The 55,367-nt window shown below is 63.2% G+C and carries 65 protein-coding genes (1 of these 65 running past the window's edge); 41 read left to right on the top strand and 24 right to left on the bottom strand.

Features of this window, described 5'->3' with window-relative positions; all coding sequences use genetic code 11:
- The 4 genes from fliN to RBH77_RS10195 all read right to left on the bottom strand — a co-directional run.
- Positions 1-175, bottom strand: partial view of a flagellar motor switch protein FliN gene (gene fliN, locus RBH77_RS10210; RefSeq protein WP_311032024.1) — the start only. The gene continues 221 nt to the left of window position 1, outside the view; 175 of the gene's 396 nt are visible here — the first part of the coding sequence; it begins with the start codon at positions 173-175; its stop codon lies off the left edge, out of view.
- Positions 176-202: 27 nt separating this feature from the next.
- Complete coding sequence (locus RBH77_RS10205) at positions 203-1,132, bottom strand: FliM/FliN family flagellar motor switch protein (RefSeq protein ID WP_311032023.1); 930 nt, start codon at positions 1,130-1,132, stop codon at positions 203-205.
- A gap of 47 nt (positions 1,133-1,179) precedes the next feature.
- On the bottom strand, positions 1,180-2,058 hold the full coding sequence (gene motA / locus RBH77_RS10200; protein WP_311032022.1) for a flagellar motor stator protein MotA: 879 nt from the start codon (positions 2,056-2,058) through the stop codon (positions 1,180-1,182).
- A gap of 111 nt (positions 2,059-2,169) precedes the next feature.
- Positions 2,170-2,550, bottom strand: a complete 381-nt coding sequence (locus tag RBH77_RS10195) for a YkvA family protein (protein ID WP_311032021.1) — start codon at positions 2,548-2,550, stop codon at positions 2,170-2,172.
- A gap of 195 nt (positions 2,551-2,745) precedes the next feature.
- Between RBH77_RS10195 and RBH77_RS10190 the strand changes: the two genes are divergently transcribed.
- From RBH77_RS10190 to RBH77_RS10020, 35 genes are all read left to right on the top strand, one after another.
- On the top strand, positions 2,746-3,870 hold the full coding sequence (locus tag RBH77_RS10190) for a DUF1217 domain-containing protein (protein WP_311032020.1): 1,125 nt from the start codon (positions 2,746-2,748) through the stop codon (positions 3,868-3,870).
- 9 nt (positions 3,871-3,879) lie between these two features.
- Positions 3,880-4,602, top strand: a complete 723-nt coding sequence (gene flgF, locus RBH77_RS10185) for a flagellar basal-body rod protein FlgF (RefSeq protein ID WP_311032497.1) — start codon at positions 3,880-3,882, stop codon at positions 4,600-4,602.
- Between the two features lie 15 nt (positions 4,603-4,617).
- A complete protein-coding gene (gene fliI, locus RBH77_RS10180; RefSeq protein WP_311032018.1) occupies positions 4,618-6,006 on the top strand; it encodes a flagellar protein export ATPase FliI in 1,389 nt (462 codons plus the stop codon).
- Positions 5,999-6,643, top strand: a complete 645-nt coding sequence (locus RBH77_RS10175) for a hypothetical protein (protein ID WP_311032017.1) — start codon at positions 5,999-6,001, stop codon at positions 6,641-6,643. The genes fliI and RBH77_RS10175 overlap by 8 nt, the downstream gene beginning before the upstream one ends.
- Positions 6,644-6,707: 64 nt before the next feature.
- Complete coding sequence (flgB, locus tag RBH77_RS10170) at positions 6,708-7,094, top strand: flagellar basal body rod protein FlgB (RefSeq protein WP_311032016.1); 387 nt, start codon at positions 6,708-6,710, stop codon at positions 7,092-7,094.
- Positions 7,095-7,108: 14 nt separating this feature from the next.
- On the top strand, positions 7,109-7,522 hold the full coding sequence (gene flgC / locus RBH77_RS10165; protein ID WP_311032015.1) for a flagellar basal body rod protein FlgC: 414 nt from the start codon (positions 7,109-7,111) through the stop codon (positions 7,520-7,522).
- 2 nt (positions 7,523-7,524) lie between these two features.
- A complete protein-coding gene (gene fliE / locus RBH77_RS10160; RefSeq protein ID WP_311032014.1) occupies positions 7,525-7,839 on the top strand; it encodes a flagellar hook-basal body complex protein FliE in 315 nt (104 codons plus the stop codon).
- A gap of 10 nt (positions 7,840-7,849) precedes the next feature.
- Positions 7,850-8,644 (top strand): flagellar basal-body rod protein FlgG, encoded by a 795-nt coding sequence (flgG, locus tag RBH77_RS10155; RefSeq protein WP_311032013.1) that lies wholly within the window; start codon positions 7,850-7,852, stop codon positions 8,642-8,644.
- A 6-nt stretch (positions 8,645-8,650) separates the two neighbouring features.
- Positions 8,651-9,124: a flagellar basal body P-ring formation chaperone FlgA gene (flgA, locus tag RBH77_RS10150; protein ID WP_311032012.1), complete on the top strand. Its 474-nt coding sequence runs from the start codon at positions 8,651-8,653 to the stop codon at positions 9,122-9,124.
- Entirely contained in the window at positions 9,121-10,341 is a 1,221-nt protein-coding gene (locus tag RBH77_RS10145) for a flagellar basal body P-ring protein FlgI (RefSeq protein ID WP_311032010.1), read from the top strand. Before flgA ends, RBH77_RS10145 begins: the two co-directional genes overlap by 4 nt.
- Before the next feature lie 227 nt (positions 10,342-10,568).
- A complete protein-coding gene (locus RBH77_RS10140) occupies positions 10,569-11,018 on the top strand; it encodes a MotE family protein (protein ID WP_371832871.1) in 450 nt (149 codons plus the stop codon).
- The gene (flgH, locus tag RBH77_RS10135) at positions 11,015-11,713 is read left to right on the top strand and encodes a flagellar basal body L-ring protein FlgH (RefSeq protein WP_311032008.1); all 699 of its coding nucleotides are present in this window, start codon (positions 11,015-11,017) and stop codon (positions 11,711-11,713) included. Before RBH77_RS10140 ends, flgH begins: the two co-directional genes overlap by 4 nt.
- 9 nt (positions 11,714-11,722) lie before the next feature.
- Positions 11,723-12,256 carry a flagellar basal body-associated FliL family protein gene (locus tag RBH77_RS10130; protein ID WP_311032007.1) on the top strand — a complete coding sequence of 178 codons (534 nt, stop codon included), beginning with the start codon at positions 11,723-11,725 and terminating at the stop codon, positions 12,254-12,256.
- Positions 12,253-12,999, top strand: coding sequence for a flagellar type III secretion system pore protein FliP (gene fliP / locus RBH77_RS10125; RefSeq protein ID WP_311032004.1), 747 nt, complete (start codon positions 12,253-12,255; stop codon positions 12,997-12,999). Before RBH77_RS10130 ends, fliP begins: the two co-directional genes overlap by 4 nt.
- 164 nt (positions 13,000-13,163) lie before the next feature.
- Positions 13,164-14,501: a flagellin N-terminal helical domain-containing protein gene (locus RBH77_RS10120; RefSeq protein WP_311032003.1), complete on the top strand. Its 1,338-nt coding sequence runs from the start codon at positions 13,164-13,166 to the stop codon at positions 14,499-14,501.
- Positions 14,502-14,635: 134 nt separating this feature from the next.
- Positions 14,636-16,270, top strand: coding sequence for a flagellar basal-body MS-ring/collar protein FliF (fliF, locus tag RBH77_RS10115; protein WP_311032001.1), 1,635 nt, complete (start codon positions 14,636-14,638; stop codon positions 16,268-16,270).
- Positions 16,270-16,893 (top strand): hypothetical protein, encoded by a 624-nt coding sequence (locus tag RBH77_RS10110; RefSeq protein ID WP_311032000.1) that lies wholly within the window; start codon positions 16,270-16,272, stop codon positions 16,891-16,893. The genes fliF and RBH77_RS10110 overlap by 1 nt, the downstream gene beginning before the upstream one ends.
- Positions 16,890-18,287: a MotB family protein gene (locus RBH77_RS10105; protein WP_311031999.1), complete on the top strand. Its 1,398-nt coding sequence runs from the start codon at positions 16,890-16,892 to the stop codon at positions 18,285-18,287. The genes RBH77_RS10110 and RBH77_RS10105 overlap by 4 nt, the downstream gene beginning before the upstream one ends.
- Entirely contained in the window at positions 18,287-19,555 is a 1,269-nt protein-coding gene (locus RBH77_RS10100) for a MotC family chemotaxis protein (RefSeq protein ID WP_311031997.1), read from the top strand. The genes RBH77_RS10105 and RBH77_RS10100 overlap by 1 nt, the downstream gene beginning before the upstream one ends.
- Entirely contained in the window at positions 19,555-21,114 is a 1,560-nt protein-coding gene (fliK, locus tag RBH77_RS10095) for a flagellar hook-length control protein FliK (protein WP_311031996.1), read from the top strand. The genes RBH77_RS10100 and fliK overlap by 1 nt, the downstream gene beginning before the upstream one ends.
- On the top strand, positions 21,035-21,634 hold the full coding sequence (locus RBH77_RS10090) for a transglycosylase SLT domain-containing protein (RefSeq protein ID WP_311031995.1): 600 nt from the start codon (positions 21,035-21,037) through the stop codon (positions 21,632-21,634). Before fliK ends, RBH77_RS10090 begins: the two co-directional genes overlap by 80 nt.
- A 222-nt stretch (positions 21,635-21,856) precedes the next feature.
- Entirely contained in the window at positions 21,857-22,525 is a 669-nt protein-coding gene (locus tag RBH77_RS10085; protein WP_311031994.1) for a response regulator transcription factor, read from the top strand.
- A 103-nt stretch (positions 22,526-22,628) separates the two neighbouring features.
- Complete coding sequence (locus RBH77_RS10080) at positions 22,629-23,897, top strand: flagellar hook protein FlgE (protein WP_311031993.1); 1,269 nt, start codon at positions 22,629-22,631, stop codon at positions 23,895-23,897.
- A gap of 30 nt (positions 23,898-23,927) precedes the next feature.
- Positions 23,928-25,397 carry a flagellar hook-associated protein FlgK gene (gene flgK, locus RBH77_RS10075; RefSeq protein ID WP_311031991.1) on the top strand — a complete coding sequence of 490 codons (1,470 nt, stop codon included), beginning with the start codon at positions 23,928-23,930 and terminating at the stop codon, positions 25,395-25,397.
- Between the two features lies 1 nt (position 25,398).
- Positions 25,399-26,448, top strand: a complete 1,050-nt coding sequence (locus RBH77_RS10070; RefSeq protein ID WP_311031989.1) for a flagellar hook-associated family protein — start codon at positions 25,399-25,401, stop codon at positions 26,446-26,448.
- Positions 26,449-26,481: 33 nt separating this feature from the next.
- Positions 26,482-26,829, top strand: coding sequence for a flagellar biosynthesis regulator FlaF (gene flaF, locus RBH77_RS10065; RefSeq protein WP_311031988.1), 348 nt, complete (start codon positions 26,482-26,484; stop codon positions 26,827-26,829).
- On the top strand, positions 26,826-27,263 hold the full coding sequence (flbT, locus tag RBH77_RS10060; protein WP_311031987.1) for a flagellar biosynthesis repressor FlbT: 438 nt from the start codon (positions 26,826-26,828) through the stop codon (positions 27,261-27,263). Before flaF ends, flbT begins: the two co-directional genes overlap by 4 nt.
- Positions 27,263-27,667, top strand: coding sequence for a flagellar hook assembly protein FlgD (flgD, locus tag RBH77_RS10055; RefSeq protein ID WP_311031986.1), 405 nt, complete (start codon positions 27,263-27,265; stop codon positions 27,665-27,667). The genes flbT and flgD overlap by 1 nt, the downstream gene beginning before the upstream one ends.
- 16 nt (positions 27,668-27,683) lie before the next feature.
- Positions 27,684-27,950, top strand: coding sequence for a flagellar biosynthesis protein FliQ (gene fliQ, locus RBH77_RS10050; RefSeq protein WP_311031985.1), 267 nt, complete (start codon positions 27,684-27,686; stop codon positions 27,948-27,950).
- A gap of 109 nt (positions 27,951-28,059) precedes the next feature.
- Entirely contained in the window at positions 28,060-30,147 is a 2,088-nt protein-coding gene (gene flhA, locus RBH77_RS10045) for a flagellar biosynthesis protein FlhA (protein WP_311031984.1), read from the top strand.
- The gene (fliR, locus tag RBH77_RS10040; RefSeq protein WP_371832856.1) at positions 30,144-30,896 is read left to right on the top strand and encodes a flagellar biosynthetic protein FliR; all 753 of its coding nucleotides are present in this window, start codon (positions 30,144-30,146) and stop codon (positions 30,894-30,896) included. The genes flhA and fliR overlap by 4 nt, the downstream gene beginning before the upstream one ends.
- 1 nt (position 30,897) lies before the next feature.
- Entirely contained in the window at positions 30,898-31,284 is a 387-nt protein-coding gene (locus RBH77_RS10035; protein WP_311031983.1) for a hypothetical protein, read from the top strand.
- Positions 31,285-31,372: 88 nt separating this feature from the next.
- Positions 31,373-31,948, top strand: coding sequence for a rod-binding protein (locus RBH77_RS10030; RefSeq protein ID WP_311031982.1), 576 nt, complete (start codon positions 31,373-31,375; stop codon positions 31,946-31,948).
- A gap of 8 nt (positions 31,949-31,956) precedes the next feature.
- Complete coding sequence (locus RBH77_RS10025; protein WP_311031981.1) at positions 31,957-32,379, top strand: hypothetical protein; 423 nt, start codon at positions 31,957-31,959, stop codon at positions 32,377-32,379.
- Between the two features lie 55 nt (positions 32,380-32,434).
- Positions 32,435-32,953 (top strand): hypothetical protein, encoded by a 519-nt coding sequence (locus RBH77_RS10020; RefSeq protein WP_311031980.1) that lies wholly within the window; start codon positions 32,435-32,437, stop codon positions 32,951-32,953.
- Positions 32,954-32,963: 10 nt separating this feature from the next.
- On the opposite strand, the gene RBH77_RS10015 is transcribed toward RBH77_RS10020, so the two are convergent.
- The 3 genes from RBH77_RS10015 to RBH77_RS10005 all read right to left on the bottom strand — a co-directional run bounded on the left by RBH77_RS10015 (position 32,964) and on the right by RBH77_RS10005 (position 35,728).
- A complete protein-coding gene (locus RBH77_RS10015; RefSeq protein ID WP_311031979.1) occupies positions 32,964-34,073 on the bottom strand; it encodes a nickel/cobalt transporter in 1,110 nt (369 codons plus the stop codon).
- Positions 34,070-34,723, bottom strand: a complete 654-nt coding sequence (locus tag RBH77_RS10010; RefSeq protein ID WP_311031978.1) for a DUF1007 family protein — start codon at positions 34,721-34,723, stop codon at positions 34,070-34,072. Before RBH77_RS10010 ends, RBH77_RS10015 begins: the two co-directional genes overlap by 4 nt.
- 99 nt (positions 34,724-34,822) lie before the next feature.
- Complete coding sequence (locus RBH77_RS10005) at positions 34,823-35,728, bottom strand: LysR family transcriptional regulator (RefSeq protein ID WP_311031977.1); 906 nt, start codon at positions 35,726-35,728, stop codon at positions 34,823-34,825.
- Positions 35,729-36,321: 593 nt separating this feature from the next.
- On the opposite strand from RBH77_RS10005, the gene odc2 reads away from it, so the two are divergent.
- Both odc2 and RBH77_RS09995 read left to right on the top strand, forming a co-directional pair.
- Positions 36,322-37,455, top strand: coding sequence for an ornithine/lysine decarboxylase (gene odc2 / locus RBH77_RS10000; protein ID WP_311031976.1), 1,134 nt, complete (start codon positions 36,322-36,324; stop codon positions 37,453-37,455).
- A 104-nt stretch (positions 37,456-37,559) separates the two neighbouring features.
- Positions 37,560-38,132, top strand: a complete 573-nt coding sequence (locus RBH77_RS09995; RefSeq protein WP_311031975.1) for a GNAT family N-acetyltransferase — start codon at positions 37,560-37,562, stop codon at positions 38,130-38,132.
- A 40-nt stretch (positions 38,133-38,172) separates the two neighbouring features.
- Here RBH77_RS09995 and RBH77_RS09990 read toward each other — a convergent pair whose 3' ends face one another.
- The 4 genes from RBH77_RS09990 to RBH77_RS09975 form a co-directional block, all read right to left on the bottom strand.
- Positions 38,173-38,454, bottom strand: coding sequence for an SCP2 sterol-binding domain-containing protein (locus tag RBH77_RS09990; protein ID WP_311031974.1), 282 nt, complete (start codon positions 38,452-38,454; stop codon positions 38,173-38,175).
- Positions 38,455-38,620: 166 nt separating this feature from the next.
- Positions 38,621-38,863, bottom strand: a complete 243-nt coding sequence (locus RBH77_RS09985) for a hypothetical protein (RefSeq protein ID WP_311031973.1) — start codon at positions 38,861-38,863, stop codon at positions 38,621-38,623.
- 46 nt (positions 38,864-38,909) lie between these two features.
- A complete protein-coding gene (locus tag RBH77_RS09980) occupies positions 38,910-39,146 on the bottom strand; it encodes a hypothetical protein (RefSeq protein ID WP_311031971.1) in 237 nt (78 codons plus the stop codon).
- A gap of 266 nt (positions 39,147-39,412) precedes the next feature.
- Complete coding sequence (locus tag RBH77_RS09975; protein ID WP_311031970.1) at positions 39,413-39,664, bottom strand: hypothetical protein; 252 nt, start codon at positions 39,662-39,664, stop codon at positions 39,413-39,415.
- A gap of 212 nt (positions 39,665-39,876) precedes the next feature.
- Between RBH77_RS09975 and RBH77_RS09970 the strand changes: the two genes are divergently transcribed.
- Together RBH77_RS09970 and RBH77_RS09965 are read left to right on the top strand one after the other, a co-directional pair.
- Positions 39,877-40,593, top strand: a complete 717-nt coding sequence (locus RBH77_RS09970; RefSeq protein WP_311031969.1) for a response regulator — start codon at positions 39,877-39,879, stop codon at positions 40,591-40,593.
- Positions 40,590-42,017, top strand: coding sequence for an ATP-binding protein (locus RBH77_RS09965; protein ID WP_311031968.1), 1,428 nt, complete (start codon positions 40,590-40,592; stop codon positions 42,015-42,017). The genes RBH77_RS09970 and RBH77_RS09965 overlap by 4 nt, the downstream gene beginning before the upstream one ends.
- Here the strand turns inward: RBH77_RS09965 and denD are convergent.
- From denD to RBH77_RS09940, 5 genes are read right to left on the bottom strand one after another with little or no spacing between them, the layout of a single operon-like run.
- A complete protein-coding gene (denD, locus tag RBH77_RS09960; RefSeq protein ID WP_311031967.1) occupies positions 42,012-42,992 on the bottom strand; it encodes a D-erythronate dehydrogenase in 981 nt (326 codons plus the stop codon). The genes RBH77_RS09965 and denD overlap by 6 nt on opposite strands.
- Before the next feature lies 1 nt (position 42,993).
- On the bottom strand, positions 42,994-43,203 hold the full coding sequence (locus RBH77_RS09955) for a hypothetical protein (protein ID WP_311031966.1): 210 nt from the start codon (positions 43,201-43,203) through the stop codon (positions 42,994-42,996).
- Between the two features lie 16 nt (positions 43,204-43,219).
- Complete coding sequence (locus tag RBH77_RS09950; RefSeq protein ID WP_311031965.1) at positions 43,220-43,978, bottom strand: SDR family oxidoreductase; 759 nt, start codon at positions 43,976-43,978, stop codon at positions 43,220-43,222.
- A 20-nt stretch (positions 43,979-43,998) separates the two neighbouring features.
- On the bottom strand, positions 43,999-44,973 hold the full coding sequence (locus RBH77_RS09945) for a cation diffusion facilitator family transporter (protein WP_311031964.1): 975 nt from the start codon (positions 44,971-44,973) through the stop codon (positions 43,999-44,001).
- A gap of 10 nt (positions 44,974-44,983) precedes the next feature.
- The gene (locus tag RBH77_RS09940; RefSeq protein WP_311031963.1) at positions 44,984-45,670 is read right to left on the bottom strand and encodes a GNAT family N-acetyltransferase; all 687 of its coding nucleotides are present in this window, start codon (positions 45,668-45,670) and stop codon (positions 44,984-44,986) included.
- Positions 45,671-45,763: 93 nt separating this feature from the next.
- Between RBH77_RS09940 and RBH77_RS09935 the strand changes: the two genes are divergently transcribed.
- Complete coding sequence (locus RBH77_RS09935; protein ID WP_311031962.1) at positions 45,764-46,957, top strand: pyridoxal phosphate-dependent aminotransferase; 1,194 nt, start codon at positions 45,764-45,766, stop codon at positions 46,955-46,957.
- 9 nt (positions 46,958-46,966) lie between these two features.
- Here the strand turns inward: RBH77_RS09935 and RBH77_RS09930 are convergent, their stop codons facing one another.
- The 4 genes from RBH77_RS09930 to RBH77_RS09915 all read right to left on the bottom strand — a co-directional run bounded on the left by RBH77_RS09930 (position 46,967) and on the right by RBH77_RS09915 (position 50,156).
- Positions 46,967-47,851 carry a bifunctional helix-turn-helix transcriptional regulator/GNAT family N-acetyltransferase gene (locus RBH77_RS09930; RefSeq protein WP_311031961.1) on the bottom strand — a complete coding sequence of 295 codons (885 nt, stop codon included), beginning with the start codon at positions 47,849-47,851 and terminating at the stop codon, positions 46,967-46,969.
- Positions 47,852-47,917: 66 nt separating this feature from the next.
- A complete protein-coding gene (locus RBH77_RS09925) occupies positions 47,918-48,670 on the bottom strand; it encodes an SDR family oxidoreductase (protein ID WP_311031960.1) in 753 nt (250 codons plus the stop codon).
- Positions 48,671-48,888: 218 nt separating this feature from the next.
- Positions 48,889-49,758: a hypothetical protein gene (locus RBH77_RS09920; protein WP_311031959.1), complete on the bottom strand. Its 870-nt coding sequence runs from the start codon at positions 49,756-49,758 to the stop codon at positions 48,889-48,891.
- Entirely contained in the window at positions 49,755-50,156 is a 402-nt protein-coding gene (locus RBH77_RS09915; RefSeq protein WP_311031958.1) for an ABA4-like family protein, read from the bottom strand. The genes RBH77_RS09920 and RBH77_RS09915 overlap by 4 nt, the downstream gene beginning before the upstream one ends.
- A 187-nt stretch (positions 50,157-50,343) precedes the next feature.
- Here RBH77_RS09915 and RBH77_RS09910 point away from each other — a divergent pair, with 187 nt between their 5' ends.
- Positions 50,344-50,967 carry a TetR/AcrR family transcriptional regulator gene (locus RBH77_RS09910; protein WP_311031957.1) on the top strand — a complete coding sequence of 208 codons (624 nt, stop codon included), beginning with the start codon at positions 50,344-50,346 and terminating at the stop codon, positions 50,965-50,967.
- A gap of 2 nt (positions 50,968-50,969) precedes the next feature.
- On the opposite strand, the gene RBH77_RS09905 is transcribed toward RBH77_RS09910, so the two are convergent.
- The 4 genes from RBH77_RS09905 to modA all read right to left on the bottom strand — a co-directional run bounded on the left by RBH77_RS09905 (position 50,970) and on the right by modA (position 54,459).
- Complete coding sequence (locus tag RBH77_RS09905; RefSeq protein ID WP_311031956.1) at positions 50,970-51,839, bottom strand: alpha/beta hydrolase; 870 nt, start codon at positions 51,837-51,839, stop codon at positions 50,970-50,972.
- 75 nt (positions 51,840-51,914) lie between these two features.
- Positions 51,915-53,024, bottom strand: coding sequence for a molybdenum ABC transporter ATP-binding protein (gene modC / locus RBH77_RS09900; RefSeq protein WP_311032495.1), 1,110 nt, complete (start codon positions 53,022-53,024; stop codon positions 51,915-51,917).
- Positions 53,024-53,704, bottom strand: coding sequence for a molybdate ABC transporter permease subunit (gene modB, locus RBH77_RS09895; protein ID WP_311031955.1), 681 nt, complete (start codon positions 53,702-53,704; stop codon positions 53,024-53,026). The genes modC and modB overlap by 1 nt, the downstream gene beginning before the upstream one ends.
- An 8-nt stretch (positions 53,705-53,712) precedes the next feature.
- Complete coding sequence (modA, locus tag RBH77_RS09890; RefSeq protein WP_311031954.1) at positions 53,713-54,459, bottom strand: molybdate ABC transporter substrate-binding protein; 747 nt, start codon at positions 54,457-54,459, stop codon at positions 53,713-53,715.
- Positions 54,460-55,367: the final 908 nt, after the last annotated feature.

Genomic DNA, 55,367 nt, shown 5'->3' with positions numbered 1-55,367 from the left:
CGTCGACGGGGATGTTCATGATGATGGCGTTGTTGCGCAGGCTCGCGGCCTTCTCCCCCTCGCCCGGTTCTTCGTGCAACGCGCCGCGCAAATCCTCGATAGCCTGGTTCAGCTGCTCTTCCTCGATATCGGTCGGAGCCTCGACGGTTTGGGCTTTCGCTTCGGATTTGCTCATCTTTTTCTCCGTTGGTTCTCCCGGCTCTCAGCCGGGGAAAAGCCCGTCGATGAATTGCTGCCCGGCATCGTAAGGATGGCGGACGCGGACCGTATAGTTGGCGCCGAGCTTGCCGAATTCGCACACGAAAAGCGTCTTGCCCTTGGCCGAGAGCCGTGTCTCCGCCTGTGCCGTCTGCGGCATTTCGAGGACCTGTCCGGGCTGAAGCGCGGCAAGCGCGCCGAGAGTCATCGGCGACATCGGGATCGCCGCGTCGAGCCTCACGACCGAGCGCATGATCTCCTCGCCGAAATGCGCGCCCCATTTGGCGGCCGTCGCCCGGTCGGCCCCATTACCGTCGGCGCGATGAGAAAGAAGCACGCGATGCGGCATGAACAGCTCGATCGTGCCCTTGCCGGTCGGCGTCGACACCTCGAAGACGAGCCTTGCCGCCGGCCCGTCGCGGAGGAGCTGCTTCTGCAACTCCTCGCCGGTGATCGCTGGCGGGATCGGGAAGCGGATATCGAGCGAGCGGGCGCCGGTTCCATTGACCGCCACGGCCATCTGGTGGAACACCATATTGACCACCGCCACTTCCGTTGGGGAGAGGTCGCGCTCGATCGGAACGGTGGGCAGGTCCGGATCGGCGCCGAAAAGCGCGCTCACCAGAACCGCGATCGCATGGGCGTCGATGAGGAGAAGCAGCGCGTCCGCCGAGATGGTGGATGGCGCGATCGTCATCGCGTGATGGCCGCCGGGCGCTGGCCTTATATCGACAATGCGGGCGACCTCGACCGTCTTCAGAGTGAAATCGACCGGCTCGGTCAGCCCCTCGTTGAGGCTTTTCGCGATCAGCGGCACCGTCCGGATCGCCAGTGACCGCGAAGCGCCCATCACCTTGTCGGTCGCGCCGGTCGCGCCAACCAGCTTCTCGACGATGAGCTTCTGCATTCCGGCAGGGGTTGCCGCCTCAGCCATCGTCAAAGCGCGCTCCCTCGTTTGTGGCGCATCGGCGAAGCCATCGTCTAGGCCGCCTTCTTCTGCTCGGCGCCGCCGAGATTGAGCGTGCTCTGCTCGACAGCGTCGATCGTCGGCCGGTCATGCGCGGAGATCGTCTTGCGCCCGAATTCGAGAGCCACCTGCGGCAGCGAGCCGTTCATATAGGCGAGCAGTGTCTGCTTCACGACGACATAGAGCCGGTTGTTCTTGTCGCGAACCGCCTTGATCTTGGCGGCGATCGGGCCGACCACGGCATAGGAAAGGAAAATGCCGGCAAACGTGCCGACCAGCGCCGAGCCGATCAGTTCGCCGAGGATTTCCGGAGACTGGTCGAGCGCGCCCATCGCCTTGACGACACCGAGCACCGCCGCGCAGATGCCGAGCGCCGGCAACCCGTCGGCGACGGCCGTCATGGCATGGTAGGATTTCAGCCTGTCGTGGCGGATGGTGTGGATTTCCTCGTCCATCAGCGCTTCGATCTCGAAGGGCCGCGCATTGCCGATGATGATGAGCCGGCAATAATCGCAGATGAAGTTCGTCAGTTCGTGGTTCCTGAGGATGAGCGGATAGGTCTGGAAGATCGTCGATTCGGTCGGGTTGTCGATATGGGCCTCGACCTCGTTGCGCGTCTTGGTCTTCAGTTCACGCATCAGCGAATGCAATACGCCGAGCGTTTCCAGGTAGTCCCGCTCTTTCGGCACCGATTGCAGGAAGGCTTCGAGACAGGCCTTGCCCGCGTCTTTCACGATCGTGAATGGATTGGCCACCAGGAAGCAGCCGAGGGCCGCACCGACGATGATGACGAATTCCCACGGCTGGAAGAGCACGTTGATGTGGCCGCCGAGCGCCATGAAGCCGCCCAGCACGCAGCCAAGCGTCACCACCAGTCCGATTATTATGCCCACAGTCCGACTTCCTAATATGCGTCTTCCGTGTCCCGGGATACAGACCGTGCCTTGTGTGAGGCTTGAAAGAAGAGCGCCTTATTGACGGGCGCTGGCAACGCCTTTGAAATCTCAGGCTCGCGCCGGCCAGAAGAACCACACCAGCGCCGCCAGTACGATAATCCAGATCGCCGCGATGAAAGCGAGACCGGCTCGGCTGGAAGGAACCGAACGGCGGGCCGCCTCAGCGCGAAATTCGGCCATCAGTTCGACCGGCACCAGCCTCACGGCAAGCAGGATGCCAAGCGGCACGATAATCAGATCGTCCAGATAGCCGAATACCGGAATGAAGTCGGGGATCAGATCGATCGGGCTGAGGGCATAGGCCGCGACAGCCCCGGCGGCAACTTTTGCATACCAGGGCACCCGCGGATCGCGGGCAGCAAGCCAGAGAGCCACGACGTCACGCTTGATGGCGCGCGCCCAAAGCTTTAGCGAAGCGATGATCGTCACGCCGCCATACGTTCCCTGGAAGGGTGGCGCTTCATCGGCTTCTCTCTCCTTCCCTAGGTGAACCCGGCGACGCTACAGCGTGTGCGGGTAGGCACCTACAATACATCTAACGCCGAGCGACCGCACACGAACAGTTTCGCGCAAGCAAGGTGCTCTAGGGTTCCACACTGCCGAAAAGCAGTCGGGAACAGCCGCGTGACCAGCACCTACGCCACCTACCAGTCGATGACCCGCGACATGGCGCGGACGACGACGCAGGTCGAGAACGAGCCGCAGGTGAAGCGCGAGACCGAGTACTATCTGGCCAATATCGGTAACGTGAAAACGGTCGACGACTTCGTCAACAACACTAGGCTTTTCAACTACGCCATGAAGGCCTTCGGGCTGGAGGACATGGCTTACGCCAAAGCCTTCATGACCAAGGTCCTTACCGAAGGCGTGTCGGACCCCGACAGCTTCGCCAACAAACTGACCGATCCGCGCTACAAGGCGTTCGCCGAAGCGTTCAATTTCGCCGCCGACAAGGACGGCGCCACCACCTATGTCGCAGCCCAGAAGGGCGTCACCGACCGCTATACCCTCACCGCGGTCCAGAACGGTGTGACGCCGGACAACCCTGTGCTTCAACAGCAGACCCAGGATTACCTGAAGCAGGTCGTCGATGTAAAATCGATCGACGATTTCCTCAACAACGACACCGTCTATACCTACGCCATGAAGGCTTTCGGCCTCGACGCCAAGCTCGGCGACAAGACCTTCATGCGCAAGATCCTTGAGGGCGGCGTCTCCGATCCGAACAGCTTCGCCAACCAGCAGACGGACAAGAACTACGCCGCCTTCGCCGCCACCTTCGATTTCGCCGCACATGGCGAGGAAGCCACCACCTATTCGGTTCCGGAAGAAGGCGCCGTCGACGGCTACATGCGCCAGACCATGGAGGACGAGGCCGGCGCGCAGAATCCGGGCGTCCAACTCGCGCTCTATTTCCAGCGCAAGGCCTCCAGCATCACCTCCGCCTACGACATCCTTGCCGACAAGGCGCTGGCCAAGGTGGTGCGCACCGCGCTGCGTCTACCCGACTCGACTGCCATGCTCGACATCGACAAACAGGCTTCGATGATCGAGGACAAGCTCAACGTCGAGGATTTCCAGGACCCTACCAAGCTTGGCGACTTCCTGAAGCGCTTCACCAGCCTCTACGACATCGACAACCCTTCGGCCGCCCAGCAATCCTCACCGACAGCCATATTGTTCAGTCAGCCGACGACGCAGGGCATCTCCACCAATCTCCTGCTCAGCATCCAGCAATTGAAGATCTGACCGATGAGCATCCCGACCGGACTCTACGTTTCGCTCTCGGCACAGATGGCGTTGCAGAAGCGGCTCGAAACCATCGCCGACAATGTCGCCAACGCCAATACGGTGGGCTTCCGCGCGACCGGCATAAAGTTCGAGGACGTGGTGACCGGGGCGGGCGACAAATCGGTCGATTTTGCTTCTTCCGGCACGAACTTCCTCTCCGGCAAGGCCGGCGGGCTGACCCGGACCGGGGACCCGTACGATTTCGCGGTCCAGGGCGATGCCTGGTTCGGCATCGCAACGCCCGCCGGCACCGTCATGACCCGCGATGGCCGTTTCACGATGAGTCCCGCCGGAGAACTGGTCACGCATGAAGGCTACGCCGTGCTCGATGCCGGCGGAGCCCCGATCCAGCTCAACCCCAACGACGGCCCGCCGGTCGCCGGCAAGGACGGCACGTTGAGGCAGAACGGCAAGCTCGCCGCCGCGCTCGGCCTCTTCACCTTCGATTCGGGCCCGAACTTCCAGCGCTTCGGCAATTCCGGCGTGATCCCCACCAGCCGGCCTACGCCGGTGGTCGATGATGCGACGGTCGGAGTCGAGCAGGGCTTTCTGGAGCAGTCCAACGTCGATCCTATGCGCGAGATGGCGAGGCTTATCATGGTGCAGCGCACCTTCGAGGACACCGCCTCGCTGGTAAGCAAATCCGAGGCGACGCTGGACGACGCCATCAAGACACTCGGCTCGACATGATAGCGCCAGCCTGACATGGAAAGCGGTGGGACCTCCCTCACGGTCGCGCAGCCGGAGCCGCCCAATGCGCTCGCGGCGCTGGAGCGCACGTTCAACGAATTCGTCACCGGCCGTCCGCTCGTCGCTCATGGCGGCCGCGTCACCGAGGTCTCGCCGACCCATTTCCGCGTGCACGGCCTTTCCGGCGCGGCGCGTCTCGGCGATGTCGTCGAACTGCGCTCGCGCGCCGGAAGGCGGATGGGCGAAATCGTCCAGATCGATGCCAGCGACATCGTCGTGGCGCCGTTCGAGGTGGCGGCGGACGCCGGCGTAGGCGATACCGTTTTCGATCGCGGACCGTTCGATATCGCACCGTCGCGTTCGTGGCGTGGCCGCGCCGTCGATGCGCTAGGCCGCGCAATCGACAAGAAAGGACCACTGATTGCCGGCGAACGGCACGACCCGGACGCCCTGAAAACGCCACCCGCGCTCGGCCGCCAGCGCGTCGGCACCCCCTTCGTCACCGGCGTCCGGGTGATCGATATCTTCACGCCGCTCTGCTACGGCCAGCGGCTCGGCATCTTCGCCGGTTCAGGTGTCGGCAAATCGACCCTGCTTGCGATGCTCGCGGCAGCCGATGCCTTCGATACGGTCGTCGTCGCGCTGGTCGGCGAGCGTGGCCGCGAGGTGCGCGAATTCCTCGAGGATACGATCGGCCCGCGCGCCATGGTCAAGACCGTTGCGGTGGTGGCCACCAGCGACGAAAGCGCCATGATGCGCAAGCATGCGCCGGGAACGGCGATGCGGATCGCAGAAACTTTCCGCGCTTCGGGCGACAGGGTGCTGCTCATCCTCGATTCCATCACCCGCTTCGCCCACGCGCTGCGCGAGGTCGCTACCGGCACCGGCGAGCCGCCGGTGGCGCGCGGCTACCCCGCTTCCGTCTTCACCGATCTGCCGAAACTCCTTGAACGCGCCGGCCCTGGTGTCGAGGGCGCCGGTTCCATCACCGCCATCCTTTCCGTGCTGGTGGACGGCGACGACCACAACGACCCCATCGCCGACAGCGTCCGCGGCATCCTTGACGGCCATGTAGTGCTCGACCGCGCCATCGCCGAACAGGGGCGTTATCCGCCGGTGAACCCGCTCGCCTCGATCTCGCGCCTTGCAGGCAAAGCGTGGGCGGACGACCAGAAGGGTCTCGTCATGCGGCTTCGCGCCATGATCTCGCGCTTCGAGGATACGCGCGACATCCGCCTGCTCGGCGCCTATCAGCCCGGCGCCGACGCTGAGCTCGACATCGCGGTGCGCCAGGTGCCGCAGCTTTACGAAGCGCTCGGCCAGTCGCCAAAGGACCGGCCTTCGCGCGATCCGTTCGGCGATCTCGCGCGCCATCTGAAGGGCAGGGAAAAGGCGGATGGCTAAGAAATTCGCAGATCTGAGAACGCCGGAAGGCGAATTGCCGGGCCCGCGATACGACCCGCCTCCACCGCCGAAGTCCGACTGGAAAGAGCGGCTGCGCAACAAGGTCCCTGAGCCGCCGAAGCTCGTGCCGAAAGCGCCGAAGATATCCTCGGACACGGTCATCGGCGGCCTCGGTATCGCGCTTGGCCTCATCTGCGCGCTCTTTCCCTGGTACATCTTCATGAATCCGGAGAAATTCAAACTCGAAGGCTATCATTTCAGCGGCAACCCACAGGCCGCCCATTCCGCTTCTTCCAATTCACGTCCGATCGGAATCGCGGATACGATGAAGCTGCCCGAGACCAGCCAGGCCGCGCTCGACATCTTCCCGACCGGGACAGTGCCTGAACCGGGTACGAAGCAGCCGGCCACGGACGAGAAAGACCAGCCCTTTCCGGGCGACACGCCCAAAGAGCCGGAATTCAATTTGATCGAGGTCGCCAACGGCCGCGCCATGATCGAGGACGCCGACGGCATCTGGATGGTTCAGGTCGGCTCGCCTCTCCCTAATGACAGTCGCGTGGCCGCCATCGAGAAGCGCGCCGGAAACTGGGTGCTGGTGACGACAGCCAAGGACGTGGTGCCGCTCAGGAAATAGCCCGCGCAAGGCCCACGCAAGACTGGCCGGATAATTCTGGTTCGTCCGAAGTGGGATTCCTGGAATGCAGCCTGTCAATCTTTTCGATCTTGCCGCGCAGCAGGCCCGCTGGCTTGCCGTGCGCCAGTCGGTGATTGCCGGCAATGTCGCGAATGTGAACACACCCGGTTATCACGGCGTTGACGTGAAGCCTTTCTCCGCCGTGCTCGACGACACGCAGGTGACGATGAAGGCCACGCAGCCGGGGCATTTCGGCACGAACAAGCCTTCCGCCGAAATGGTGGCGCTGCGCCAGGACGACGACCGCACGGAACTCGTTCCCTCCGGCAACAGCGTGCAACTCGAGGACGAATTGCTGAAGGCCGCCGATGTGCGCCGCTCCTTCGAACTCAACACCGCCATCGTCAGGGCCTTCCACCAGATGATGACGATGACGACGAAGGGGACATGACGAAAGTCTGAGCCATGGATCCTTTGACAGCCGCCATGAAAGTCGCCGCTTCGGGCATGACCGCCCAGTCGGAGCGGCTGCGCGTCGTTTCGGAGAACCTCGCCAATTCGCAATCGACCGGTCGCACGGCGGGAAGCGATCCCTACCGTCGCAAGACCATCACATTCTCCGCCGAACTCGACCGCGTGAGCGGCGCCTCGACAGTCGAGGTGGCGGACATAGCACGCGACCCTTCAGCCTTCCCGGTCGAATACCAACCCGGCAACGTCGCTGCCGACGGCAAGGGCTACGTCAAGATGCCGAACGTCAACGTACTGGTCGAGATGGCCGACATGCGCGAGGCCAATCGCGGCTACGAGGCCAACCTCCAGGTCATCAAGCAGGCCCGTGACCTGATCTCCATGACCATCGACCTGATGCGGAGCTGACGATGATCAACCCTTTGAGCCTCGTCGGATCCATCGGAAGCGGGACGGTCGGGACGGCCGGTGCGGCCAGCGGCGCGGCGGGTGCCGCGGGCGGCGTCGCTCAAACCTTCGAGAGTGCGCTGGCGAACGCCGCCGGCAACGCCGTCGGCAGCCTCCAACATGCGCAGGCCGTATCCATCGACGCCCTGCAGGGCAAGGCCGACACGCGCGAGGTCGTCGACGCGGTGCTGAACGCGCAGGAGACGCTCTCCGCGGCCATCGCCATCCGCGACAAGATCGTCGCCGCCTATCTCGACGTCAGCCGCATGTCGATCTGAGGAGAGTGAAGTGAGAGCGCTTGAAATCGCCGCGACCGGCATGAACGCCCAGCAGACCAATCTGGAAGTCATCGCCAACAATATCGCCAACATCAACACGACCGGCTACAAGCGGGCGCGGGCCGAGTTCACCGACCTGCTCTACCAGACCGAACGGCTGCCGGGCGTCCCCAACCGGGCCAACCAGAACATCGTGCCGGAAGGGGCGTCGATCGGCCTCGGCGTCAAGCTGGCGGCGATCCGCAACCTCCACATCCAGGGTGAACTGACCAGCACCGGCAACAAGTTCGACCTGGCGCTGACCAACCCCGGCCGCGGCTGGTTCCAGGTCCAGATGCCGGACGGCCAGACACTCTACACGCGCGACGGCGCCTTCAACACCAACGCCGACGGCCAGTTGGTGACCATGGACGGCAACCCGGTCATCCCGGCAATCACCGTGCCGGCGGACGCCATCGACGTCATCGTCAACAAGACCGGACAGGTCTTCGCCCAGATCAGCGGGCAGACGGCGCTGCAGAGCATTGGCCAGCTCCAGCTCGCCAATTTCGTCAACGAGGCGGGCTTGCAGCCGCTCGGCGGCAATCTCTTCCAGGAGACCGACGCTTCCGGCGCGCCAACCGTCGGCGTTCCGGGCGATGTCGGCTTCGCCACCATCGAGCAGGGGTATCTGGAAAGTTCCAACGTCGATCCGGTGAAGGAAATCACAGAGATGATCTCGGCCCAGCGCGCCTATGAGATGAACTCGAAGGTGATCCAGGCTGCCGACGAGATGGCGCAGGTCGTCTCCAAGAACATGGGCTGACGCGGCATGACGCCTCGCCGGAAGATCGCTTTCCTGCGCCTGGCCGGCGGCCTGGCGGCGCTCGTCGCGCTTGCCCTGCCCGTTCGCGCGGAGGACGTTGCGGTGGTTACCCGGCACGTCGTCTATCCCGGCCAGGAAGTATCGGCCGGCGACCTTCAGGTCGTCACGGTCACGAACCACAACCGCGATCTCAGAACCGTCGCCACCCGCATCGAGCAGGTCGACGGAAAGCTGACGCGGCGGACGCTTCTTCCAGGCCACTACATCCCCCTCAGCGCCGTCCGCGACGCCTATACGGTCGAGCAGGGGGCGCCGGTGCGCGTGCTTTTTGCCGGTGACGGCCTCGTCATCACCGCCACGGCGGTGACGCTGGAGCCGGGCTCCGCCGGCGACGTCATCAAGGTCCGCAACATGGACAGCGGCCGCGTCTTCTCCGGCATCGTCATGGCCGACGGCACCATCCGGGTCGGCGCATCATGAAGCGAAGCCTGCTCCTGCCGGTGTCGCTTGCGCTGGTGCTCGCTGCCGCACCCACCATCGCGGCGGACCTCGACAACGGCGTACCCTACGTACCAGCCTCGGCTTCGCCCGCAAACGGAGACGGAGAGGGAGCAGGCAATGCCGGCTACCTGCCCGCAGCGATCAACGCCGGGGTCGTGGCGCGCATCAAGGATATCGCTGAACTGCAGAGCACGCGCGACAACCAGTTGATCGGCTACGGCCTCGTCATCGGCCTGCAGGGCACCGGCGACAGCTTGCGCAATTCACCTTTCACCGAGCAATCGATCCGCGCCATGCTGGAGAATCTCGGCATTGCCACGGAAGGCGGGCAAGCCCGCGCCAAGAACGTGGCGGCCGTCATCGTCACGGCCAACCTGCCGCCCTTCGTGCAGTCGGGCGCACGCATCGACGTCAACGTCTCATCGCTTGGCGATGCCACCTCGCTCAACGGCGGCACGCTCGTCATGACGCCGCTGAAGGCGGCGGACGGCCAGATCTACGCAGTAGCGCAGGGCTCCGTCTCGGTTTCCGGCTTCGCCGCGCAGGGGCAGGCCGAGACGCTCACCCAGGGCGTTCCGACCGCCGGCCGGGTCGCCAACGGCGCCATCGTCGAACGCGAAGTCACCGCCGACTTCAATTCGACGCCGAAGCTGACGCTGCAACTCATCAACCCAGATTTCTCGACCGCCGTCAGGGTCGCCGACGCCATCAATGCCTATACGAAGCGGCGGTTCGGCAAGCGGCTCGCGCACGAGCAGGATTCGCGCACCGTCCTGATCGACAAGCCTCCGCGCATCAGCACCGCGCGCTTCTACGCAGAACTGGAAAACCTGCCGGTGGAAGCGGAATCGCCGGCGCGTGTTGTGATCGACGAGCGGACCGGCACCATCGTGATAGGCCAGGACGTCAAGATATCGCGCGTCGCCATCAGCCACGGCACCATGACGGTGCGCGTGACCGAGCAGCCGCGTGTGGTCCAGCCGGAACCTTTCTCGAAGGGCGTCACCGCCGTCGAGCCGAGCACCAATATCGAAGCGACACAGCCCGGCGGTCGCGTCGCGGTGCTCGACGGTCCTGATTTGCAGACTCTCGTCGCCGGCCTCAACCGTATCGGCGCCAAGCCGACCGACATCATCGCCATTTTGCAAGGCATCAAGTCGGCCGGCGCGCTCCAGGCCGAACTGGTGGTGCAGTGATGGCAGCCGATTTTCTCTCCGTTCGGGCGGCCCTATACCCCCACCCCTGTCCCCTCCCCACAAGTGGGCCAAAGGGGGGAAGGGAGACACCAGCATCGCCTTCCCAATTAAAATCGCCAAAATTTTCGCTATGCGGAGTCCGAGCAAAGTCCCCCTCCCCCTTGTGGGGAGGGGTTAAGGTTGGGGGTATCGTACGTGCCGCGCTCGCCGCTTCGGTCTTGTGCTTTATTTCATTCCCCTCCTTCGCCGGCCCGGCAGAAACATTGCCGGCGAGCGCATCCGGCGATGAGATCGAGCGCTTCTGCACGAACATCCAGGACCCAGCGCGCGACCGACGTTATGCGCTGCAACGCCAGCAGCTTGTCGACCTTCAGTCCGATATCGACAAACGCATCAAGCTTCTCGAAGAAAAGCGCGCTGAATACGAGGGCTGGCTGAAGCGCCGCGACGATTTCGTCGCCAAGGCCACCGACGGTGTCGTCGAGATCTATTCGAAGATGAAGCCAGACGGCGCCGCGCCCCAGCTTACCGACATGCCGCCTGACCTGGCCGCGGCGATCCTGATGAAGCTCGAGCCGAAACAGTCGAGCCTCATCCTCAGCGAAATGGATGCCAAGGTCGCCGCCAACCTCACCCGCATCATGGCCGCCGCCGCCCGCAAAACGGATCCTTCATGAAACGCCTGCTCGTACTCCTTGCGGCCTGTTCCACCCTCTCGGCCTGCATGTCGCCCGAGATCGGCGTCGCTCCGAAATTGTCGCCGGTCGGCGCCGGGCTAGGAACCGCGACACAATATGCCGAGACCTATCCTGAAGCGCCGCCTCCCGCGGTCAAGCGCTTCTCTCTATGGAACGACGGGCAAAGCCGTCTCTTTACCGATCCTCGCGCCCTGAAAGTCGGCGATATCCTCACCGTTCTGATCTCCATCAACGACAAGGCAAAGCTCAAGAACGAGAACGACACCAGCCGCACCGGCAAGCGCACATGGGGCCTGAGCGGCGCCTTCGACCTCAACGGCACGGGCTCGAAAGGATCCGGTGATCTCTCGGCCAATGGCGACAGCCAGTTCAACGGCCAGGGCCACACGACACGGTCGGAAGACATCAAGCTTTCCGTCGCCGCCGTCGTGACGAGGGTGCTGCCGAACGGCAACCTCGTCATCAGCGGCCAGCAGGAAGTCCGCGTCAACGACGAACTGCGCGTCCTGACCATCGCCGGCATCGTGCGCCCGGCCGACATCAACGGCAACAACACCATCTCCTATGAGCGTATCGCCGAAGCCCGCATCTCCTATGGCGGGCGCGGCCGGCTGAGCGACGTCCAGCAGCCTTCCTGGGGCCAGCAGCTCGTCGACCGCCTGTCTCCGATCTGAGGTTGCGCCATGGCGGTCATCGAGCAGCAGGAAGCACCGGAGAAGAAGGGCCCGTCGCTCGTGGTCCAGATTGCCGTCCTGCTTGTCATGACGGCGGCTGCGATCGGCATGGGCTGGTTTTCCGGCGGCTATCTGAACACGACCCGCGACGCCGGGCCGCAAAAGGCAGAAAAACCCACGCGCATCGACAAGGCGCATGTGAAGACGACGGACAAGGCGACGACCCGCAAGGACGGCAAGTCGGTGAAAGAAGGCGATGAGCTCGGCGTGCAGCCGATCGAGGCGATCACCACCAACCTCGCCGCGCCGAGCGATGTCTGGGTGCGCATGGAGCTTTCACTGGTCTTCGACGGCGACCCGGATACGGCCGTCGCCGAAGACATCCACCAGGACTTCCTCGCGTTCATGCGCACGGTGAAGCTGCCGCAGGTCGAGGGCGCCAGCGGCTTCCAGCATCTGAAGGAGGATCTGGAGGAACGCGCCCGCATCCGCAGCCACGGGCGCGTCAAGAAAATACTGATCCGGACGCTTCTGTTCGAATGAGAACGCCCCGCGCCCTCCTCCTTGCCGCGCCGGCGCTGCTTGTGCCGGCCACGATCGCGCATGCTCAGCAGATCGACCTCGGCTCGCTCGCCGGCCAGATGACCGGTACCAATGCCGGCACCATCGTCCAGCTCTTCGGGTTGTTGACGATATTGTCCCTCGCGCCCGGCATCCTCATCATGGTGACGAGCTTCACGCGCTTCATCATCGCGTTCTCGATCCTGCGCTCCGGCATGGGATTGCAGACGACGCCGGCCAATATCGTGCTCGTGTCACTCGCGCTGTTCATGACCTTTTACGTCATGACGCCGGCCTTCAATCAGGCGTGGAACACAGGCGTGAAGCCGCTCATGGACAACCAGATCACCGAGCAGGTGGCGCTTCAGCGTATCTCCCAACCCTTCCGCGTCTTCATGCTGAGGAACGTGCGTCCGAAGGATTACGACCTCTTCGCCGACCTTGCCCGCGAACGCGGCGAACCGGTGGCCTCGCGCGACACGGTCGACCTGCGCATTCTGATCCCCGCCTTCATGATTTCCGAGATCCGCCGCGGCTTCGAGATCGGCTTTCTGATCGTGTTGCCCTTCCTCGTCATCGATCTCGTCGTCGCCACCATCACCATGTCGATGGGCATGATGATGCTGCCGCCGACGGTGATTTCCCTTCCCTTCAAGATCATGTTCTTCGTCCTGATCGACGGCTGGAACCTGCTCGTCGGGAGCCTGGTGCGCTCCTTCTCATGAAAGCCGTTGCCATATTATCTGTTTGGTAGGAAATTCCGGCGCATAAGGAAGCATGACTTCCATGACGGGTCGTCCGCGAAAAGGACGATGGGCATGATGCCGTTCCGTCATACCGGCCCGACCCGGTATTCCAAAAATCAGGCATACATAAAGGGCGGATTCTAATGTCCAGTCTCATGACCAACGCGTCGGCGATGACGGCGCTCAAGACCCTCCAGATGACCAACAAGTCCCTGGACCAGACCGAAAACCGTATTTCGACCGGCTACAAGGTCGCTACCGCAAGCGACAACGCCGCTTACTGGTCGATCGCGACGACCATGCGCTCCGACAACAAGGCGCTCTCCACGGTTCAGGACGCGCTCGGCCTCGGCGCCGCTACAGTGGACGTCGCTTATACCGCGATGGACTCGGTCAAGGACGTTCTCGATCAGATCAAGACGAAGTTGGTTTCGGCTTCGCAGCCGGGCGTCGACAAGTCGAAGATCCAGTCCGATATCTCCGAGTTGCAGAAGCAGTTGCAGACCTACGCGAGTTCGGCGAGCTTCTCCGGCAACAACTGGCTTTCCGTTGATTCGAGCTCATCGAGCTACAATGCGACACAGTCGGTCGTCTCTTCGTTCAACCGCTCGTCCGACAACCAGGTCTCGATCAGCACGATCGATGTCAACATCACCGGCGTCTCGCTGTTCGATGCCAACGCAAATGCCTCGGGCATCCTGGAGAAGGGTCAAGCGCTGACGACGACCGGCGGTGTCGCGGACAGCGCCGGCACCGATGGCACTGGCGACGCCGCGACAGGCACCACTGCTTCGACCGCCTTCGCTTACGACTTCACAACCAACGGCGCCATGACGATCAATAACGACGACGCCATCACCTTCAAGTTCGCCGTCAATGGCGGCGATGCAACGGATGTCACTATCGACAGGTCGACCGTCGACACGGCGCTCGGAACCAGCGATGGCAAGGTCGGTAGCAGCGCCGACATGGAAAAAGTCATGGTGCAGGCCCTGAAGAACGCCGGCATCGATGCTGTCAATAACACCGGAACCGCCAGCGCTACGGGAGTTAAGGTTGACGGCACCACTGCCGGCACGGTGACAATTACCACCGGGCTCAAAGGCACGGACGCCAGCCTCGTGACGAGTGGCACGGCTTCGTCGAATAATGGCAATTTCTACGATGTCATGAAGATCGACATCACCAACGCCAGCGCAGACGACCTGAAGGCCTATTCCAACGCCATCGAAACCATGTCCGGTAAGGTGACGACGGCCGCCGCCAACCTCGGCTCGGTCAAGAGCCGCATCGACATGCAGCAGGATTTCGTCAAGAACCTGATGGATGCGGTGGATCGCGGCGTGGGCGCTCTCGTCGACGCCGACATGAGCCAGGAATCGACCCGGCTGCAGGCGCTCCAGACCCAGCAGCAGCTTGGTATCCAGGCGCTGTCGATCGCCAACTCCAACTCGCAGTCGATCCTCTCGCTCTTCCGTTAAGAGCACAACTTTCAGGGGACGGGCCCAATAAACCGGGTCGGGGCGGGCCGCGCGAAAGCGCGGCCCGATTTCATTTTCGCACAAGCTTCGGCGGCTAGGTTCGGCATCGCGTAATTTGCGGGAGCTTCGCGCCGGTGCCTGAACAACTCCAGAACGTCGTCGAAAATCTTCGGAGTTTCGGGCCGAAGCGGCTCGCGATCCTCGCCGCCGTCGCGGTCCTTGTCATGGTGACGATCGGCGTCTCCTCCTACTATCTCAACAAACCGGCCTACGAGACGCTCTATGTCGGGCTCGACCGTTCGGATGTGAACCAGATCGGCCTCGTTCTCGGCGAGGCGGGTATCTCCTTCGACGTGGATGCCAAGGGTACTTCCATCCTGGTGCCGGCCGGCAAGGCGGCGCGCGCGCGCATGCTTCTCGCCGAAAAGGGTCTGCCGACCAGCGCCAACGCCGGCTATGAGCTGTTCGACAATGTCGGATCGCTCGGCCTCACCTCCTTCATGCAGCAGGTGACGCGCGTTCGCGCGCTCGAAGGCGAGATCGCCCGCACCATCCAGTCGATCAACGGCGTCAAGTCGGCGCGCGTCCACATCGTCATGCCGGAACGCGCCAATTTCCGCCGCGAGGAGCAGCAACCGACCGCCTCGGTGATGATCCGTACCTCCGGCATCGACGCGCGCCGCACCGCCATGTCCATCCGCTTCCTCGTCGCCGCCGCCGTGCCTGGGCTGAACGCCGACAAGGTCACCGTGCTCGACACGATGGGCACGCTGCTTGCCGCCGGTGACGATCCGGCCAACAACACCGCCAACCATGCTTTCGGCGTCGAGCAGACGGTCGAAAGCGAGATCGAAAGCAACATCAACAGGGCGCTCGCCCCCTATCTCGGTGCGGAAAATTTCCGCGCCAGCGTCAAGGCCGTCGTAGACACCGACCAGAAGCAGATAGAAGAGACGATCTTCGACCCGGATTCGCGCGTCGAGCGCTCGGTGCAGACGGTGCGCACCAACGACAACTCGAACCGGCAGCAGGCATCGACGCCGGTCTCGGTCGAGCAGAACCTGCCGACTGATCAGCCGACAGCCGCGACCGAAGGGCCGAAATCGACCGAAAGCCGCGACCGTAGGGAAGAGACGACCAATTACGAGATCAACTCCAAGAAGATCGCCACCAAGAGTGACGGCTTCTCCATCTCGAAACTGTCCATCGCCGTCGTCGTCAACCGCCAGCGGCTGCTCGATATCCTTGGCAAGGGCGCCACGGATGACGCGATCAACGCCCGCATCGCCGAAATAAAGAAGGTTGTCGCCTCCGCCACGGGCTTCGACGACAAGCGCGGCGACAATATCGATATCGCAGCCGTGGAATTCGTGGATGGCCTCGACGGCGCGCCGGCCGATGCGCCGGGCATCATGGACCGCTTCGGCCAGCATGTCTTCTCGCTCATCAACGCGGCTGCTTTCGTACTGGTCGCCTTCCTGGTAACGTGGTTCGGGCTGAAGCCACTCGCCGCAGCCCTCGGCAAGCCGGCGCCGGGCGCGCCGCAAAGCTTCGAGGAGGTGCAGCGCTCGCTTCCCGCCGCGGGCGGAGAGGCCCAGATCGCCGCCGGCGCTCTTACCGGTCCGGGCATGGCGCCATCCAATCCGATCGACGAACTACGCCAGAAACTCCGGCCCGCGCCGCAGGAACGGCTGACGCGCATGGTCGACCTCAATGAAGAGCGGACCGCTCATATCCTGCGCAAATGGGCGCATCAGGAGGCCGCCTGATGGCCGGTTACGCGCTGGTTGATATGCTGGCCGATTTCGGCAAACGTCCGCCGCAGCCGCCGCGCGCCGCCGCGCCAAGGGATGGAGCACCAGCAAAGCCCGGCACGCCCCAACCCGATATAGACGCACTGCTCGCGGAAGAGCGGGCGCAGACGGAAAAGCTGGTGACGGAAAGGCTTGCGGCCGCGCATGAGGCGGAGCTTACCGCCATCCGCGAAAGCCACGCCGCGGAAATCGCCGAAATCGAACGGCGTCACGGCGAGGAAGCCGGCGTCCGGATCGAGGCGGGGCTCACCGGGATCGAGGCGCGTGTCACCGAAACCGTCTCCGGCACGGTCGCGCGCATCCTCGGCCCGATCATAAGCGAGGAGGTGCTGAAGCGCAGCATCGACGAACTCGCCGGCGCGATCGGCGAAGCGATGGAAGACGCCGACGCGGTAACGATCCGGGTTACCGGTCCGCAATCGCTGTTCTCCGCGCTGGCCGAAAGATTGGGCGAGAAATCGAAGCATCTCCGTCACCGGGAGGCGGAAGGCCTCGATCTGACGATCGACGTGAACGGCAGCCTGATCGAGACGCGCCTGACGGAATGGCAAGCGGCCGTGAATGAGGTCCTCGGATGAGCCTCGATGCCGACGGCCTGAAACATCAGGAGATCATCATAGTCCGCCGCGGCGGATATGACGAGGACGAGGGCCACCATGGCGGCGTCTGGAAGATCGCCTTCGCCGATTTCATGACGGCGATGATGTGTTTCTTTCTGGTCATGTGGCTGATCAACGCGGCCAACGAGCAGACCAGGGCGGCACTCGCCAGCTATTTCAATCCGGTCAAGCTCGTCGACCGCAACACGTCACGCAAAGGCCTCGACGACCCGGCCAAGACACCGGGCGATCCGGAGACGGCCCCCAAAAAGGATACACACGAGACTGATAAACCCACTTCGGCCCGCGATGCCCTGACCGGACCATCCAAGCGCGAGAACTCGCTCGACGAATCGGATACCCGTCGCCATTCCGACAAGAACCTGTTTGCCGACCCCTATTCCGTGCTCGCCGAGATCGCCGGCGAAACCGGCACACTGCAGAACACCAGCGCCAAGGGCGACGGCGGCGCGCAGGATTCCGGTCCGTCCACCGGTGCGTCGGGCGGCCAGACCTACCGCGACCCGTTTGCGCCGAATTTCTGGTCGGAACAGGTCGACGCGCCGAAGGAAAGCGCCGAAACGGCCCGTTCCGGCTCGGCCGAAAAACGCGAGCGGGCCGGCGGCGCGGCCGAGGGTGAGAAGAAGGGCCGGGAAACGGCCAGCAGGATGACCGCCGCCGCCGAAGCCGCGGCCAAGGTAGACGCCGAGGCCAAAGCCGGACGCGAAGAAGCCATCAAGTCGGAGAACGCAGAAGCTGCACAAAAGGCGGCCGTCCGAAGGGAAGCCACGCAGAACGGCCCGGCCACGGAGCCAGGCTCCGCCAAAGCAGGTACAAAGGTCGCGGAGGTGAAGCCGGCAGCCGGGGAAGTCGAGAAGCCTGAAAAGGCGACCGATGCGGCATCGAAGGCGGCAAACGACAAACTCGTCGCCGACATCCGCGGCGAGCTTGCCGGCAGCTTCGGCAGCAACGACCCGGTCTATAAGGGCCTGACGGTGACGGAAACCGACAGGGGCGTCCTCATCTCGGTAAGCGACCAGTCGAATTTCGGTATGTTCGAGATCGGCTCGGCGGTTCCGAACCGTGACACCGTGCTCGCCATGGAAAAGATTTCGAAGATCCTGAGCACGCATAAGGGCAAAATCCGCATCGACGGCCACACCGACGGGCGCCCTTTCAAGAGCGATACCTACGACAATTGGCGGCTTTCCACCGCACGCGCCCAGACCGCCTACTACATGCTGGTGCGCGCCGGGCTGGACGAGAAACGTGTGATGGAAGTCGCCGGCTTCGCCGACCGCAAACTGAAGGTCAAGGACGACCCCTATGCGGATGCCAACCGCCGCATCGAGATCCTGCTGGAGACAAACTAGTGTCGCGGCCGGGAGCACATCCGGCAACGCTCGCCGTGGCGATCCTGCTTGCGATGCCCTTCTCCGGCCGCGCCGAAGCTCAGGAAAAATTCGACCTCGAACCCTATCGGCTGGTGCGCTCGCTTGAGCTGGTGCAGGACCGCATCGCCAGCGGCGACGAGGCCGCCCTTCCCATGCAGCGCAAACTTCTCGAAATGATCGACGCAAAATTCCTGGCGACACCGCCGGCGGGCTTCGATGACCGGCGTAATTTCGATGCGCTTCTCGTCTATGCGATCTCGGGCGGCAACCCCTCGACGATTGAGACCGTCGTCTCGCGCCTCGACCTGAAACCGCCCCGCGCGGCGCTCGGCGCCGGCATCCTCGGCTATGTGCGCGGCCGCCCGGCGGAAGCGGAAAAGGCGCTGCACGACATCGACCCGCTGACCCAGCCGATCGAACTCGGCGCCTATCTGGCGCTCATCAAGGGATCGGTCGCGGCCGCCGAGGATTCCGCCGCCGCGCTCAAGCTGTTCGATGAAGCGCGGCTGCTCGGACCCGGATCACTGGTGGAGGAAGCAGCACTCCGCCGCTCCATCATGATCGCGCTGAAGATGCGCGACGCCGCTCTCTTCCTCGACTACTCCGAGCAATATGTTCGCCGTTTCCTGCACTCGCCCTATGCCAGCCAGTTCGCAGACGCCTTCGTCATCGGCGTGGTGGACATGCATGACGGGATCGATCTCGACAAGGTCGCCGCGACGCTGAACGAGATGGATGCCGACCGGCGCAAGTTCATCTATCTCCGCCTCGCCCGCAAAAGCGCGATAGACGGCCTGACCGACCTCACCGCCTTCGCGGCGCGGATGGCCGAAACCCGCGACGATCCACGTTCGAAAACAAACGACCCGCGCGTGCTGCTCTATTCCAGCATCGCTTCCGTTGCCTCCGGTTCGGCCGGAGCGGTGGCCACGCAACTGGCGGCGATCGACCGCAGCCGCTTGAGCGAAGGCGACCAGCAATTGCTCGATGCGGCACGCGCCGTTGCCGAGAAGGTGATCGCCATCCCAAACGTGCCGCCCGCTCCCGCGAAAGTCGAGGAGGACGACAACACGACGGCCAAGGTCGCGCCGTCCCATCAGGATATGCCTGCCGGCCTCGCCACCACCAAACAGGCGGCTCCGCCGGCCGGTCCCGATGCGACCGCGATGGAAGCATCCCGAAAGATCGTGACCGATACGCGACGGAAACTCGCCGCCATAGACGAACTGCTCAAGGAGACCGAATGATGCCGGGCATCGCAATCCAGCCGAGCTTCCCTATTGCCGGCACATCGGCCGTTCGCAAGGCCCCGCCAGCGTCCGACGACCGCTTCTCCCATGCCTTGCACGAGAAGCCGAAAGCGCCCGCGCATGCCGACAGGACGCCGGGCAAGGCCACAAAAGCCGATGCAGCAGACGATAGCGATGGCGCCCACGAGACCGCTCCGCGCAACAACGACAAGGACGACAAGATCGGCCAACCCGAGCACGCGAAGGACGACAGCGCCGAGGACGGCGATAAAAAGAAGGGCAAGGGCGACCCGGACGGCAGCACCCTCCCCCCGCATATGATGGCGGAACGGACGCTTGCCAGCCAATGGCCCGGCCCAGACGCGGCAGCCGAGGCTAAGAATAATACGGCCACGGCCGGCACGCCGTCCGACAGTTCCGATCCGGCCATCCCAACCACCGTCACCGTCCAGGCGCCCCATCCCGCCGGCTCGACCCTGCCCGGCTTTGCTCAGCCCGGCGGCGCCCAGCCTGCAACGACGTTCCCGATACAGGGTCTGGCGGCGCAGGTGGGCAAGGACGGCGGAACGGGAGGGGCCGCACCTGTGCAAACAGTGCCGACCACCGCCAATCCGGCGCAGAACGGCGTTTCGGTCATCGCAGCAACCACGGCGGAAACCGGCAACACCGCTCCGGCCAGCGTGTCCGCCGCTCTCATGGCCAAGATCTCCGCCACGCAGCACGGAGGCGGTCCGGGCGGTTCTCCTCAGGGAGCAGGCGGCACGGCCTCCACTTCCGCCACGACTACGCAAGCCGACACCGTGGCGCAAATCCCGCAGGCAGCCACCGGCCAGGATTCCGGCAACGCCAGCGCCGATCCGGACGGACAGGGCGGCGATGGCCAACCGAACAAAGCGGCGCAAAACACCGCGCAGCCAGCTGCCGGTGCCAAGGGCGATACGGCCGCCGGCCCGCTGCCGACGGCCCAGATGGTTCCGTCCTCCGGCAGCGCGACATCTTTCGCCGGCGCGCTTCAACAGAACGGCGCGCTTGCCCGCTATACGGCGAGCGCCGCGGCCGCCCTCGCGACCGGAACGCCGGCCAATGCGCTTCCCGTCCAGTCGCTCAGCATCCAGCTGCGGCCGGTCGAACTCGGCTCCGTCACGGCTCACCTGAAATATGCCGGAAGCGGCCTGACGATCGATATCCAGGTCGAGACACCGGAGGCCCACCGCCGCCTCTCCAACGACAGCTCCGATATCGTCAAGTCACTGCAATCGCTTGGCTTTCAGGTCGATAAAGTGAGCGTGCGCCAGGCACCGGCACAGCCGCAGACCCAATCGCAGGGTCAGCCCCAGCAAGGGCAAGGACAGGCCCAAGGTCAGGCAACCGGGCGCGACGGCTCGGCCGGCGGCTTCGCCAATCAGGGCGATTCGCCTTTCTCCATGTCGGGGCAATCGGGGGGCAACGGACATCGGCAAGGCTCGGAGAACGGATATGAGAACGCATCGGAACGCGGCATCGGCATGGTTCGCGAGACGGCTGATCGTCTGTCTCTGCGCGGCGTTTTTATCTAGCTTCGGCACGTTCTGCGCATCGGCCTCGGTCAACCCCTGCGAGACCGAGATCCTGCGGGCGTCCTCCGAATACGGCGTTCCGGTCGGCATCCTCTATGCCGTCGGCCTTACCGAAACCGGCAAGAAAGGAAGCCTGCAGCCGAACGCGATGAACATCGAGGGCAAGGCGGTGTTCCCGTCGAGCCGCGCCGAGGCGCTGCGCATCTTCGCCAACGCCAAAACCCGCGGCGCCAGGCTGATCGACCTCGGCTGCATGCAGATCAACCAGTATTATCACGGCAGCCACTTCGCCAGCATATCCGACATGTTCGACCCTCACCTCAATGTCGATTATGCGGCCCGCTTCCTCGTCAAGCTGAAGAGCCGTCATATAAGCTGGTCCATGGCCGTCGCCCGCTACCATGCCGGCCCCGACAACGATCCCGCGCAGAAATTCTACGTCTGCCGGGTCATCGCCAATATGGTCGCCACCGGCTTCGGCAAATGGACCCCGAACGCCCGACGGTTCTGCAACCCCTGATTGCTCACACACACCCGCTCGCGAAGCCCGCAATTATGGTTAACGTCTCGTTAAGGACCTTCCTCTAGCGTTTGTGCCGGGTTTGGGGAGTCGCGTCGCACAGCCTGGCGGGCTGGATGATTCCCAAGAAATGACTCGCAAGAAATGACGGGTGTCCGGCATCGCCGGCGACCGCTACCTCTTGCGCCGGGCTTTGAAAATATTGATTCGGAGGGCGGGCCGATGATCGTGATCGTTGACGAGAGGGATCTCGTAAAGGAAGGATATCATTCGCTTTTCGACCGCGAAGGCGTGGCAAGCGCCGGCTTCCGGTCGGATGAATTCGGCGAATGGGTATCGAGCGCGGCCGACGAAGACCTGGAATCGGTACGCGCCGTCCTGATCGGCGAATGCGAGGAAAGCCTCGTCTCGCCGAGCGTGATTCGCGGCCGCACCAATGCTCCGGTGATCGCACTCAGCGAACAGCATTCGCTCGAAAGCACGCTCCACTGGTTCGAATCGGGCGTCGACGACGTTATCCGCAAGCCGGTCCATATCCGTGAGATCCTGGCACGCATCTCCGCGATCCGCCGCCGCGTGCAGAAAGAGGCGAGCCACACCCAGATCGGCGACATGTGCATCTTCATGGACGGGCGCGACCCGGAGATCGGCGGCGAACCGTTCCCGCTGCCGCGCCGCGAGCGCCGCATCCTCGAATTCCTGGCCTCGAACCGCGGCCGGCGCGTAACCAAGACCCAGGTCTTCAACGCCATCTACGGCATCTTCGACGAGGAGGTCGAGGAGAACGTCGTGGAGAGCCATATCAGCAAACTCCGCAAGAAACTGCGCGAGCGGCTCGGCTTCGACCCGATCGATTCCAAGCGCTTCCTCGGCTACCGGCTGATCGACTGATGCGCCCGTCGGGGCATGACAACAGCCTCGCGCAAGTCAGCGGCGTTACGCTCCTCGCCAAGGGTATGAGAACCCCAAGGTATGAGACCGAGGAGACCACGCCATGAGTTTGTACGGCATGATGCGCACCGGCGTTTCCGGCATGAACGCGCAGGCAAATCGGTTGTCGGCTACCGCCGACAACATCGCCAACTCCTCGACTGCCGGCTACAAGCGCGCGAGCACGCAGTTTTCCACGCTGGTCATCCCCGGTTCGACCGGCAACTACAATTCGGGCGGCGTGACCACCACGACAAGGTACGCCATCTCGGAAGCGGGCATCCCCCAATATACGACCTCGCCGACCGACCTTGCGATCAACGGCGACGGCTTCTTCATCGTCGCGGACACCAATGGCACGCCCTACATGACGCGAGCCGGCAATTTCGTGCCGGACGACCAGGGGCATCTGGTCAACGCCGCCGGTTTCACGCTTCTGGGCTACAGCTTCGCCAACGGAACGCCAGCCGTCACCGCGAACGGTTTCGCCGGGCTGGAACCGGTGACCGTTTCACAGACCGGCTTGACGGCCACGCCTTCCTCGGCCGGCGATTTCTACGCCAATCTCCCCCTTGACGCGGACATTGTCACAGCGGCAGACCTGCCATCGGCGAATGCGACCACGGCCACCTATACCGCTAAATCTTCCCTGGTCGCCTACGACAATGCGGGCTCCAAGCAAATGCTCGACGTCTATTTCACCAAGACCGGCGCCAATACCTGGGAGGTGGCCGTATTCGACCAGTCACAGGCGACGGCGGGCTCCGGCTTTCCCTATGGAGCGGCTGGCTCGGCCCCTCTGGCGACCCAGACGCTAACCTTCGATCCCACGACCAATCAACTTACAACCGCCAGCGCCTCAACCATTGACGTACCCGTCCCCAATGGCGGCACCGTCACGCTCGACCTTTCGCAGTCGACCCAGTTCGGCACGGGCTACAGCGTCTATGACGCGAAGGTAAACGGCAACCCGCCGAGCGCGATCCAGGACGTGCAGATCGCCGACGACGGAACGGTCTATGCGCAATATGACGATGGATCGCTGCGTGCGCTCTACCGCATCCCGCTCGCCACCGTCGAAAGCCCGGACAATCTGAAGGTGCTCGCAGGCAACGTTTTCGCGGCAACGGCCGATTCCGGCGATCCGACGGTAGGCTTTCCCGGCGAGGGCAAGGCCGGAACGGTCAAGTCCGGCGCCTTGGAAAACTCGAACGTCGATATCGCCCAGGAACTGACCGACATGATCGAATCGCAGCGCACCTACACGGCGAATTCGAAAGTGTTCCAGACCGGCTCGGACCTCATGGACGTGCTCGTCAACCTCGCGCGCTAGGCCGAGTAACATCGGCGGAAAATAACCGGAATGTCGCTGACAACCGCCCTCAACATCGCCCAGTCTGCGCTCTTCAACACGACGCGTCAGACGACGGTTGTTTCGCAGAATATCTCGAATTCGGGGAATCCCGACTACGCGCGGCGTTCGGCGACCATCGTCAGCACCGCCCCCGGCGCCACCGTCGTCAATATCCAGCGCACGACCGACGATGTGCTCTTCCGCAGCAATATGAAGGCGCTTTCCTCCTATGAGGGGCAGAATACGCTCCTTAACGGGATGCAGAATCTCGGCCTCGCGGTGAACGGCGTTGACAATGCGGACTCCGCAGCCAGCGCGCTCGGCGATTTCCAGCAGGCGCTCAACCTCTATTCGGCGACGCCCTCCAACACCAGCCTCGGTGAGAATACCGTCGAATCCGCACGCCAGCTCGTTCGCAATCTGAATGACGGCACCAACGCGATCCAGTCCTTCCGGACGGACATGGACAACCAGATCTCGCAGGCCGTCGCCGATCTCAACAACCTGCTTAACAGCTTCGACCAGGCAAATCGCACCATCGTCGCCGGCAACCAGACCGGCGCGGATGTTTCCGATGCCGAGGACCAGCGCGACGGGCTCCTGAAGCAGATATCCCAATACGTCTCGATCTCGGCCATCAAGCGCGACAACGGCGACATGATGCTGGTGACCTCGGACGGCGCCACGCTTTATGAAACGGTGCCGCGCACGGTGACCTTCGATCCGGTCGCCGGCTATGACGCAACGACGACCGGCAACGCGATCAAGGTAGACGGCGTGCCGCTTTCCGCTGGTACGGGCGGCAATACATCGGCATCCGGCCGTCTGGCCGCGATGGTCCAGTTGCGCGACAGCACCGCGACCACCATGCAGAGCCAGCTCGACGAGATCGCGCGCGGCCTGATCAATGCCTTCGCCGAGACGGATCCGAGCGACCCGACCGCAACGGCAGGCAAGACACCGGGCCTCTTCACCTGGGACGGGGCGCCCGCGATGCCGACCGACGGAACGCTGGACCCGGGTCTCGCCGGCCGCATCAAGATCAATCCGGCGATGGATTCAACGGTCGGAGGCAACGCTTCCGTTCTGCGCGACGGCGGCGGTGGGGGTGCGGGCTACGTCGCCAACCCGGACGGCAATGCCTCCTTCTCCGACTTGCTCATCCGTTACTCGCAGAACCTCGACAAGCCGATCGCCTTCGATCCGGCCGCCGGCGCCGGCTCCAACGCCAGCGTGATGACCTATTCCACCAACGCCATCAGTTCATTCGAAGCCGCGCGCAAGGACGCTTCGGATGCTGCCGACAACAAGAACGCGCTGATGACGCGCACCCAGCAGGCGCTTTCCAACTCGACCGGCGTCAATATCGACGAGGAGATGTCGATGATGCTCGACCTGGAGCATTCATACCAGGCGTCGGCGCGCATGATCTCGACGGTGGACAACATGCTCTCCGCCCTCATGAACGCGATACATTGAGATGAAGACGACCTTCATATCCTCGCAGGCCGTGTCGAACGCAATGCGCTATCAGGTCCTGAACATGCAGCAGGAACTGGCGAAGGCGCAGACGGAGGTGACCACCGGCAAGCTCGCCGATCCCGGCGTGACGCTCGGCTCGCGCACGGGCCAGGCGGTATCTCTTTCGCGCGACGTGGACCGGCTGAACGGGCTGGTCGATTCCAACAACCTCATCTCCACCCGCCTGACGGCCACCCAGGATGCGCTCGGCCAGATAAACGACCTCACTCAGACATTCCTGTCCGCGCTGACCGCCGACAAGGGCAGCGGCGTCGCATCGACCGTGACGCAGACGGCGGCCCAGACGGCGCTCAGTTCCGTCACCTCCATCCTCAACACCAGCGTCAACGGCGAATATCTGTTCGCCGGCATCAATACGGACGTCCAGCCGATCAACGATTCAGGCGCGACCGGCTCGGCGGCGAACCAGGCACTGAACGATGCCTTCCAGACCCGTTTCGGCTTCCCGCCGAGCGACCCGGCGGCGGCGAACATCAGCGCCTCGGATATGGGCGATTTCATCGACCAGCTTGTTAGCGACCAAACCACCGATCCGGCGTGGTCATCGAACTGGTCGAATGCCACGGACCAGCCGATCACCAGTCGCATCTCGCTCAACGAAACGGCCGAGACCTCCGTCAGCGCCAACTCCATCGGCACCAAGAAATTCATGATTGCCGCGGCGATGGTGTCGAATTTCATGCAGGGCAACCTTAACGAAGGCGCCCGCGATGCGCTCATCGACAAGGCGTCCGATCTGATCACGGACTCGCTTACCGATTCAGCTTCCCAGCAGGCTCAGCTCGGCCTGACCGAAAACAAGGTTTCCAGCGCCACGGACCGCATCAAGTCACAGGTCGACCTTTTCCAACGCAATCTCAACGACCTCGAAGGCGTTGATCCCTACGAGGCTTCCACCAAGATCACCTCGCTGCTCGGCCAGATCGAAACCTCCTACGCGCTGACCGCACGCATCCAGCAACTCAGTCTCGTCAATTACCTAAAGTGACCGCAACCTCAGGCGAAACGTAACGGAACCACCATGTACCAATTTTCGTATGCCGAGATTCAGACCGACTCGATCGCCGACGCCAAGGATCGCGAGCGCCAGCTCCTGAGCCGGTCCATCGATCTGCTTTCGACGGCAAAGGACAGCGGCGGCGGCTCGCCGCAAGCGGTCGAGGCCATTCACTTCATGAACCGCATCTGGACCTCCTTCATGGAGGACCTCGGCAGTTCCGAGAACGAGCTTCCGGTGGAGCTGCGCGCCAATCTGATCTCGATCGGGCTCTGGCTGTTGCGCGAGGGCGAGGCGGTGCGGCAAGGCCAATCGCAGAATTTCGAGGGTCTCATCGAGGTATCGCAGATCATCCGCGACGGCATACAATGAAGAACACGCTGAAAATATCGCTGAAAGCCAACGAGAAGATCTACATCAACGGCGCGGTCGTCCGGGTCGACCGCAAGACGACGGTCGAGTTGCTCAACGAGACGCAGTTCCTGCTCGAAAGCCATGTCATGCAGCCGGAGCAGGCCGCGACACCGCTCAGGCAGCTTTATTTCATCCTGCAGATCATGCTGATGAATCCCGGCAACGCGGATCAGGCACGCGACATGTTCCGGCAGTCGCTGCCGCTGCTTCTCGAAAGCTTCCGCAACGAGCACATCCTGTCCTCGCTGAAACACATCGACCGGCTCGTCGGCGAGGGTCATGTCTACGACGCGCTGAAGACCATCCGCGGATTGTACAGCCTCGAAGACGAAATTCTCTGCGGCGGAAGAATGGCGCCGGCCTATCAAGACGAATTGCGGGAGATCGCCTGATGTCCGTTCCTCCGGTGAATGGCACAAACAGTTCAACGACCGGCACCGGTTCCACTTCGCAGGCGGCCGGGCCGAACATCGATTACCAGTCCTTCCTGAAGCTCCTGATCACCGAGATGAAAAACCAGGACCCGACTAAGCCGATGGATTCGACGGAATATGTCGCGCAGTTGGCGACCTTCTCGCAGGTCGCGCAAACCGTGCAGACGAACTCGAAGCTGGACCAGCTTCTCCAGACCTCGGCGCTCGCGCAGGCCGGCAACATCATCGGCCACAGCATCACCTCTGCCGACGGCAACACGACCGGCACCGTCTCCTCCGTCCGCCTCACATCGGACGGATTGATAGCAATTCTAGAGAACGGCCAGGAAGTCACCATGCAGAGCGGCGTGGTGATACAGTAACCACAAGGCAGAGGCCATGAACGAAGCCGACGCGCTCGATATCGTGCAATACGCGATCTGGACGGTGTTGCTCGCCTCCGGCCCGGCTGTGCTGGTGGCAATGGTGGTCGGCGTCGGCATTGCGCTCATCCAGGCGCTGACGCAGGTGCAGGAAATCACCCTGACCTTCGTTCCCAAGATCGTCGCCATCCTCGTCGTGACGGCGATCACCGGCCCCTTCGTCGGCGCCCAGATATCCTCCTTCTCCAACGTCGTCTTCCAGCGCATCCAGAACGGGTTCTGAGACGCCCTGAAGACGTGACGGCGCCGCCTCATCCTCGCACAAGCTTCGCCCGCTAGTTTCGGCCAGCGGCGGCCTGTGCGGCCCGCCCGCTTCAGGAACCGGGCAGCGCATGGCCATTATCGAGACCAGTTCGACGACCGAGATCAGGAAGCACGGCCGCGACGTCGGCTTCGCGCTCGGCATCGTTACGATCCTGTCGGTCCTGTTCCTGCCGATACCGCCTTTCCTGATCGACATCGGCCTCGCCTTCTCGATCGCCGTATCGGTGCTCATCCTGATGGTGGCGCTGTGGATTCAGCGACCGCTCGACTTCTCTTCCTTCCCGACCGTGCTTCTCGTCGCCACGATGCTGAGGCTTTCGCTCAATGTCGCCACGACGCGGGTGATCCTCTCGCACGGCAACGAAGGCACCAACGCCGCCGGCTATGTCATCGGCGGCTTTTCACAACTGGTCATGGCCGGCGACTTTGTCATCGGCCTCATCGTCTTCCTGATCCTGATCGTGGTGAATTTCATCGTCATCACCAAAGGTTCGACCCGTATCGCGGAAGTGGGCGCGCGCTTCACCCTCGATGCCATCCCCGGCAAGCAGATGTCGATCGACGCCGATCTTTCCGCCGGCATGATCGACGAGAAGGAAGCCCAGCACCGCCGCCGCGAACTGGAGGAGGAATCGGCCTTCTTCGGCTCGATGGACGGCGCCTCGAAATTCGTCCGCGGCGACGCCATCGCCGGCCTGCTGATCACCGCCATCAACATCATCGGCGGCATCGCAATCGGCTATGCGCGGCACGGCATGAGCCTCGGCGAGGCCGCAGATATCTTCACCAAGCTGTCGGTCGGCGACGGTCTGGTTTCGCAGATCCCGGCGCTGATCGTCTCACTCGCCGCCGGTCTCCTCGTCTCCAAGGGCGGCACGCGCGGCTCCGCCGACCAGGCCGTGTTCGGCCAGTTGAGCAACTATCCCCGCGCGCTCTTCGTCGCTGCAACGTTGATGGCGCTGCTCGCCGTCATGCCGGGCCTGCCGGCCCTTCCCTTCCTTTTCCTCGGCGGCATGATGGCAGCGGTGGGCTACATCATCCCGATGCGCGAGAACCGCCGGGTCGCGGAAGCGGCGGAGGCCGAGAAGAAGCAGCAGGTCGTGCGGGACGACGAGGAGAAGAACTCCATCAAGTCCTCGCTGAAAACCGCCGAGATCGAGCTTCTGATCGGCAAGCAGCTTTCCACCAAACTGCTGGCCTCGCATCAGGAACTCGCCTTCCGCATGTCCAAGATGCGCAAGAAGTTTGCCCAGCAATACGGCTTCGTCGTACCCGAGGTGAGGCTGACCGATGATTTCGGCATTCCTACCAAGAGCTACCGCATCAAGGTGCACGGCACCGTGGTCGCCGAACACGAACTGCGCGTCGGGGAGCTTCTGGTCCTGATCGGCAACGGCGCGCCGCCCGAGATGCCGGGCGAGGAAGTGCGCGAACCCGCCTTCGGCATGCGCGCTTGGTCGGTGCCGGAGATGTTCGCCGAGGACTTGAAGCGGGAGGGCTATTCCTACGCCGACAACATGTCGGTCCTTCTCACCCACCTGTCGGAAGTGGTGCGCAACAACCTGCCGCAGCTTCTCTCCTACAAGGACATGAAGGCGCTGATCGACCGGCTCGATCCCGAATACCGCAAGCTCGCCGACGAGATCTGCACCACCCACATCACCTATCCGGGCCTGCAGGCGGTGCTGAAGCTTTTGCTTGCCGAGCGCATCTCGATACGCAATCTGCATCTCATCATCGAGGCGATCGCCGAGATCGCGCCGCATGTGCGCCGTACCGAACAGATCGTCGAACACGTGCGCATCCGTATGGCACAGCAGATCTGTGGCGACCTCACCGAAGGCGGCGTGCTCAAGGTCCTGCGTCTCGGCAATCGTTGGGACCTCGCCTTCCATCAGGCATTGAAGCGAGACGCCAAGGGCGAGATCCGCGAATTCGACATCGACCCGCGCCTGCTGGAGGAATTCGGACAGGAAGCGTCGAAGGCCATTCGCGGCCATGTCGACGCCGGCGAGCGCTTCGTGCTGGTCACTGCGCCCGATGCGCGGCCCTATGTGCGCATGATCATCGAACGCATGTTCCCGACACTGCCCGTCCTCTCCCATGTCGAGATCGCCAAGGGCGTCGAGATCCGAGTGCTCGGATCGATCGCGTGACCGTGACAATCTCACAGGTCGTTCTCGCGGCCTTCCTCGCCTTTTGCCGCGTCGGCGCCTGTTTCATGATCATGCCCGGCTTCTCCAACGCGCGCGTGCCGATGCAGGTCCGGCTCTTCGTCGCGGTGGCGGCGAGCCTCGCGCTTTTCCTGCACCTTTCCGACATCATCCTGCCCTTCGCCGAATCGACGCCCGACGTGTTGTTCAAGACCATCGCGTCGGAGCTTTTGACCGGCGCCTTGATCGGCGTGCTCGCGCGGCTTTACCTGCTCGCGCTCGAATTCATGGGCAACGCCATCTCCATGATGATGGGCTTCAGCAATCTCGGCGGCAGCCTGGCGCTCGAAAGCGAGCCCCAGGCCGCGCTCGGCGGGCTCCTGTCCTTTGCCGCGCTGCTGATCCTTTTCCTGCTCGATTTCCATCTGGAGATCGTCAAGGCGCTGGTCACGTCCTACGAGGTGGCGCCACCCGATATCCTCTTCGACCCGCAATCGGCGCTGGTCAACGTGACGGATACGATCTCGCAATCCTTCTTCGTCGTCTTCCGGCTGGGCAGCCCCTTTGTCGCCTATGCGATCCTCGTCAATCTCGGGACCGGCCTCATCAACAAGCTGACCCCGCAGATTCCGATCTATTTCGTCTCGCTGCCCTTCATCGTCACCGGTGGACTGCTCTTGATGTATTTCGCCATCGGCAATTTCCTCAGCCTCTATGCCGACGGCTTCCTTGCCGTGACCATCGGGAGGTGAAATGACCTCGCGTACCGAGCGGCTGAAAAAGCTGGTCGAAGTTCAAGAGCAATTGAAGGCCTTCCACGAGATGCGCCGGGCGACGGCGCTCGCCGAAGCCGCCGCCGCGGGGCGCGAGGCGACCGAGATTGCCGCGCGCTTCGACGCGCCCGATTCGCTCACCGACCTGTTCCCCGACCTTTACGCCCGCGGTGTCGAACGCGCGCTGCGCCGGCAGGACCGGAAACTGGCCAGCGCCAGGATCGAGGCCGGCCATGTCGCGACCCAGACCGCGCGCACCAACATGGTCGAGCGCTCCTGGCGCGCGGCCACGAGGGCAGACGAGCGGCAAGCCGAGGATCGCGCTACGCTGGAAGCGGTCGAACGAGGGCTGATCTCCCGCAAGTAAGCCTGCCGCAAGCTAATTCGGGCATGGTGAAGAACAATGATCGGCCCGCTATTGCCGGGCCCTGAAGAGAAGAGGACAGGATCTCCCGTTGGCCATCTCTCCGCCGAGCGACATCGTTCTGGACGTGGCGCGTGCCGTCGATCCGGCCGAACTGGCCGCGGCGCGCACGCAGCTTGCCGAGCGCGCCCGTGCTGGCGTGGGGAAGATCGGATTCCCCGAAATCGCGTCTACCGAAGTCTCCTCGAAAAACATGGCCGACATGCGTTTCGCCGGCCATGCCGACACAGGCAAGCCCGGCAAGACGCCGGAAGCCTACAGGAAATTCGAAGCTGTCGTCCTTCAGAGTTTCATGCAGTCGATGATGCCGAAGGACAGCGAGGCGGTCTACGGCAAGGGGCTCGCTGGCGACATGTGGAAATCCGAACTGGCAAAGCAATTGGGGACGGTACTCTCCGAACGCGGCGGCATCGGCATCGCCAACCGGCTCCTCAAGGACCACTACATGGTCGGCGACAAGAAGGTCGCGCTTACCGGTGCTTCCGAAGGCACCCGCAAGGACGAGGCCGACACGAAGCGGATGCTTTCGACTGCACTTGTCCAGGAAATCCAGCGCAAATTCACCAGTCCGCTCGCTGCCAGCGATGCTAGCGAAAGCAAGATCTAGGAGCCGTAATGCAGGAAGCCGCTCTCTACAGCCCGGAACTGCCGCGCTCCGCCTCGGCCGAACAGCCTTCCCCGCCGCGCCCAGCCGCGCTCTCCGCCATCATAGGAAGGATCGAGGAAGCGATCGAGCATGAGACGGCCGGAATCCGCGGCAACCCCGATTTCGACATCAAGGCATCGAACGCGCGCAAGAGCCGTCACCTCTACGAACTCAACCGGGCCATTAAGGGCCTGCCGCAGGCGGAAGTGCTGAATGAACATCGCGAGGCGCTCACCCGCCTTCGCGGGAAACTCGCCGACAACGAGAAGGCGCTTCGCGCTCATCTCAACGCCGTGACCGAGGTAGCAGGCCTCATCCGCGACGCCATCCAGAAAGCCGATGCTGACGGCACCTATTCCGTCAACGAATTCGGAGCCGGCCGCGCGGCATGAGGAATACGAGGGCGACAGACCGGCGGCAACATCCCGGCCATAAGGCACGCACCCGATGATCAAATTCGTCATCGCCGCGCTCTGGCTTGTCGCGGTCACGCTCGGCACCGTGATCTTTTCTTTTTCGATGTCGGGTCCCAAGACGGACAAGGCGCCGCAACCGGCCTTCTTCGGCGGCCTCGACTATGTGAAGACCGACATCATCTCCGTGCCACTGATGAAGGACGACGAGGTCTATGGCTATTTCCTGACGCGGCTGGTTTACACGGTTGAACCCGCCGTCATGAAGACGCTGTCGCTTCCAGCCGAGGCACTTCTGGTGGACGAGGTCTACACCTATCTCTACGCCAACCCTGAGATCGACTTCGCCGATTACGCCAAGCTGGACCTCGGAAAGCTCCGAAGCGGCATCCGCGAGGCCGTCAACAAGCGCGTCGGCAAGAATCTGGTCCACGACGTGCTCATCGAGCAGATCGATTTCCTGACCAAGGCGGAAATCCGCGACAACACCATCCGCCGCCGCACCAGCCCGTTCGAGAAGCCCAAAGAGGCGCCCGAGCCCGCGGTGCATTGATCACGGTCGGCTAACCCGTCAGATGCACGCCCTGCAGGCTGGCGGTAAGAAGAGTCAGGCCCAGCAGGAACACGAGGAGCGCCCCGCCAATCTCGAAAGCGGACTGGATCATGCCGCTCACCGCTCCTCCGCCTGCGATCCGCACAGCAACATTCTTGGCAAGAACCGCCGCCGTCGCAAGCGCGGATACGGTGATGGCGGTGCCGATCGACATCGCTAGGACCGAGGCGATACCCGCCGCCCACAAGCCATTGAGGAAGGCGAAGGTGAGCACGATCAGCGCTCCGGTGCAGGGGCGAAGCCCCACCGCCAGGATCGCCGACCATGCCGCGCGCCAGTCGAACTCCGCGCCGCCAAGCTTGGCCGGGTCGGGCGCGTGACTGTGCCCGCAGTCGGCGCAAAACTCGCCGGACGCATGCGAATGGTGATGATGGTGGACGTGGCCATGGTCATGGTGGGAATGGCCATGGTCGTGCGCATGCCGGTCGTAATGTTCCGCATGATCGCCATTTGCTGGTTCGTTCAGATGCATCGCCGGTCCTTCGGCAACAGCCAGCGCCGGGCGCCTTATGGAGACCAGCGCGCCGATCTTGCGGAAGAGCAGCCATGCGCCGAACAGGGTGACGAGCAGATAACTCAGGATTTCGAGCGCCCAGGTGGCGTTGGTCATGGTTATCGCCGTTCCGCGCAGGAACAGGAAAATCGCCGACATCAAGAGGATCGCTGTCACGCCCTGCAACAGCGCCGAGATGAAGGAAAGCAGGATGCCGCGCCTCAGTTCCACTTCGTTCGCAACCATGTAGGAGGAGATGACCGCCTTGCCGTGTCCCGGACCCGCCGCATGGAAGACGCCATAGGCAAAGGAAATGCCTCCCAATATCCAGAAGGCATTGCCGTTTTCACGCATACCGCGCATCGCCCCGGTGAGGGCGTGGTAGAAGCGCTGCTGCTCTCCATTCACCCATTGCAGGAGGCCCGCGAAGGGCCCGGCCGGCACGATCTGCGGCTCGGCCGCGCCGATACCGAGCGAACTTTGAGCATGAGCATGCCCGGCAAGGATGGCGATTGCCGCAAGATAGAGGCCGAGGCTGCAAAGCGTGCGCGCGATGTTCTTCGTCATGGCTGGCAGGTGAGTTCCAGTTTCGTCGCGAAAATCTTGCTGAGGTCGGTCGGGTCGTTGAAGAAGGCGTCGGTCAGCGTTTTCTGGTTCTGGGCGATCGCCTGGTCGGGGTCCGGCCGAATCACCTTCTTCGTGCAGTTGGCCGGCAGGCCGTCGACGACGATGTCGGCATCGTTGTGGAAGTCGATCGCCGTATAGAAGGTCGGATCGTAAATGCCGAAATCGATCTTTCCGGAAAGCTTCAGCGGCGCCTTCGGATGGCTCTCGAAGAGGAGCAGGAATCTGTTGTCCTTGAAATCGGCGATCATATGGTCGGGCGCCTGCATGGCGACGTCCTTGCCGTTCTGCGTCACAAGCTGGAAATAATTGTAATCGGCAAGGGAATCATGGACCGTCTTGGCCAGGGCCTCCAGTTCGAGTTTTTCCAGTTTCAGATCCTTGTTCTTGTCGAACTGGACAAGCACGGTGCTGGAAAAGAAATCGTCGAAGCGCCAGACATGGCGAAGTGATTTCACCGTTCCGTCCGGGTTGATCGAAAGCTCCAGCCGTGCCTCGGCAAAGACATGCGGATGAGCCGAGGCGGGAGCGGCATGGAACAGGCCGCTGACGAGAGCGCCGCACAATGCCGTGAAAATGCGTGATGCTTGCATGGCTCCCGTCCGGCGGCATCGGAATTTCGAACCGTCCCCGTAAAGCAGGCGAAATTGGGACCGCCCGGCGATGTCGGCGCCATTATCCCATGTATCCGGTCAGACCGGCTGCGACTTTTCCCGCGCCTTGAACCACTGCACGAGATAGTCGACGAAGACACGCACCTTGGCCGGCAGGTAGCGGCGGTGCGGATAAACGGCGAAGATTCCGCGCCCGTCCGGCAGGTACTCGCCAAGCACCGGCACCAGTCGCCCGCTGTCGATCTCCGCCGCCGCGATGAAATCGGGCAGGATCGCGAAACCCAGTCCGGCAAGGGCCGCCGCTCGCGCGGCGATCGGGCTGTTGACCTCGATCGGGCCGGAGACCGAAACACTGATCGTCTCGCCGGCGCCTGCGAACGGCCAGTTGGAAAGCCAGCGGCCATTGGTGTCGATGATGCACGGCAAATTGGCGAGGTCCTGCGGCCGGGACGGCGTGCCGTATTTGGCTATCGCCTCCGGCGAAGCGCAGAGACAGATCGAGAACGGCGCCAGCTTGCGCGCGATGAGCGATGAGTTCTCCAGCCTGGTGATGCGGATCGCGAGGTCGAACCCCTCCTCCACCAGATCGACGAAGCGGTCGTCGAGACGGATTTCGAGCACGATATCGGGATGGTCGCGAGCGAAGTCGATCATGGATTGGCCGATCTGGGCATCCGCGAAAGTGCGCGGCGCCGACAGCTTGATTCGGCCCCTGACGTCGCCGGCTGATTCGCGCACCGTCTCCTGCAGGCTGTCGATCTCGCGGATGATCTCCGATGCGCGGCCGAAATAGGTGTGGCCGGCCTCGGTCAGCGAGAACTGCCGCGTGGTGCGGTTGAGGAGCAGCGCCCCGAGTTCGTCCTCCAGTTCGCGCACATATTTCGACAAAAGCGCCTTGGAACGCCCGATTTTGCGGGCGGCGGCCGAGAATCCCTCGGCCTCGACCACCTCGATGAAGGCGCGCATGCGTGTCAGAGTATCCATGGATTCGAACCTTTCCGCCCGCCGGAGAGCGCCTCCGGAACACACGCGTCGTTCAATTCCGTGAGACGGTAAAACCTCTATCGTTCAGCCACGGATTTTTTTCAACCGGGCGCGAATTTTCATTGATTGGACATGATTTTATCCTTATATCGCGCCTGCCCAAAGTCGCACGTGCCTGTGGGTGTCCGCCGAGCCTCGATATGGCGAGGAATTCGGCAAGGTACCTGGAACTAACCCCTCCAGTCGGTCTCGCGGCCAACCGCAAGAACCGAGGACACCTTGAAGCAACGACGGTGCGGGCCTTTCTGGTGTCTGCCGGTCGTCCATAGACCGGGGTTACTGAAGAGGCACACCTTCATTGCCGGCAGTGCGGAGCGGGTTCTCCAATCCAAAGCTGAGGCAGACAAAGCGAGCGGTCGCCGAAAGGCGCTTGCTCATCGCCGCGTAGCTCGCGTCACATGGTTCCGGCACTTCCACCGGCCAGGCCATGAGATTTGGGAAACGCCCTTTGTCCACCGCGGAACGTCCAGGGCCGAGCGCCCGGCACTCCGCAGCTTGCTAGACGGGCTTCGGCCCGCGCAATGGAGAGACCGATGGCAACCCAGCGCATCATGGATTTCCTCGCCACCCGACGACCGAACGGCCCCTGCCTCGTGGTCGATCTCGATGTGGTCGCCGACAATTATCGCGCTTTCGAGAAGGCGCTGCCGCAATCGCGCATCTACTATGCCGTGAAGGCCAATCCCGCGCCGGAGATCCTGCGTCTTCTGGCCTCGCTCGGCTCGTCTTTCGACACCGCTTCCGTCGCCGAAATCGAAATGGCGATGGATGCAGGCGCGCCGGCTACCCGTATCTCCTTCGGCAACACGATCAAGAAGGAGCGCGATGTCGCCCGCGCCTTCGAACTCGGCATCCGGCTTTTCGCCGTCGATTGCGTCGAGGAGGTCGAAAAGGTGGCGCGTGCAGCGCCGGGCAGCCGTGTTTTCTGCCGCGTACTGACCGACGGCGAGGGTGCCGAATGGCCGCTGTCGCGCAAGTTCGGCTGCGTGCCGGCGATGGCGATCGACGTGCTGAGAAAGGCGAAGGCGCTCGGCCTCGACGCCTATGGCGTGTCGTTCCATGTCGGCTCGCAGCAGACCGATCTCGACGCTTGGGACCGGGCGCTGGCCGACGCCAAGCGCGTCTTCGCCACGCTCGCCGAGGAAGGCATCGTGCTCAAGATGGTGAACATGGGCGGCGGCTTCCCGACCCGGTATCTGAAGGACGTGCCGGCGGCCAAGGCCTATGGCGAGGCGATCTTCGCCGCGCTCAGCCGTCATTTCGGCAACCGTATCCCGGAAACGATCATCGAGCCGGGCCGCGGCATGGTCGGCAATGCAGGAGTCATCAAGTCGGAAGTGGTGCTGATCTCGAAGAAATCCGAGGCGGACGAATTGCGGTGGGTCTATCTCGACATCGGCAAGTTCGGCGGTCTCGCCGAGACCATGGACGAGGCGATCCGCTATCCGATCGTGACCGCGCGCGACCACGACCGGAAGGCGCCTTGTGTGCTTGCCGGGCCGACCTGTGATTCGGCCGATGTGATGTACGAGAAGACGCCCTACCCGCTGCCGCTCTCGCTGACCATCGGCGACGAGGTGCTGATCGAAGGGACGGGCGCCTACACGACCACCTACGCCTCGGTCGCCTTCAACGGCTTCGAGCCTCTCCGATCCTACGTGATCTGACGGGTCACCCTAAGGGGTCGCCTCGTCGGATCACCCGGTTGCCGGCGTTAGCTGGCAACCGGTTCGCTTGTGGAACGAATTTCTGCTCGTGAAGGATCACGGAAATGGAAGCTCAGAAGAACATTGTCGGATCGGCGGTTCGGCCGTTGTCGGTTTCCCCCGAAACCATTGCCGACATTCCGGCACGCGACGCGTTGCTCGACCGCGCCATGGGGCCGCGCTGGCGGAAAAAATCGTCGGAGAAACTGCGCAAAGGCCGCATTCCATCGGAAGGCCTGGCACTGGTCGCTCGCGAGGCCTCCGGCGCCGTGGTCGGGACTGTCAGGCTATGGGATATCGCGGCCGGCATCAACGGACGGCGCGCACTGCTGCTTGGGCCGCTTGCAGTGGAACCGACGCTGAAAAGCGCCGGTATCGGCTCGGCGCTGATGAGCCAAGCCGTCGCCGAAGCGGCCCGCCTGGGCCATAGGGCCATCATCCTCGTTGGCGATGCGCCATACTACGCGCGTTTCGGCTTCTCCGCCGGGAAGACCGGCATGCTCGCCATGCCCGGCCCCTACGAAAAGCATCGACTGCTCGCGCTGGAACTGGAGCCCGGCGCGCTCGATGGCGCACATGGCATCATCCGACCCACGGGACGCAAGATAAAGCGGGCGCGGATCGCGCACGCAGTGTGACCCCGGCCCTTCTTCCGCTCTCGGGAGAAGGGTCTTTTCCCTACAAAACCTGACTGAGCGCCATGGCGACGGACATGTCTCCGTCGACCTTCAGCTTGCCTTGCATGAAGGCCGAGGTCGGGTTGAGTTCGCCGGCGATCATGGATTCCAGATCGTCCTTCGCCAGCGTGATCGTGCAGTCGGCCGACGCATCTGCGGTCGAGACGGTGGCGCCGTCGATGACGATGACCCCGTCGGCCCCGCAATCGAACTTCACCGACTTCGTGAAGCCCGAGCCCTCCACCCTGGCCCGCATCTTATCGGCGATCGCATCCATGCTCATCCTGGGTTCCTTGCTTGCGGGCCGCACCGGCCGAGCCTCGTGAAATCTTCTCCGAACCTAGATATCCAAGGACGCCATGGCAAGCAAAGGGCGTGGAGCGGAATGCATAAGGGCCGCTCCTGCATTGATGCAGAAGCGGCCCTGAAACCCCGCCCGACTGAAGAAATTACGACTTCTTCTGGTCCTTTTCCGTCTTCTTCATGGTCTTGGCGGAAGCATGCTTCTTCGTCGCCTTGGTGCTGGCGTGCTTCTTGGATGCCTTGTGCTTCTTGACCATCGGCTTCGCCGGGGTGGTCGTGGAGGCAGCGGCCGTGGTGGTGCCGGCAGCCGAAGCGGCGGTCACCGAGAACGGAGCGGCAAATGCGAGCGCGACTGCCAGCGAGAGCGCGGAGATGAGAGCTTTATTCATGGTCATGATTTCCTTTTCATGCGGAGCCGGATGATGGATCGGCCGGTCATTCATCGATCGGCTTGACCCCGAGCAGCTTCAGTGCGGTGGCGTAAGTCCTGATGCCCTGCGCCTGCGATTTGCCGGCGCAAAACTTCTCGGCCTTCTTCCTGAGCGCCCGTGCCTGGGTGGCCCGCTTGGCCCTGGCGTGCTGGATGATTGCGTGGTCGAGCTGTTGCTGGAGGGCGTCGCAGCGTTCGATGCGCGTTATCGGAGCCTTCACCGCGACGTGTCCGGCAGCCATGGCGGGGGAGCCCATAGCTATAAGAACGATCGCGATTGATGCCACGGAACGGCGCATCGTTTCCTCGGCGCCGGCTGACGCCGGCAGTTCGACCGCTGCCAATCAGCAGCGAACCCGTTCTAGGCTTCGATCTTTTCCGGCGTTTTTCCCGATTGCAGATTTTTGTAGCCGGTTTGTTGTCCCCTTCGTCCCGCCTGCCGACGAAGCGGCCGCCGAACGCGATCCCTCGCGATCAAAGCAGCCGCTCGCCATGGCCGTCGAGCCTATCAGCTCTTTTTCGGCAGGGGCTTGTGATGCACGACCTTGTGGTGGTGATGATGATGCACCGGATGCTTCACGACGTGGTGATGCTTGACCACGTGATGATGGTGATGCTTCACCACATGACGATGGTGATGCTTGACCACCACCACCTTCTGCGTCGTCGTTGCCGCATCGGCACTGCCGGCAACAAGTATCGGAGCGGAGAACGCAACCGCTACGGCGAGGCCGATCGCGGCAAGGAATGTCGTCTTCATGGAATTTTTTCCCTAACGTGAATGACACTGCATGAGTGCAGCGATCCTGATATGCCGTGTTTCTGTTTCCTCAATTTTTCCGCAATGCAGAGTTTTGTAGCGGCTGCGCATCGTTTAGGGTGGTGGGAAATGCTTTCCGGACATAGGCCACCAGTTGAGGCGCTTCCTCGCGGAGCGGCGCGCAATGCCGCTGCCGGCACCGGTATCGCCGCATGAAGACCGACGCCCATATCCTTATCGTCGACGACGACCGCGGCACCCGCGATCTCCTGCGCGAATTCCTCGAGCGGCACGGATTGCAGGTCTCCGTTGCCCGCGACGGCGAGGAGATGCAGTCGATCCTCAAAAGCACCACCATCGACCTTCTGGTCCTCGACGTCATGCTGCCCGGGAGGAGCGGCCTGGAAATATGCCGCGATATCCGCGCCCGCTCCAGAATGCCGATCATCATGCTGACGGCGGTGACGGAAACGGTCGACCGGGTCGTCGGTCTGGAGATGGGTGCGGATGACTACGTACCCAAGCCCTTCGACCCGCGCGAATTGCTGGCAAGGGTCCGCGCCGTGCTGCGCCGTCCGCCGATGGAAGGTGCTTCAAAGCGCTCGGAGCCGCGCACCTATCGCTTCGCCGGTTGGACGCTCGACTGCGCGCGGCGCCGGCTGATTGCGCCGGGCGACGTGCGTGTCGAATTGACCACGGCGGAGTTCAATCTGCTTCAGGCGCTTGTCCGTAGCGCCCAACACGTCCTGAGCCGCGAGCAGTTGATGGACCTCGCAGGCGGAGACGGCACGATGAGCTATGACCGCAGCGTCGATATCCTCGTCAGCCGGCTGCGGCGCAAGATGGAAGACGACCCGCGGGCGCCCAAGCTCATTTTGACCGTCCGCGGCGGGGGCTACCAGTTCGTGCCGGACACGGTCGCGGAATGAAACGCCTTTTTCCCCAGACGCTGCCCGCCTGGATACTCCTCATCCTGATCGCCGGCCTGCTGGTGACGCAGGTGACGACGCTCTACTTCATCGTCGAACAGCGACGGGCTTCCAACAACCTGCTCGAACTCTTCCGGCTGAGCGACCGCGCCTATTCCCTTGTGAAGCTCATGTACTCGGCGACGCCCGAGGACCGAGCCCAGTTGGCCAAGGGGCTGGCCAATCCGAACTACCTTGTCACCGTTTCCGAGGTGCCGCTTATCAGAAGCGCGATCCCTCCCGACGACGACCTCGCCGAGTTGGAGGACGTGGTGGTCAGCCGGTTGTCGAAATTCGGCGTCCTCGAGGTGCGGATCTACCGCAAATCGGCGGGGCCGGTTGTCTCCAGAGAAGCTCCCGACGAAACCTCGCCCGAAGACATCGGCGAAATCGAGAAGGAATTCCTCAATCTCGCCAGCGATATTTCCCAGAGCGATAGGCTGGTCGCCTCGGTCGAATTCAAGGACGGCCAATGGTTGAACTTCGTCATGCCGCTGACGCCGGTGGGGCCGCTCGTCTCCGAAGAAAACCTGCCGCTGCTCGGTGGTATAGCGGCACTGGTCGTCATCATGACGATCTGGGCACTTCGCCGGCTGACCGCGCCATATCGGACGCTGGAAAGTGCTGTCCGCCGCATAGGCGCGGATTTGAAAAGCCCGCCTTTGCCCGAGCGCGGCAGCCGCGAATACCGCTCCGCCGCACATGCGGTGAACACGATGCAGGCACAGCTTCGAGAATATGTGGAGGACCGCGAACAGCTCGCAGCCGCTCTCGCCCATGATCTGCGCACGCCGCTTACGCGCATGAAACTCAGGCTCGAATTGCTGAAGGACGCCGGCAAGCGCAAGGCGCTCATGGACGATCTCGGCGACATCGAGGCGATCGCCCGTTCGGTGGTCGATTTCGCGACCCATGAAGTGAAGGACGAGACGCCCGAACGCATCGACTTCTGGTCGCTGGTCGATTCCATCGCGGACGCCTATCCGCAGGTAAGTTTCGCGGACGGCAGCGCCAACGCGCGCGGCCTGATCTGCGTCGGGCGTCCTGTGGCGCTGCGCCGCTGCGTGACCAATCTCGTGGACAATGCCGTCACCTATGGCGAGAGGGCGTCGATCAGCCTGTCGGGCCACGAAAAGGAGATCGTGCTGGCGATCGAGGATGACGGGCCGGGCATCCCACAGGAGCGGCTGGAGCAGGTCTTCCGGCCATTCACGCGTGTCGAGGGTTCACGCAATCGCCAGACCGGCGGCTTCGGCCTTGGCCTCACCATCGCCCGGGCCATCGCCCGCGGCGTCGGCGGCGAAGTGACGCTTGAGAACCGCCAAGGCGGTGGACTCAGGACGGAACTGAGGATCCCGCGTGCCGCCGAGCCTGCCGGATCATAGCGCGGGCAGTTTGCCGCCGAGTTCGTCCTCGATATGGGCGCGGACAATCTCGTCGAAACTGTCTTCCGCTTTGAAGCCGAGATCGCGCGCCCGCTTGGCGTTGAACTGCGTCGGCCAGTTCTGGACGATTGCCCAGACGGTCGGGTCGGCCTCCTCGCGGATGAGCGCCGTGAATTTCTCACCCGCGACACGCCCAAGCGCCTCGATCTGCTGGCCAACAGTGACTGCGACACCTGGCATCGTGAGATTGCGGCGTGGCCCGACCTTGTCGCCATCGAGGCCGGCGGCGTGGACGAGGAAATTCACCGCCGAACGCGGGCTGGCATGCGTATGAAGCACCGTCCGCGGCACTGGCAGGATCGCCTCCTGCCCTGCGAGCGGTTCGCGGATGATGCCGGAGAAGAAGCTCGACGCCGCCTTGTTCGGCTTGCCGGGCCGCACGCAGATCGTCGGCAGGCGGATGCCGATGCCGTCGAAGAAGCCGCGCCGCGTATAATCGGCAAGCAGCGCCTCGCCCATCATCTTTTCCGTGCCGTAGGAGGTCATGGGCGTAAGATGGAACTCGTCGGGGATAACGTCGGGGAACGGCGCGCCGAAGACGGCGATGGAGGAGGTGAATACGACGCGCGGTTTATGTCCCGCATGGCGGATCGCCTCGAAAAGCATGCGCGTGCCATCGAGATTGACCCGGTAGCCCTTGTCGAAATTCGCTTCGGCTTCGCCTGAGACAACGCCCGCCAGATGAAAGATAACATCGGGCCTGGGGGAGATCAGCCTGACGGCATCGCCATCGGCGGCGAGATCGCCGGTATGAACCTTGACCTTGGCGCCCGCGAGCTTCGGCGCATCGGCGGGCACGATATCGTGAAGGTCGAGCGCCGTGATGGCGTGGCCGGCGAGCTTTCCATCGGCGACCAGCCGCGCGGTCAGCTTCCGTCCGATCATGCCCGCCGCGCCGGTTATCAATACACGCACCTTAACCTCCATTCCGTTGCCGCTGGCTGCGGCCACGCAGCCAGAAGACGATGAAGAACGCCGCGACGAAGAGCGCCGCGATGGCGACCGCCGCGACGGCCGAGTAATTGCCGACCGCCCGCATCAGCGGCGGCATGACGAACCATCCACCTCCGAAGAAGATCAGGATGAGCGCGGCGGCGACCGCGGAGTTGCGGCTGCCCCGATCCATCAGATGAGCCGATCCATCAAATGATCCATCCGCCGTCGATCGGAATGGCGGTTCCGGTCGTGAACGCCGATTCGTCCGATGCGAAATATGTCGCCAGCGCGGCGATCTCAGACGGCTCGCCGACGCGGCCCATGGGTTGGCGGCCGACGAACATGTCGAGCGCCTTCTGCTTGCCCCCCATCGTCTTGCCGAGTTCCTCGACACGCCCCTCCCATGACGGAGAACGGACCGTGCCGGGACAGATGGCGTTGCAGCGGATTCCTTTTGAAACAAAATCCACCGCAACCGCCTTGGTCAGCCCGATGACGGCGGCCTTGGTCGCGCCATAGGCGTAGCGGTTGGGCGCGCCCTTCAGCGAGGAAGCGCCCGACGACAGATTGACGATGGAACCGGACTTGCCGGTTTCGGCCGCCCGCTTCAGCATTCCGGGCAGGAAGGCGTGGATCATCCGGTGCATCGACTTGACGTTGAGGTCGAAGGAAAAGTCCCAGGCTTTCTCGTCGCATTCGAGCACGGTGCCGTGATGCACATAGCCAGCGACGTTCACCAGGATATCTATCTCGCCGACCTTGGCTGCATAGGCCTCGACCGCACGCGTCGAAAGCACGTTCAGCCTCGCCTTCTTCGCACGGGCAAGTCCGTCGAGCTTGGAGCGGTCCACGTCAGACGCGTAAACGGTCGCGCCTTCCGCCACGAACATCTCGGCGATCGCGCGCCCGATCCCCTGCCCCGCGGCGGTCACCACCGCGATCTTGCCCTTCAGCCTGCCTGCCATTCCTGCCTCGTCCTGATGTCCTAGTGGAGATATTTGACCTGAGCCGCCTCATGCTGGTGCACGGAAAGGTCGGTGCACTCGCCGAATTCGGTCTCGATGGTGGCATGGCCGATGCCGTGCTTCTCGGCAAGCCGGCGCTTCATCGCAACGACAACGCCGTGGGCGTCCGTGCCCTCTTTCAGGCAGGCGTGCAGCGTCGCGACATTGCGGCTGCCGTCCAGCGACCAGACATGGACGTGGTGGATCTCGCGGACTTCCGGGAAATGTTTCGTCATGTCGGCAACGATCTCGTCGCGATCCATGCTGCCGGGCGTTCCCTCCAGAAGAACGTGACCTGCATCCTTTACCAGCGACCATGCGGTCGACAGGATGAGCACGGCGACGAAGACCGAAAGGATCGGGTCGATCGGCATCCAGCCCGTCGCCATGATGACCAGCGCCGCCGCGATTGCCGCCGCCGACCCGAGGAGATCACCCAGCACATGCAGGATCGCGCCGCGCATATTGAGGCTGCCATGGTCGCCGCCACGCAAAATGAGGAATCCGGCGATATTGACGAACAGCCCCGCGATAGCAACGACGAACATCATGCCGCCCATCACCTGAGGTGGCGCCAGGAGCCGTTCGATCGCCTCGTAGACGATCCAGCCTGCGACGACGAAGATGGCAAGACCGTTGGTGTAAGCCACCAGTGTCTTGACGCGGTCGAAGCCGTAGGTCAGCCGCTGCGTCGCCGGACGTCCGGCAAGGTGGAAGGCATACCAGGAAAGCCCGAGCGATACCGAATCGGTCAGCATGTGCCCGGCATCGGCGAGGAGTGCCAGCGATCCGGTAAGAAGACCGCCCGCCACCTCGACGACCATGAAGGTCAGCGTCAGGCAACCGGCGATGAGCACGCGCGTCTTGTCGCCGCCTCCATGCAGATGCAATCCGCCATGGCCGTGACCGGCATGATCGTGATCGTCATGGCCTGAATATGCGTGATCGTGGCCCATCTTCTTCAGCCTATCCGGCGATATCGGCCCGTATCTCTTCGAGCCGGCGTTTCTGGCGCCCTTCACTATCGAAGTTCGAGGGATCGAGCCAGCCTTCAAATGCCTTTCTGCCAGCCGGCCACTCACTGTCGAGCATGGCGAACCACGCCGTATCGCGATTCAAACCCTTGATGATCATATGCTGGCGGAAAATGCCCTCGAAGGTGAAGCCGAAGCGTTCGGCTGCGCGCTTCGATGCCGCGTTCGTGTTATTGCATTTCCACTCGAAGCGCCGGTAACCGAGATCGTCGAAGACGTGGCGCGCAAAGAGATAGAGCGCCTCCGTCGTGACCGGCGTGCGCGAGATCAAGGGCCCCCAGTAGATATTGCCGATTTCGATGACGCCGTTTTTCTGGTCGATGCGCATGAACGTCTGCCGCCCGCCGACCTTGCCATTCTTTTTGTCGATGACGGCGAAATGCAGGGGGTCCTCGCTGGCCTCGGCCTTGGCGAGCCAATCGCCGTATTCCGCGCGCGTCTTCGGCGGATAGTCGGAAAGCCCGGCAAAGCGCTGTTCAGCGTCGCTGACGGTGGACGCCGCATAGAGATCGTCGCCGTGCCGCGTCGCAACGAGCGGCTCGAGCCGCACGAAACGACCTTCCATGGCTTCGCGTGCAGGGCGCGCGCGTGGCGCAAAATTCTTCAAATCGGCGGCCATCCGATCAAGTCCTTCCCGGTGCATTCCATTTGACAAGAGCGAAGAAGGTTCACAAAACCACTTTGAATTCAACTGGACCAGATCGGGCTTCAAATGCTCCACACCGTTCCCGCCTTCGACCGCATCGGCGAGGAAAACGCCTTTGCCGTTCTCGCACGCGCCACCGCGCTTGGCAGCAAGGGCCGCGACATCATCAATCTCGGCATCGGCCAGCCGGACTTCCACACGCCCGCGCATATCGTAGAGGCGGCGATCAAGGCGCTGCGCGACGGCCATCACGGCTATACGCCGGCAACGGGGTTGCTCGCCTGCCGCGAGGCGGTGGTACGCCGGACACTGGCGATGACCGGCGTCGAGGTCTCGCCCGAGAACGTCATGATCCTGCCTGGCGGGAAGCCCACCATGTATGCGACGATCATCATGTTCGGTGAACCGGGCGCGGAAATCCTCTATCCCGACCCCGGTTTCCCGATCTATCGCTCCATGATCGAGTTCACCGGCGCGACGCCCGTTCCGATCCCGATCCGCGAGGAGAACGGCTTCGCCTTCTCGGCGGAGGAGACGCTGGCGCTGATCACGCCCAAGACGCGGCTTATCATCCTCAACTCGCCGGCAAACCCGACCGGCGGCGTCACCCCGCGCGCGGAAGTCGAGAAACTGGTGAAGGGACTGCAAGCGCACCCCGATGTCGCCATCCTCTCCGACGAGATTTACGACGTCATGACCTATGACGGCGAGAAAGCCACCTCGCTGCTCGCCTTCCCCGAAATCCGCGATCGGCTGGTGGTGCTGAACGGCTGGTCGAAGACCTGGGCGATGACCGGCTGGCGCATGGGCTGGTCGATCTGGCCGGATGGCCTTTACGACAAGATCCGCAAGCTCGCCGTCAATTGCTGGTCCTGCGTCAACGCGCCGAGCCAATATGCCGGCATTGCCGCCATCGACGGGCCGCAGGACGAGGTGGAAAAGATGATGCGGGCCTTCGACCGCCGTCGGCAGGTCGTGGTCGAGGGGCTGAACGGCCTGCCCGGCGTGACCTGCATCACACCGAAAGGCGCATTCTACGCCTTCCCGAACGTCTCGGGCACCGGATGGAAGGCGAAGAAGCTCGCCTCGGCGATGTTGGAAGAAGCCGGCGTCGCACTTATCGGCGGACCGGATTTCGGCGTGCTCGGGGAAGGCTATCTGCGCCTCTCCTACGCCAATTCGGAGGAGAATATCCTGAGGGCCATAGAACGCATGGGTGCGTTCCTGTCCGAGCAGAAGCCTGTAGCGGCGGCTGGATAGCAGACGCCGCTACAGTAGCTTCTCGAAGAAGTGGCTGGCGTAGGGATTGTCGTTGTAGCGGCCGATCTCGCGATAACCGAGCTTGCGATAAAGCGCCTGTGCCTCGGTGAGCGACCTGTTCGTGTCGAGACGCACGACCGAAAACCCCATTTCCCTTGCACGCTGCTCCAGCCATTGCATGATCCGCCCGGCGACGCCGATGCCGCGCGCCGATGCCGCCGTCCAGACGCGCTTGACCTCGCCGGTCCCGGCGTCGAGAGTCTTCAGCCCCCCGCAGCCGACCGGTTCTCCCTCGAGCCGCGCCACGACGAACGAGCCCGACGGCGGCAGAAGATCGGCGCTGTCGGAAGGATCGCCGGTCGCAATATCGAAGCCGCCGTCGAAGCGTTGCGCCAGTTCGGCGAAATATTGCTCCCGGCACCAGCGTCCGTCCGCGCTTCTCGGCGATTCCTCGGCAATGGTCACGAAAGACGCGCGGATAAGCCGCTCCACCTCCGCCATGGCCGCGACAAGCCGCTCGCGCTGGGCTTCGTTCAATGGCGACAGCACGGATTGCGCAAGCTTGGCAGAGCGGGAATCGTAGGCGGCGAACTCCTTTCGGCCCTTGGCTGTCGGGATGACTTCCCGCGCCCGCCCGTCGCCGACCTTGCGGCGGACTTCGACCATTTCCTGAGCTTCCAGCGAACGTAGAAGCCGGCTCATATAGCCGGAATCGAGCCCGAGCATGCTTCTCAGCCTGCCAAGGTCGGTACCGCCGGCCGCGCCGACCTCGAAGATCAGCCGCGCCTCGCCGAGGGGCCGCCCGCGCGACAGGTAATCGTCGCTGAGGGCGCCGATGCGGCGCGTCACCAAACGATTGAAACGGCGAACCTGCTCGACCTGATTCCTGTCCATTACCTGACTTTAGTCAGATAAGTTTTTCCTTGCAAGCGTTTCTGTCGGCGCGCCTACCGGTATGACCTATCCCCTACCGACGTAAGGCATTTTGGTCGCCATCACGGTCATGAACAGAACGTTGGCGTCAAGCCGCAGGCTCGCCATGTGCAGCACGGCGTCCGCGACACGCTGGACGTCCATCGTCGCCTCGACGGCGGTGGTGCCGTTCGCCTGGGGCACGCCCTTGGTCATGGCCATCGCCATTTCGGTCAGCGCGTTGCCGATATCGATCTGGCCGCAGGCGATGTCGAAGGGTCGCCCGTCAAGCGCCAACGTCTTGGTAAGACCGGTGATCGCGTGCTTGGTCGCCGTATAGGGGACCGAACCGGGTCGTGGCGCATAAGCCGAAACGGAACCGTTGTTGATGATACGTCCGCCCATCGGCTTCTGATGCCGCATTATGCCGAAGGCGGCGCGCGCGCACAGGAACGAACCGGTGAGATTGACACCCACGACGTCGTTCCAGACCTCGACCGGAATCTCGTCGATCATAACCGATTTATAGCTCATGCCCGCATTGTTGAAGAGCAGGTCGAGCCGCCCGAAGCGCTCCTTCACCTCGGCGAAAAGCTCATCTACCTGCGAAGCTTCGGAAATGTCGCAGGGAATGGCGACGGCCCTTTCCGGCGCGCCGGTGGCAGTCACCGCCGCATCAAGCGGACCGCGCCGGCGACCGACGAACGCCACTGTCCAGCCGTTGGCGACAAGCGCGGCACCCGTGGCCTTGCCTACTCCGGTCCCCGCGCCCGTTACGACCGCGAACTTTCCTTCCGACATGACGATCTCCTCGATACGAAGAGGTCCAGATGCCAGATGGAAGGTGGATCGGCAAGGCGGATGATATGCATCCAGCGGAGCCGCAGAAAAAGGGCGGCCAGTGTGACCGCCCTGATCAGGACCGCGCTTGGGAGGAGGAAAGCCGATCCGACTAAGTTTCAGGATAGGACAGGTTGATTAATGAATGGTTAACGGCAAGGAAACACGCTTTCTCCCCGCTATTTGATGAAAGGAAGGAATGGCTGTCCGGCGAGCGCCTGGAAGTAAAGAAAGACTACGAAGCCCATGAACAGCGCCGAAAACAGCCATACAGGCCGGCGATTGCCGGCGCCGAAAATATAAGCCGATGCGACGCCGAAAATCGGGATGAAATGCATGGCATGCGTCGCGAAAAGATGGGCAACGCGCAGGTCGCCTCCGTCGCGCGACCAGCCTGTCAAAGTCATGCCGCCGGCGTCGGAATGGACCCCGCCGATCCAGTGGCTGCCCCACGCGCTGAGCGTCCCGGCGACGATCATGGTCAGAACGAAAGTCAGCGCCAGCCCGATCACGACGGAATCGCGAATGGCAGGCGCCACGCTCAATGCGCGGTTTCGCTGGATAAGAAAGGCAAGCAGCCCCGAAAAGGCAACCATCAGCGTCGCGCCCACACCCATCATCGCGTAGAGCGCGATATGCAGCATATCGGCGCGATTGTAGTGCGACGCCTCAGCAAGCGAGGCCTGGTACGAGATATAGACGATCTCGAACAAAGCTGCCGCCGCGACGATCCGGACGGCGGCGGTGAACCACCATCTCTGCCTGTCCTTCCTGCTCACCCACCCGGCAAAGAAGGCGAGCGTCAGCATGTAAAGGAAGATCGCCGTCGCGAACTTTACCGGTTTGATCCATACGTCGATGCCGTTGAAGAGTCGCGGATCGAGCACGCCGGCCAGACTCATCGGAATGACGGCAAGACCGATCAGAATGCCCGTGCCGGCGAGCGCCGGCTGACGCCGGCCAAGTTCACCGAGCCACCAGACAGGATCGAGGCGGAGGGCCGGAGGCGCATAGACGGGAACCGGAAGCGATTTCGCGAGCGTGTTCATGACGCTGTTCCTTTCAATGAGGGGACCGATTTCGCCGCGGAGATGGCGTTGAAAAGCAGAAATCCGGCGGGGCCAAAGAGGAATGTGAGAACGAGGCAGGGAATGACTGCCCAGAAGGCAACGCCGTTTTCACGGGCCTTTTCGACGATCCACGCGCCGACGAAGAGATCGAAGGCGAGGTAGTGGATCCAGCCCGCAAGCAGCAGTTCCGGACTCCGAAAAAGTTTCGCCACATGTTCCAGGCTGTCGAAGCCGCCCTGCCCGCCTGACCAGAACGCCATGATCAGGCTGCTATAGACAACCGCAAGCAGAAGTGGGACCGCCACCGCCGAGACATAATGCGCAATTTTCGGCATGAACGGGCTAGCCAACAAAACAAGCCAGCCGACGACCGCCACCGAATTGGCAATCCGGAAGATCGTTTCCGCATCCATAGCCGCTCCTTTCAAGGCACAATCTTGACACTGTCAGGATTACAGTCTGCCAACCAATCTTTACGTTGTCAAGATATAATTTGACACCGTCAAGATCACGGTTCATACAGAGGTCGCGCGGCATGCCGGGCTGGACGGAAAGGGCGGAGCGATGACGGAAGGCGGGAAAGCGAAAGACAGCTATCACCACGGCGATCTGCGCGAGGCGCTGCTTATTGCGGCTGAGGAGGAACTCAAACAAAAGGGTGTGGAAGGCTTCACCCTTCGCAGTTGCGCCAAGCGCGCGGGCGTCTCCCACGCCGCGCCCGCGCATCATTTCAGGGACGCCGACGGGCTGTTGACGGCGCTGGCGGCTGTCGGCTTCACCCGCTTCACGGCCGCCATGACGGCCAGGCAGTCAGCCGCGCCAGCCGACCCGCGGGAGCGACTGATCGGACTCGGCCTGGGCTATATCGACTTCGCCACCTCCGAACCCGCCCTCTTCCGCCTGATGTTCGCCTCGGGGCGGCCGGACTTCGACGATCCCGAATTGCAGCAGGTCGCCACGAATTCGCTCGGACTGTTGATCCAGGGCGTAAATGCCGTCCGCGGAAGCGAGGCTCCGGACGACAAGGCGGCGATGCTTGACGTCGCCGCCGCATGGTCGATGGTTCACGGCATCGCCGATATTGCCCTTTCCGGGCGCATGAAATTCATGGATGAACCGGGCCTTGCAGATGATCGGGACGCCACCTACCGCAATTTGATCGAGCGTATCCTGCCACGCATCCGATAAGGTCACCGGCCGCAGAATGGCGCCACCTGCCGGCTTTCCCGCCGAACGAAGCGCTTTATCTCCCGAAGCGTCGGCGCGAACTGGCGAAGCGGCTTGGCCAGCGAGCCGACCAGAAGCATGTGCCCGACGTGCCGATAATCCGAGACCTCGACCCGGTTGCCCGCTTGCTTCAGCGCCTTCGCCAGATCGGCCGTATTGTCCGGATCGACGACAAGATCCGACTCGCCGGCGATCAGCAGCGAGGGCGGATGTTTCCCGGCCGCGAAATTGACGGGCACGGCCGAGGCACGGACATCCTCGGGAAAGATGCGCCGGTAGCGCTCCCTGTGCAGCGGCAAGGCGGCGTAGGGGCCGGCAAGACCGATGAAGCCCGATATCCTTCGGCAGACATCGACCCCTTCCGCCTTCAGATAATGCGGATCGAGCACCACCAGCGCGCCGATCTGCGCGCCTGCCGAATGCCCCATGATGAAGAGCGGATGCCCCGCCCCGACCTGCTTCGCGATCGCGGCAACTGCCTTCGCCTCGTCCTCGACGAAGGCAGGAAAGATGACCTTCGGATAAAGCCGGTAATCGGCGATAGCGGTGACGAAGCCGTGCCGCGCAAGCGCATCGCCAATAAAGGCGTAATCCTTGCGATCACCGCTATGCCAGCTCCCGCCATAGATGAAGACGATCACCGGTGCATCCGGCTTGGCGTTCACCGGGCTGTAGAGATCGTATTTCTGCCGCGGCAGGGAGCCGTAGGCGATGCCCCGCGCCACGGAGACGCCCTCGTCCGTCTGAAGCGCATTCATGATCCGCCCTCCCGCCGAACAGGCCGGCAGGATCAGAACGACGGCGACCAGGAACAGGAAGCGGAAGGGGATCACGCGCGCGACTCCGAAGCAGCGTCGGTGACGCCCCGACGCCAAAAGCATATGCCGAGGATGCAGCGGAACACGACACTATTGCGGCGGCCTTTCCCTGCGGTGACGCGCGACCCGCCGTTCGACCGCCACCGCCTTCAGCAACGCCACCACTTTCTGCTCCGGCGCTATTGCCATCTCGTCGGCGGATTTGCGGGTAATGCGCGACCTCAATCTCTGCGAACCGAGCTTCAACGCCAACTCGACGAAGGCCGGACCGGCTTTGACGATCTCCTCCACGACGCAGGGAAGCTGGTTGCGGATGGAATGCCCGGCCTGCGTGTGTCGTGCGATGGCGACGTCGCGCGCACGGATGCGCAGCCTGACCGCCTCGCCCGCGGAAAACCCTTCGCCGACCAGTTCCAGCCGTGCGCCGTCGGCATCGATCACCGCGACGCCGTATTCCGGCTCGACTTCCCGGACGATCCCCTCGATCAGGGCGCCCGCCTCCTGGCGTCCGAGCGTGTCGCCGAGATCGAGCCGCCCGAAGATCTCCGCCGCCGGCCCCGCCGCGAGCATCCGGCCCTGTTCGAGCACGACGACCGTATCGGCAAGCCGCGCCACCTCGTCGATCTCGTGGCTGACATAGACGATCGGTATCGCCGTTTCGTCGCGGATCGCCTCGATATAGGGCAGGATCTCCAGCCGCCGCGCCTGGTCCAGCGAGGAGAGTGGCTCGTCCATCAGGAGTATTGCCGGATCGGACAAAAGCGCCCGTCCGATCGCGACGCGCTGCCGCTCGCCGCCTGAAAGCGTCGTGGTCGAACGGTCGAGATGGCTTTCCAGCCCGAGCAACGCCACGACTTCCTCGAAAGGCCGCGTCGCGCGCCGTCTGCCCGCCCAGCGCGCATAGGTCAGATTGCGGCGCACCGAAAGATGCGGAAAGAGCCGCCCGTCCTGGAAGACGAAACCGACCTGTCGTCCTTGAGGCGGAAGGTCGATCCGGGCGTCGCTGTCGAAAAGCACCCTGCCTCCGGCGACGATCCGCCCCGTCTTCGGCCTTGTCATGCCCGCGATCATCTTGAGGATCGTCGTCTTGCCGGCGCCCGAATGGCCGAAGAGCGTCGTTATGCCCGAACCTGCCTCGAAATCGGCATTCAGCCGGAATTCGCCGGCCTCGCCGGTAACCGAAACCGCCAGCACGCCCATCAGCCGCGCTTCCTCACCAGCCTGCGCGCGAACCATTCCGACGCGATGATGGCGAGGACGGAAAGGACGATCGAGAAAAGGATGAGCCGGAACGCGGCGACGTCGCCGGTCGGGCTTTGCAGCAGCGAATAGATAGCGAGCGACATGGTCTGCGTCTGGCCGGGGATATTGGCGACGAAGGTGATGGTTGCGCCGAATTCGCCGATGGCGCGCGCAAAGGCGAGGATCGCGCCCGCGATCACGCCCGGCAGGGCGAGCGGCAGCAGGACGGTCAGGAACGTCATCACGCGGGACGCGCCGAGCGTGCGCGCGGCGTCTTCCAACCCCGGATCGGCCGCTTCGATGGAAAGCTGGATCGGCCGCACCAGGAGCGGAAAGGCCATCACGGCGGCGGCGAGCGCCGCCCCCGTCCAGCGAAAGGCGAAGACGATGCCGAAAGTATTCTCTAGAAAGCTTCCGAGCTGCCCTTTGGTGCCGAACAGGAGCAGAAGCCCATAGCCGGTGACGACCGGCGGCAGCACCAGCGGCAGCGTGATGAGCGCCTGCACCAGGCTTTTGCCCCGGAAGCGGCCGCGCGCCAGAAGCCATGCGACCGCAAAGCCGGGAACGAGACCGAAGATGATCGCGACGGACGCGACCTTCGCCGACAGGATGACGACTGTTGCTTCGGCCTCGTTCAAGATCGTGCCTATTTCTTCGCCGGCGCGAAGCCGAAGGCGACGAAGTTCTTCTGCCCCGCCTCGCTGGACAGGAAGTCGAGGAACTTCACCACGCCGTCATTGCCGTTTACGGTTTCCGCCGCCGGATAGACGATCGGCTTGTGACTATCCTCCGGGAAGGTGTAGGCCGTTGCCAGTTCCGGCGCCGCGAAACGGTCGGACCCGTAGACGATCGCCGCGCCGACCGCCCCCTTGCGCACATATTCCAGCGCGACGCGCACATTTTCGCTGAAGACGGCGTTCTTTTCGACCTTGTCCCACAGCTTGAGCGATTCGAGCGCGGCCTTGCCGTATTTGCCGGCCGGCACGCCCTTGGGATCGCCCATGGCGAATTTTCCGCCGGAAAGCAGCGCTTCCGGATCTGAGGCAGGCTTGGTCCCCGGCGCCGCCGCGACCACCAGATCGTTGCGTGCGATGATCCGGCGCGTGTCCGGCTTGATGAGCTTGCGCTCGGCCAGATAATCCATCCATTGCAGGTCGGCGGAGATGAAAGCGTCGGCTGGAGCCGCCGCCTCGATCTGTTTCGCCAGTACCGAACTCGACGCGAAGGACAGCACGATCTTGGTACCGTTGGTGGCCTCGAAATCCTTGGCGGCCTTGTCGAGTGCATCCTTCATGCTTGCCGCGGCGAAGATCGTGTATTGCTCGGCGGCTTGCGCGGCAGAGAGAAGCGGCGCCACAATCAGGGCGCCGGCAAGAAGAAAAATCCTGAACATTGTCATCCTTTCATGCCGACCATGCCGGAAGAGAACACTGCGGTCATGGCGACCGATGTTTCGGTTTTCCGTGATGGTGGGCAAGATGGAGAGACCCGCGCCCCGGATTCCCCTCGACCCTTAACGCAGAGGCGGCCATCGACTACCGCCCAGGATCTGTCGCGCGGCGACACCGCGCGGACATGCCGGCCGCTCAAGGGCCGCAATGCCCGCGAAGCTTATGCAATCGCAAGCGGATTTGGCAAGGCCATTGCGTCACTGCATCTTCTCCCTACATCTCGCACACTTCCCCACTACCACGCCCGCCGAAACGCCTGGTCATTGTCAAAGAACCGGGAAGCGGGGCGCGCGGCCGTGCCTTCCGAATTGAAATAGGTGGCGCGACAATCGCGCCCCGCCGGCGATTTCTGTTCCCGCCTGTTCCGCTGCTCCCCGAGCCTCACCCTGAACCTGCCGAAGGGTAGTCACTCCGAACAGGTTCAGCGCTCGTCCCGGGGTCTGTGTGCCTTCTACCGGCACGCAGGGGTCATAGTGCCCCCAGGGGAACCTCCAGGCGGGACCTCCCCGGCCGCAATGCCACGTCAGCATCACGGCGGAGGCGCCGGCTCCTCCCCACGCAATCACCGTCATGATCGGTGTTCCCGATGGGAGGAACTGACGGGGAGTATGGAGGATGGGAAAAGGGCGTGGAGAAACCGACAGAAGAAAATTGCGGGAAGCGCGAAGATCAGCGATTTCCGGAGGCTGGCGGGCGTGATCTTATCCATGTTTAGCGGCCGGGTCGGTCCCTTCCTCCGTCATTCCCGGCCTCGTGACCGACAGCAAGGAGCGGAGAGTGTCGGGAATGACGGCGTTTTCATCGACCCTTCCGACAATCGTCGAGGATGGAGAAGTCCGGCGAGACAGAG

Origin of the sequence: Mesorhizobium koreense (genome assembly GCF_031656215.1) — a bacterium.
In the GTDB taxonomy this organism is placed as follows: domain Bacteria; phylum Pseudomonadota; class Alphaproteobacteria; order Rhizobiales; family Rhizobiaceae; genus Mesorhizobium_L; species Mesorhizobium_L koreense.
The sequence above is the reverse complement of the archived record's forward strand: the minus strand, read 5'-3'. Positions and strand labels throughout refer to the sequence as shown.

Coding starts and splice junctions, on each gene's coding strand:
- RBH77_RS10205 (WP_311032023.1), bottom strand. CDS start 1,132: ATGGCTGAGGCGGCAACCCCTGCCGGAATGCAGAAGCTCATCGTCGAG.
- fliI (WP_311032018.1), top strand. CDS start 4,618: ATGGAAAGCGGTGGGACCTCCCTCACGGTCGCGCAGCCGGAGCCGCCC.
- RBH77_RS10175 (WP_311032017.1), top strand. CDS start 5,999: ATGGCTAAGAAATTCGCAGATCTGAGAACGCCGGAAGGCGAATTGCCG.
- flgB (WP_311032016.1), top strand. CDS start 6,708: ATGCAGCCTGTCAATCTTTTCGATCTTGCCGCGCAGCAGGCCCGCTGG.
- flgC (WP_311032015.1), top strand. CDS start 7,109: ATGGATCCTTTGACAGCCGCCATGAAAGTCGCCGCTTCGGGCATGACC.
- fliE (WP_311032014.1), top strand. CDS start 7,525: ATGATCAACCCTTTGAGCCTCGTCGGATCCATCGGAAGCGGGACGGTC.
- flgA (WP_311032012.1), top strand. CDS start 8,651: ATGACGCCTCGCCGGAAGATCGCTTTCCTGCGCCTGGCCGGCGGCCTG.
- RBH77_RS10145 (WP_311032010.1), top strand. CDS start 9,121: ATGAAGCGAAGCCTGCTCCTGCCGGTGTCGCTTGCGCTGGTGCTCGCT.
- flgH (WP_311032008.1), top strand. CDS start 11,015: ATGAAACGCCTGCTCGTACTCCTTGCGGCCTGTTCCACCCTCTCGGCC.
- RBH77_RS10130 (WP_311032007.1), top strand. CDS start 11,723: ATGGCGGTCATCGAGCAGCAGGAAGCACCGGAGAAGAAGGGCCCGTCG.
- fliP (WP_311032004.1), top strand. CDS start 12,253: ATGAGAACGCCCCGCGCCCTCCTCCTTGCCGCGCCGGCGCTGCTTGTG.
- RBH77_RS10120 (WP_311032003.1), top strand. CDS start 13,164: ATGTCCAGTCTCATGACCAACGCGTCGGCGATGACGGCGCTCAAGACC.
- RBH77_RS10110 (WP_311032000.1), top strand. CDS start 16,270: ATGGCCGGTTACGCGCTGGTTGATATGCTGGCCGATTTCGGCAAACGT.
- RBH77_RS10105 (WP_311031999.1), top strand. CDS start 16,890: ATGAGCCTCGATGCCGACGGCCTGAAACATCAGGAGATCATCATAGTC.
- fliK (WP_311031996.1), top strand. CDS start 19,555: ATGCCGGGCATCGCAATCCAGCCGAGCTTCCCTATTGCCGGCACATCG.
- RBH77_RS10090 (WP_311031995.1), top strand. CDS start 21,035: ATGAGAACGCATCGGAACGCGGCATCGGCATGGTTCGCGAGACGGCTG.
- RBH77_RS10085 (WP_311031994.1), top strand. CDS start 21,857: ATGATCGTGATCGTTGACGAGAGGGATCTCGTAAAGGAAGGATATCAT.
- RBH77_RS10080 (WP_311031993.1), top strand. CDS start 22,629: ATGAGTTTGTACGGCATGATGCGCACCGGCGTTTCCGGCATGAACGCG.
- flgK (WP_311031991.1), top strand. CDS start 23,928: ATGTCGCTGACAACCGCCCTCAACATCGCCCAGTCTGCGCTCTTCAAC.
- RBH77_RS10070 (WP_311031989.1), top strand. CDS start 25,399: ATGAAGACGACCTTCATATCCTCGCAGGCCGTGTCGAACGCAATGCGC.
- flaF (WP_311031988.1), top strand. CDS start 26,482: ATGTACCAATTTTCGTATGCCGAGATTCAGACCGACTCGATCGCCGAC.
- flbT (WP_311031987.1), top strand. CDS start 26,826: ATGAAGAACACGCTGAAAATATCGCTGAAAGCCAACGAGAAGATCTAC.
- flgD (WP_311031986.1), top strand. CDS start 27,263: ATGTCCGTTCCTCCGGTGAATGGCACAAACAGTTCAACGACCGGCACC.
- fliQ (WP_311031985.1), top strand. CDS start 27,684: ATGAACGAAGCCGACGCGCTCGATATCGTGCAATACGCGATCTGGACG.
- flhA (WP_311031984.1), top strand. CDS start 28,060: ATGGCCATTATCGAGACCAGTTCGACGACCGAGATCAGGAAGCACGGC.
- RBH77_RS10035 (WP_311031983.1), top strand. CDS start 30,898: ATGACCTCGCGTACCGAGCGGCTGAAAAAGCTGGTCGAAGTTCAAGAG.
- RBH77_RS10025 (WP_311031981.1), top strand. CDS start 31,957: ATGCAGGAAGCCGCTCTCTACAGCCCGGAACTGCCGCGCTCCGCCTCG.
- RBH77_RS10020 (WP_311031980.1), top strand. CDS start 32,435: ATGATCAAATTCGTCATCGCCGCGCTCTGGCTTGTCGCGGTCACGCTC.
- RBH77_RS10015 (WP_311031979.1), bottom strand. CDS start 34,073: ATGACGAAGAACATCGCGCGCACGCTTTGCAGCCTCGGCCTCTATCTT.
- RBH77_RS10010 (WP_311031978.1), bottom strand. CDS start 34,723: ATGCAAGCATCACGCATTTTCACGGCATTGTGCGGCGCTCTCGTCAGC.
- RBH77_RS10005 (WP_311031977.1), bottom strand. CDS start 35,728: ATGGATACTCTGACACGCATGCGCGCCTTCATCGAGGTGGTCGAGGCC.
- odc2 (WP_311031976.1), top strand. CDS start 36,322: ATGGCAACCCAGCGCATCATGGATTTCCTCGCCACCCGACGACCGAAC.
- RBH77_RS09995 (WP_311031975.1), top strand. CDS start 37,560: ATGGAAGCTCAGAAGAACATTGTCGGATCGGCGGTTCGGCCGTTGTCG.
- RBH77_RS09990 (WP_311031974.1), bottom strand. CDS start 38,454: ATGAGCATGGATGCGATCGCCGATAAGATGCGGGCCAGGGTGGAGGGC.
- RBH77_RS09985 (WP_311031973.1), bottom strand. CDS start 38,863: ATGAATAAAGCTCTCATCTCCGCGCTCTCGCTGGCAGTCGCGCTCGCA.
- RBH77_RS09980 (WP_311031971.1), bottom strand. CDS start 39,146: ATGGCTGCCGGACACGTCGCGGTGAAGGCTCCGATAACGCGCATCGAA.
- RBH77_RS09975 (WP_311031970.1), bottom strand. CDS start 39,664: ATGAAGACGACATTCCTTGCCGCGATCGGCCTCGCCGTAGCGGTTGCG.
- RBH77_RS09970 (WP_311031969.1), top strand. CDS start 39,877: ATGAAGACCGACGCCCATATCCTTATCGTCGACGACGACCGCGGCACC.
- RBH77_RS09965 (WP_311031968.1), top strand. CDS start 40,590: ATGAAACGCCTTTTTCCCCAGACGCTGCCCGCCTGGATACTCCTCATC.
- RBH77_RS09955 (WP_311031966.1), bottom strand. CDS start 43,203: ATGGATCGGGGCAGCCGCAACTCCGCGGTCGCCGCCGCGCTCATCCTG.
- RBH77_RS09950 (WP_311031965.1), bottom strand. CDS start 43,978: ATGGCAGGCAGGCTGAAGGGCAAGATCGCGGTGGTGACCGCCGCGGGG.
- RBH77_RS09945 (WP_311031964.1), bottom strand. CDS start 44,973: ATGGGCCACGATCACGCATATTCAGGCCATGACGATCACGATCATGCC.
- RBH77_RS09940 (WP_311031963.1), bottom strand. CDS start 45,670: ATGGCCGCCGATTTGAAGAATTTTGCGCCACGCGCGCGCCCTGCACGC.
- RBH77_RS09935 (WP_311031962.1), top strand. CDS start 45,764: ATGCTCCACACCGTTCCCGCCTTCGACCGCATCGGCGAGGAAAACGCC.
- RBH77_RS09930 (WP_311031961.1), bottom strand. CDS start 47,851: ATGGACAGGAATCAGGTCGAGCAGGTTCGCCGTTTCAATCGTTTGGTG.
- RBH77_RS09925 (WP_311031960.1), bottom strand. CDS start 48,670: ATGTCGGAAGGAAAGTTCGCGGTCGTAACGGGCGCGGGGACCGGAGTA.
- RBH77_RS09920 (WP_311031959.1), bottom strand. CDS start 49,758: ATGAACACGCTCGCGAAATCGCTTCCGGTTCCCGTCTATGCGCCTCCG.
- RBH77_RS09910 (WP_311031957.1), top strand. CDS start 50,344: ATGACGGAAGGCGGGAAAGCGAAAGACAGCTATCACCACGGCGATCTG.
- modC (WP_311032495.1), bottom strand. CDS start 53,024: ATGGGCGTGCTGGCGGTTTCGGTTACCGGCGAGGCCGGCGAATTCCGG.
- modA (WP_311031954.1), bottom strand. CDS start 54,459: ATGTTCAGGATTTTTCTTCTTGCCGGCGCCCTGATTGTGGCGCCGCTT.